52 protein-coding genes and 1 riboswitch (2 of these 53 only partly in view) are annotated in these 57,671 nt (G+C 55.8%); of the genes, 28 read left to right on the top strand and 24 right to left on the bottom strand.

Annotation, left to right across the window (positions count from 1 at the left end; translation table 11 throughout):
• The 3 genes from addB to trxA all read left to right on the top strand — a co-directional run.
• On the top strand, positions 1 to 2,523 hold the 3' portion of the coding sequence (gene addB, locus DSM25558_RS11905) for a double-strand break repair protein AddB (protein WP_077104974.1). The gene continues 654 nt to the left of window position 1, outside the view; the window shows 2,523 of its 3,177 coding nt (coding positions 655-3,177); the start codon falls outside the window, past its left edge; it ends in the stop codon at positions 2,521 to 2,523.
• Positions 2,513 to 6,070, top strand: a complete 3,558-nt coding sequence (addA, locus tag DSM25558_RS11900; RefSeq protein ID WP_077104973.1) for a double-strand break repair helicase AddA — start codon at positions 2,513 to 2,515, stop codon at positions 6,068 to 6,070. The genes addB and addA overlap by 11 nt, the downstream gene beginning before the upstream one ends.
• 77 nt (positions 6,071 to 6,147) lie before the next feature.
• Entirely contained in the window at positions 6,148 to 6,468 is a 321-nt protein-coding gene (gene trxA / locus DSM25558_RS11895) for a thioredoxin (RefSeq protein WP_067646133.1), read from the top strand.
• Positions 6,469 to 6,617: 149 nt separating this feature from the next.
• On the opposite strand, the gene DSM25558_RS11890 is transcribed toward trxA, so the two are convergent.
• The 8 genes from DSM25558_RS11890 to DSM25558_RS11855 all read right to left on the bottom strand — a co-directional run bounded on the left by DSM25558_RS11890 (position 6,618) and on the right by DSM25558_RS11855 (position 14,793).
• Entirely contained in the window at positions 6,618 to 7,961 is a 1,344-nt protein-coding gene (locus tag DSM25558_RS11890; protein WP_077105012.1) for a bifunctional folylpolyglutamate synthase/dihydrofolate synthase, read from the bottom strand.
• A 40-nt stretch (positions 7,962 to 8,001) separates the two neighbouring features.
• Positions 8,002 to 8,895 carry an acetyl-CoA carboxylase, carboxyltransferase subunit beta gene (accD, locus tag DSM25558_RS11885; protein ID WP_077104972.1) on the bottom strand — a complete coding sequence of 298 codons (894 nt, stop codon included), beginning with the start codon at positions 8,893 to 8,895 and terminating at the stop codon, positions 8,002 to 8,004.
• Positions 8,896 to 8,932: 37 nt separating this feature from the next.
• The gene (gene trpA, locus DSM25558_RS11880) at positions 8,933 to 9,772 is read right to left on the bottom strand and encodes a tryptophan synthase subunit alpha (protein WP_077104971.1); all 840 of its coding nucleotides are present in this window, start codon (positions 9,770 to 9,772) and stop codon (positions 8,933 to 8,935) included.
• Positions 9,773 to 9,774: 2 nt separating this feature from the next.
• The gene (trpB, locus tag DSM25558_RS11875) at positions 9,775 to 10,995 is read right to left on the bottom strand and encodes a tryptophan synthase subunit beta (RefSeq protein WP_077104970.1); all 1,221 of its coding nucleotides are present in this window, start codon (positions 10,993 to 10,995) and stop codon (positions 9,775 to 9,777) included.
• 2 nt (positions 10,996 to 10,997) lie between these two features.
• Positions 10,998 to 11,654, bottom strand: coding sequence for a phosphoribosylanthranilate isomerase (locus DSM25558_RS11870; RefSeq protein WP_077104969.1), 657 nt, complete (start codon positions 11,652 to 11,654; stop codon positions 10,998 to 11,000).
• A gap of 103 nt (positions 11,655 to 11,757) precedes the next feature.
• A complete protein-coding gene (locus DSM25558_RS11865) occupies positions 11,758 to 12,525 on the bottom strand; it encodes a M48 family metallopeptidase (protein WP_077104968.1) in 768 nt (255 codons plus the stop codon).
• Positions 12,526 to 12,570: 45 nt separating this feature from the next.
• Positions 12,571 to 13,806, bottom strand: a complete 1,236-nt coding sequence (locus DSM25558_RS11860) for a polyhydroxyalkanoate depolymerase (protein WP_077104967.1) — start codon at positions 13,804 to 13,806, stop codon at positions 12,571 to 12,573.
• 144 nt (positions 13,807 to 13,950) lie between these two features.
• On the bottom strand, positions 13,951 to 14,793 hold the full coding sequence (locus DSM25558_RS11855; RefSeq protein WP_077104966.1) for a fumarylacetoacetate hydrolase family protein: 843 nt from the start codon (positions 14,791 to 14,793) through the stop codon (positions 13,951 to 13,953).
• Positions 14,794 to 14,985: 192 nt separating this feature from the next.
• Between DSM25558_RS11855 and DSM25558_RS11850 the strand changes: the two genes are divergently transcribed.
• A complete protein-coding gene (locus DSM25558_RS11850) occupies positions 14,986 to 15,588 on the top strand; it encodes a nitroreductase family protein (protein ID WP_077104965.1) in 603 nt (200 codons plus the stop codon).
• A 117-nt stretch (positions 15,589 to 15,705) separates the two neighbouring features.
• Here the strand turns inward: DSM25558_RS11850 and gyrB are convergent, their stop codons facing one another.
• The 5 genes from gyrB to DSM25558_RS11825 form a co-directional block, all read right to left on the bottom strand.
• The gene (gyrB, locus tag DSM25558_RS11845) at positions 15,706 to 18,144 is read right to left on the bottom strand and encodes a DNA topoisomerase (ATP-hydrolyzing) subunit B (protein ID WP_077104964.1); all 2,439 of its coding nucleotides are present in this window, start codon (positions 18,142 to 18,144) and stop codon (positions 15,706 to 15,708) included.
• A gap of 159 nt (positions 18,145 to 18,303) precedes the next feature.
• Positions 18,304 to 18,669: a helix-turn-helix domain-containing protein gene (locus tag DSM25558_RS11840; protein WP_077104963.1), complete on the bottom strand. Its 366-nt coding sequence runs from the start codon at positions 18,667 to 18,669 to the stop codon at positions 18,304 to 18,306.
• Positions 18,666 to 19,253 carry a Smr/MutS family protein gene (locus tag DSM25558_RS11835; protein WP_077104962.1) on the bottom strand — a complete coding sequence of 196 codons (588 nt, stop codon included), beginning with the start codon at positions 19,251 to 19,253 and terminating at the stop codon, positions 18,666 to 18,668. The genes DSM25558_RS11840 and DSM25558_RS11835 overlap by 4 nt, the downstream gene beginning before the upstream one ends.
• Positions 19,253 to 20,362 (bottom strand): murein transglycosylase A, encoded by a 1,110-nt coding sequence (locus DSM25558_RS11830; RefSeq protein ID WP_077105011.1) that lies wholly within the window; start codon positions 20,360 to 20,362, stop codon positions 19,253 to 19,255. Before DSM25558_RS11830 ends, DSM25558_RS11835 begins: the two co-directional genes overlap by 1 nt.
• Positions 20,363 to 20,367: 5 nt before the next feature.
• On the bottom strand, positions 20,368 to 21,063 hold the full coding sequence (locus DSM25558_RS11825) for a Tim44/TimA family putative adaptor protein (protein ID WP_077104961.1): 696 nt from the start codon (positions 21,061 to 21,063) through the stop codon (positions 20,368 to 20,370).
• Between the two features lie 201 nt (positions 21,064 to 21,264).
• Here DSM25558_RS11825 and DSM25558_RS11820 point away from each other — a divergent pair, with 201 nt between their 5' ends.
• Together DSM25558_RS11820 and secB are read left to right on the top strand one after the other, a co-directional pair.
• On the top strand, positions 21,265 to 21,777 hold the full coding sequence (locus DSM25558_RS11820; RefSeq protein WP_077104960.1) for an FxsA family protein: 513 nt from the start codon (positions 21,265 to 21,267) through the stop codon (positions 21,775 to 21,777).
• 84 nt (positions 21,778 to 21,861) lie between these two features.
• Complete coding sequence (secB, locus tag DSM25558_RS11815; protein ID WP_077104959.1) at positions 21,862 to 22,344, top strand: protein-export chaperone SecB; 483 nt, start codon at positions 21,862 to 21,864, stop codon at positions 22,342 to 22,344.
• Between the two features lie 142 nt (positions 22,345 to 22,486).
• On the opposite strand, the gene dnaQ is transcribed toward secB, so the two are convergent.
• The 5 genes from dnaQ to DSM25558_RS11790 are packed head-to-tail and all read right to left on the bottom strand — an operon-like array spanning position 22,487 to position 26,094.
• The gene (gene dnaQ / locus DSM25558_RS11810; protein WP_077104958.1) at positions 22,487 to 23,185 is read right to left on the bottom strand and encodes a DNA polymerase III subunit epsilon; all 699 of its coding nucleotides are present in this window, start codon (positions 23,183 to 23,185) and stop codon (positions 22,487 to 22,489) included.
• A gap of 2 nt (positions 23,186 to 23,187) precedes the next feature.
• Entirely contained in the window at positions 23,188 to 23,787 is a 600-nt protein-coding gene (coaE, locus tag DSM25558_RS11805; RefSeq protein ID WP_077104957.1) for a dephospho-CoA kinase, read from the bottom strand.
• A complete protein-coding gene (locus DSM25558_RS11800) occupies positions 23,784 to 24,647 on the bottom strand; it encodes a shikimate dehydrogenase (RefSeq protein ID WP_077104956.1) in 864 nt (287 codons plus the stop codon). The genes coaE and DSM25558_RS11800 overlap by 4 nt, the downstream gene beginning before the upstream one ends.
• A complete protein-coding gene (locus DSM25558_RS11795; RefSeq protein WP_077104955.1) occupies positions 24,640 to 25,239 on the bottom strand; it encodes a Maf-like protein in 600 nt (199 codons plus the stop codon). Before DSM25558_RS11795 ends, DSM25558_RS11800 begins: the two co-directional genes overlap by 8 nt.
• Before the next feature lie 33 nt (positions 25,240 to 25,272).
• On the bottom strand, positions 25,273 to 26,094 hold the full coding sequence (locus DSM25558_RS11790; RefSeq protein ID WP_077104954.1) for a pyruvate, water dikinase regulatory protein: 822 nt from the start codon (positions 26,092 to 26,094) through the stop codon (positions 25,273 to 25,275).
• 406 nt (positions 26,095 to 26,500) lie between these two features.
• Between DSM25558_RS11790 and hemE the strand changes: the two genes are divergently transcribed.
• The 8 genes from hemE (at position 26,501) to DSM25558_RS11750 (ending at position 35,284) form a co-directional block, all read left to right on the top strand.
• Positions 26,501 to 27,535, top strand: a complete 1,035-nt coding sequence (gene hemE, locus DSM25558_RS11785) for a uroporphyrinogen decarboxylase (protein WP_077104953.1) — start codon at positions 26,501 to 26,503, stop codon at positions 27,533 to 27,535.
• Positions 27,532 to 28,077, top strand: coding sequence for a protoporphyrinogen oxidase HemJ (gene hemJ / locus DSM25558_RS11780; RefSeq protein ID WP_077104952.1), 546 nt, complete (start codon positions 27,532 to 27,534; stop codon positions 28,075 to 28,077). The genes hemE and hemJ overlap by 4 nt, the downstream gene beginning before the upstream one ends.
• 187 nt (positions 28,078 to 28,264) lie before the next feature.
• Entirely contained in the window at positions 28,265 to 29,530 is a 1,266-nt protein-coding gene (rho, locus tag DSM25558_RS11775) for a transcription termination factor Rho (RefSeq protein ID WP_103587028.1), read from the top strand.
• Positions 29,531 to 29,616: 86 nt separating this feature from the next.
• Positions 29,617 to 30,942 (top strand): tRNA uridine-5-carboxymethylaminomethyl(34) synthesis GTPase MnmE, encoded by a 1,326-nt coding sequence (gene mnmE, locus DSM25558_RS11770; protein ID WP_077104951.1) that lies wholly within the window; start codon positions 29,617 to 29,619, stop codon positions 30,940 to 30,942.
• 58 nt (positions 30,943 to 31,000) lie between these two features.
• Positions 31,001 to 32,878, top strand: a complete 1,878-nt coding sequence (mnmG, locus tag DSM25558_RS11765; protein ID WP_077104950.1) for a tRNA uridine-5-carboxymethylaminomethyl(34) synthesis enzyme MnmG — start codon at positions 31,001 to 31,003, stop codon at positions 32,876 to 32,878.
• An 11-nt stretch (positions 32,879 to 32,889) separates the two neighbouring features.
• Entirely contained in the window at positions 32,890 to 33,507 is a 618-nt protein-coding gene (gene rsmG / locus DSM25558_RS11760) for a 16S rRNA (guanine(527)-N(7))-methyltransferase RsmG (RefSeq protein ID WP_077104949.1), read from the top strand.
• Positions 33,508 to 33,527: 20 nt separating this feature from the next.
• Positions 33,528 to 34,322: a ParA family protein gene (locus DSM25558_RS11755; protein ID WP_077104948.1), complete on the top strand. Its 795-nt coding sequence runs from the start codon at positions 33,528 to 33,530 to the stop codon at positions 34,320 to 34,322.
• 77 nt (positions 34,323 to 34,399) lie between these two features.
• A complete protein-coding gene (locus DSM25558_RS11750) occupies positions 34,400 to 35,284 on the top strand; it encodes a ParB/RepB/Spo0J family partition protein (protein ID WP_077104947.1) in 885 nt (294 codons plus the stop codon).
• A gap of 65 nt (positions 35,285 to 35,349) precedes the next feature.
• Here DSM25558_RS11750 and DSM25558_RS11745 read toward each other — a convergent pair whose 3' ends face one another.
• The gene (locus DSM25558_RS11745; RefSeq protein ID WP_077104946.1) at positions 35,350 to 35,550 is read right to left on the bottom strand and encodes a DUF1674 domain-containing protein; all 201 of its coding nucleotides are present in this window, start codon (positions 35,548 to 35,550) and stop codon (positions 35,350 to 35,352) included.
• A gap of 108 nt (positions 35,551 to 35,658) precedes the next feature.
• Here DSM25558_RS11745 and htpX point away from each other — a divergent pair, with 108 nt between their 5' ends.
• From htpX to purH, 4 genes are all read left to right on the top strand, one after another.
• A complete protein-coding gene (gene htpX / locus DSM25558_RS11740) occupies positions 35,659 to 36,618 on the top strand; it encodes a zinc metalloprotease HtpX (protein ID WP_077104945.1) in 960 nt (319 codons plus the stop codon).
• Positions 36,609 to 37,997 (top strand): RsmB/NOP family class I SAM-dependent RNA methyltransferase, encoded by a 1,389-nt coding sequence (locus tag DSM25558_RS11735; protein ID WP_200800746.1) that lies wholly within the window; start codon positions 36,609 to 36,611, stop codon positions 37,995 to 37,997. Before htpX ends, DSM25558_RS11735 begins: the two co-directional genes overlap by 10 nt.
• Positions 37,998 to 38,346: 349 nt before the next feature.
• A complete protein-coding gene (locus DSM25558_RS11730) occupies positions 38,347 to 39,969 on the top strand; it encodes a heparinase II/III family protein (RefSeq protein WP_143240086.1) in 1,623 nt (540 codons plus the stop codon).
• A 152-nt stretch (positions 39,970 to 40,121) separates the two neighbouring features.
• A complete protein-coding gene (gene purH / locus DSM25558_RS11725) occupies positions 40,122 to 41,738 on the top strand; it encodes a bifunctional phosphoribosylaminoimidazolecarboxamide formyltransferase/IMP cyclohydrolase (RefSeq protein WP_077104942.1) in 1,617 nt (538 codons plus the stop codon).
• A gap of 158 nt (positions 41,739 to 41,896) precedes the next feature.
• On the opposite strand, the gene DSM25558_RS11720 is transcribed toward purH, so the two are convergent.
• Together DSM25558_RS11720 and DSM25558_RS11715 are read right to left on the bottom strand one after the other, a co-directional pair.
• Positions 41,897 to 43,429: a UxaA family hydrolase gene (locus tag DSM25558_RS11720; protein WP_077104941.1), complete on the bottom strand. Its 1,533-nt coding sequence runs from the start codon at positions 43,427 to 43,429 to the stop codon at positions 41,897 to 41,899.
• Between the two features lie 42 nt (positions 43,430 to 43,471).
• Positions 43,472 to 44,164: a FadR/GntR family transcriptional regulator gene (locus DSM25558_RS11715; RefSeq protein WP_077105009.1), complete on the bottom strand. Its 693-nt coding sequence runs from the start codon at positions 44,162 to 44,164 to the stop codon at positions 43,472 to 43,474.
• 255 nt (positions 44,165 to 44,419) lie between these two features.
• Here DSM25558_RS11715 and DSM25558_RS11710 point away from each other — a divergent pair, with 255 nt between their 5' ends.
• From DSM25558_RS11710 to DSM25558_RS11680, 7 genes are all read left to right on the top strand, one after another.
• On the top strand, positions 44,420 to 45,994 hold the full coding sequence (locus DSM25558_RS11710; protein WP_083716421.1) for a sugar ABC transporter ATP-binding protein: 1,575 nt from the start codon (positions 44,420 to 44,422) through the stop codon (positions 45,992 to 45,994).
• Positions 45,984 to 47,006 carry an ABC transporter permease gene (locus DSM25558_RS11705; RefSeq protein WP_077104939.1) on the top strand — a complete coding sequence of 341 codons (1,023 nt, stop codon included), beginning with the start codon at positions 45,984 to 45,986 and terminating at the stop codon, positions 47,004 to 47,006. Before DSM25558_RS11710 ends, DSM25558_RS11705 begins: the two co-directional genes overlap by 11 nt.
• An 82-nt stretch (positions 47,007 to 47,088) precedes the next feature.
• Positions 47,089 to 48,030 carry an ABC transporter substrate-binding protein gene (locus tag DSM25558_RS11700; RefSeq protein ID WP_077105007.1) on the top strand — a complete coding sequence of 314 codons (942 nt, stop codon included), beginning with the start codon at positions 47,089 to 47,091 and terminating at the stop codon, positions 48,028 to 48,030.
• A 143-nt stretch (positions 48,031 to 48,173) separates the two neighbouring features.
• Positions 48,174 to 49,187: an aldo/keto reductase gene (locus DSM25558_RS11695; protein WP_077104937.1), complete on the top strand. Its 1,014-nt coding sequence runs from the start codon at positions 48,174 to 48,176 to the stop codon at positions 49,185 to 49,187.
• A 2-nt stretch (positions 49,188 to 49,189) separates the two neighbouring features.
• A complete protein-coding gene (locus DSM25558_RS11690; RefSeq protein WP_077104935.1) occupies positions 49,190 to 50,008 on the top strand; it encodes an amidohydrolase family protein in 819 nt (272 codons plus the stop codon).
• Between the two features lie 3 nt (positions 50,009 to 50,011).
• Entirely contained in the window at positions 50,012 to 51,022 is a 1,011-nt protein-coding gene (locus DSM25558_RS11685; protein WP_077104933.1) for a zinc-binding alcohol dehydrogenase family protein, read from the top strand.
• 48 nt (positions 51,023 to 51,070) lie between these two features.
• Complete coding sequence (locus tag DSM25558_RS11680; protein ID WP_077104931.1) at positions 51,071 to 52,348, top strand: L-fuconate dehydratase; 1,278 nt, start codon at positions 51,071 to 51,073, stop codon at positions 52,346 to 52,348.
• Positions 52,349 to 52,431: 83 nt separating this feature from the next.
• On the opposite strand, the gene cobD is transcribed toward DSM25558_RS11680, so the two are convergent.
• Positions 52,432 to 53,460 (bottom strand): threonine-phosphate decarboxylase CobD, encoded by a 1,029-nt coding sequence (gene cobD / locus DSM25558_RS11675; protein ID WP_077104930.1) that lies wholly within the window; start codon positions 53,458 to 53,460, stop codon positions 52,432 to 52,434.
• Between cobD and cbiB the strand changes: the two genes are divergently transcribed.
• Positions 53,459 to 54,424, top strand: a complete 966-nt coding sequence (gene cbiB / locus DSM25558_RS11670; protein WP_077104928.1) for an adenosylcobinamide-phosphate synthase CbiB — start codon at positions 53,459 to 53,461, stop codon at positions 54,422 to 54,424. The two genes, cobD and cbiB, sit on opposite strands and share 2 nt — an antisense overlap.
• Here the strand turns inward: cbiB and DSM25558_RS11665 are convergent.
• Both DSM25558_RS11665 and cobO read right to left on the bottom strand, forming a co-directional pair.
• On the bottom strand, positions 54,411 to 55,868 hold the full coding sequence (locus DSM25558_RS11665) for a cobyric acid synthase (protein WP_077104926.1): 1,458 nt from the start codon (positions 55,866 to 55,868) through the stop codon (positions 54,411 to 54,413). The genes cbiB and DSM25558_RS11665 overlap by 14 nt on opposite strands.
• Before the next feature lie 3 nt (positions 55,869 to 55,871).
• Positions 55,872 to 56,489, bottom strand: coding sequence for a cob(I)yrinic acid a,c-diamide adenosyltransferase (gene cobO, locus DSM25558_RS11660; RefSeq protein WP_077104924.1), 618 nt, complete (start codon positions 56,487 to 56,489; stop codon positions 55,872 to 55,874).
• A gap of 105 nt (positions 56,490 to 56,594) precedes the next feature.
• A riboswitch (cobalamin riboswitch) is annotated at positions 56,595 to 56,807 on the top strand.
• 141 nt (positions 56,808 to 56,948) lie between these two features.
• Between cobO and DSM25558_RS11655 the strand changes: the two genes are divergently transcribed.
• A complete protein-coding gene (locus tag DSM25558_RS11655) occupies positions 56,949 to 57,347 on the top strand; it encodes a DUF1636 family protein (RefSeq protein ID WP_077104922.1) in 399 nt (132 codons plus the stop codon).
• On the top strand, positions 57,341 to 57,671 hold the start of the coding sequence (gene cobW / locus DSM25558_RS11650; RefSeq protein WP_077104920.1) for a cobalamin biosynthesis protein CobW. It continues 707 nt past the right edge of the window; 331 of the gene's 1,038 nt are visible here — the first part of the coding sequence; it begins with the start codon at positions 57,341 to 57,343; the stop codon falls past the right edge of the window. The genes DSM25558_RS11655 and cobW overlap by 7 nt, the downstream gene beginning before the upstream one ends.

Genomic DNA, 57,671 nt, shown 5'->3' with positions numbered 1-57,671 from the left:
GAAGCCGAGCGCTTGACGAAGATCGGATCGAATGATCCCATCATCGTTGCGGGTTCCACAGGTTCCATTCCGGCAGCGGCAGACTTGATTGCAGCTGTCGCATCCCTCTCCCAGGGCACCGTCGTTCTGCCGGGCCTCGATATTGAAATGCCGGAGGATCAATGGCAGTCGATCAATGAAAGCCCCGACGATCCGTCCAGTCGCACGCATTCGCAATATGGCCTCTTCGTGCTGCTGCAAAAGCTGGGCGTATCGCGCAATGATGCCGAACAGATCGGCATGCTGGATAGTGACCTACAAGACCGTGCCGCAATCTTTTCCACCGCTCTTGCCCCGGCCAAGGCCACCAGCGAGTGGAACGAGTGGCGCTCCGAAAAAAGCGATGCATTTTTCAATGAAGCCTTCGCCACCGCTTCCATCATAGAGGCAGCCAATGAGCGCGAGGAGGCAACGGCGATTGCGATTGCCCTTCGTCTCGCCCTTGAAAAGCCCGGCACAGGTGGCCAATCTCAGGCCGCACTCATCACCCCGGACCGTGGGCTTGCGCGCCGCGTGGCAACAGAGCTGGCCCGCTTCGGTATCGAGGCAGACGATTCCGCCGGTACGCCATTGTCCGCCACGCCACAGGCAGGCCTGTTGATGCTGGCCCTCGAATCCATCCTGCGACCCGGTGATCCAGTTGCAGTCATGTCCCTACTGAAACATCCGCTGGCCCGCTTCGATCTTAGCGAAGAGGCGGTTGGTCAAGCGGTCGCCGGGCTAGAGCTTCTGGCGCTTCGTGGTGGCAGAACGGAAACCACGCTCGACACGCTGGAAGCGCTGCTGCAACAGCAACTCACCCTCCACATCAACGACCGGCATCCACCGCAATGGCGTAAATCGCTGGCCGAGGGTACCGACCTCGCCGCTGCCGACCTGGCGCGCCGCATCAAGGCTGCCATTGAGCCGCTGGATGCCGCCTTTATTCGCAAAGACCTCGTCAGCGGCCGGTTGACAGCACGTCTTACGCTGGCCGACTGGGCGGAGCGGACAGGCCGGGTGATCGAGGCCATGTGTGTCGATGAGAGGGGTGATCTCGCCAATCTCTGGTCGCATGAAGCGGGTGAGAAACTGTCTGGTCTTCTTTCCGAACTCATGGAATGCGGCAGCGTGCTGGAAGCCGATGGGCCGCAATGGATTGATATCATGACGGCACTGATTGCTGGCGAATCGATCAAGCCTCGCGCCATGCGCCACCCGCGCGTCTTCATTTTCGGTGCGCTGGAAGCCCGTCTTCAAAGCGTCGATACCGTCATCATCGGCGGATTGAACGAGGGGATCTGGCCTGGACAGACAGCCAACAATCCTTTCCTATCCCGCAACATGAAAACCGCCATCGGTCTGGAGCCGCCGGAACGGCGCATCGGCCAGCTGGCGCATGATTTCGAGATGGCGAATGGCACGCGTCATATTTTTTACACCCGCGCACTGCGCCAGGGCTCGACGCCCGCCGTTGCGTCGCGCTGGCTGCAAAGGCTACTGGCGCTGGGTGGGGAAGAGTTCGCGGAGACGCTGAAAGCGCGCGGAACCGCGTACCGCCATTGGGCCACCATGCTGGATGAGGGTGAAAGCCAGCAAGCCGCCAAGCGCCCTGCCCCGACACCGCCTGCGGAGCTGCAACCGAAATCCTATTCCTTCAGTGAAGTTGGCAGGCTGCGGCGCGATCCCTATTCCATCTATGCGCGGCGCATTCTGAAGCTTGATCCGCTGGACGAGTTCAACCGCGACCCCGGTGCTGCCGACCGTGGAACACTCTATCACCGCATCATGGAAACCTATTCCCGCGAAGAGCATGTGCCCGGTACGCCCGCTGCCGAAGAGGCAATGTTTCGCGTGCTACATGCCTGTTTCGATGCGGAAAACCTGCCACCGCATATCGATGTGGTCTGGCGGCCCCGTTTTGAAGCGGTCGCGCGCGAGTTTATGAAATGGGAAAAAGACCGTCGCGCGCTGGTCAAGCGCAGCCATATCGAGGCGCGGGCCGGACAGGAAATTCCGGAAGCGGGCATTCGCCTGACCGGCGTTGCCGACCGCATCGATATCAAGACCTCTGGCAAGGCCGATATCATCGATTACAAAACCGGGCTTTCCCCTTCCGTCAAACAGGCCCGCTCGCTGCTCGATCCGCAATTGCCGCTGGAAGCGGCGGCCCTGATGCGCGGTGCCTTCCGCGATACAGGCTCCCCAATACCGGAGGATTTGATCTATGTGCGCCTGCGGCCCGGCGAACGCTTCGGCACGGATACGATCAACAATGAACACGCCAAGGCAACAGCGAAAGTTGCGCCAAAGTCGGCAGTGGAATTGGCGGGTGATTCGATTGATCAGCTGGCCAAATTCGTAATTTCGCTTCGCGAGGGCAAGAACGGTTTCGTTTCGCGGCTGATCCCCGAAGAGCAGCAGGCCTATGGCGGCGAATATGACCACCTTGCCCGCGTGTCCGAATGGTCGACGGCAGAACCGGGAGATGGCGATGCTGAATGATATCATCGATCACGGCCCCGAACAGGACGATCCTAAAAGCTGGATCGACTGGACGAGCGCACAGCAAACCCGCGCGTCCGACCCCAGCAGTTCCGCCTGGGTGTCGGCCAATGCCGGTTCCGGCAAGACGCACGTTTTGACGCAGCGGGTGATCCGCCTGCTTCTGGCCGGGTGCCGCCCATCCGCGATCCTGTGTCTCACCTATACGAAGGCCGCGGCATCAGAAATGTCAAGCCGCGTGTTCGACAGGCTGGCAGACTGGGCCACGCTTTCCAACGCCGATCTCAGCAATCGCATCACCGCCATAGAAGGCCGTGTTCCCGATCTCATCAAGCTGAAGGAAGCACGACGGCTGTTTGCAAAAGCGCTGGAGACGCCGGGCGGCCTGAAAATTCAAACCATCCACGCCTTCTGCGAAGCACTGCTGCACCAGTTTCCACTGGAAGCCAATGTCGCCGGGCATTTCTCGGTGCTGGATGACCGTGCCGCCAGCACGCTGCTAGCAGAGGCACGCCGCACGCTGTTGACCGCCGTCTCCATGGAGGCCGATCAGCCGCTTGCGCAGGCGCTGGCTTACGTTCTCGATATCGCAGACGAAACCGGGCTGGAAGCGCTGCTTAGCGCCATCGTCTCCAACCGTAACGCAATCAGCGGCTTTCTCGAACAGGCGCACCGTAGCGGTGGTATCGATGCCACGCTTCGGGCCAAGGCCAATATTGGCCCGCAGGAAACAGAAGAAACGGCAGCAGCAGCCTATTGGCCCCTGCCCGGTCTCTCCGGTCTGTCGATGGAAACCTATCTAACCCTGGGCGATGAAATCGGCGGATCTCGCGTGATCGATGTCGCCTACGCGCTTCGTGAAGCCGCCCGCACGACCGATATTTTCAAGCGCGTGGAGTTCATCGAAGCAGCGCTTCTGACCTCGCAAGGCGCGCCGAAGTCGGATGCGTACGTCATCAACAAGGCGATGCAGAAATCGGCCCCTGCTCTGCTGGACGATCTGACGGCGGCGCGCGCCCATGTGGTGGCCTGCCGGGATCGCTACCGCACAATCCGCATGCTGGAAGCGACGAAACATGCGCTGACGCTTGCGGAGCGGTTGATCGGTGATTTCGAAGATTTGAAGAAGCAGCGCAGCCAGCTGGATTTCGAGGATCTAATCGAACGCGCTGCGACACTGCTCAATCGCGATACGGCAGGGGCCTGGGTTCATTACAAGCTGGATCAGGGTATCGATCACATTCTGGTGGATGAGGCGCAGGATACCAGCCCCGTGCAATGGTCCATCATCCAGTCACTTGCCGCCGATTTCTTCCATGGTGAAACGGCACGCGATGGTCGGCGCACGGTGTTTGCCGTGGGTGATGAGAAACAGTCGATCTACTCCTTCCAAGGCGCGCGACCCGAACGGTTTTCGCAGGAGAGCCGGGAAACACAACGTCGCGTTACCGCCGTGGAACAGACATTCCATTCCGTCCGTCTGCCCTTGTCCTTCCGTTCCACAGACGATGTTCTTGCCGCGGTCGACCAGGTCTTTTCCCTGCCCGAGCATGCGGAAGGCCTGAGCGCCGAAAAGGAACCCGTCGAGCACCGCTCCAACCGCCATGGACAGGCGGGCACCGTCGAACTGTGGGACATGATTGCCGCCGAGCCGGTGGAAAATGAAGAGGACTGGACTGCCCCCTTCGATGCGCTGCGCGAAAGCGCCCCGCCCGCCATCGTCGCACGCCGCATCGCTGCCCGCATTGCCGAGATGATCGGTAAGGAGACCGTGGTCGAGAAAGGCGTGGAACGCACCATCGAGGCCGGTGATATTCTCGTTCTGGTCAGAAAACGCCACGCCTTCGTCAATGCACTGACCCGCGAGTTGAAACAGCGAAAGAACATTCCCGTTGCCGGTGCCGACCGCCTCCGTCTGACCGACCACATCGCCATTCAGGATCTGCTGGCGCTTGGCCGCTTCGTGCTGTTACCGCAGGACGATCTGTCTCTATCGGCGCTGCTGAAAAGCCCGCTGTTCAATCACTCGGAAGAAGACATCTTCGACATCGCTGCAAAACGCCCGCCGGATACCAGTGTATGGCAGTATTTGCGAGTGGTATCAGAACAGCCGGAGGGCAGTCATTTCGCTGCTTCCGTGGCGCAACTTTCACACTTTATCGAACTGTCGAAGACGCAGACGATCCATGACTTTTTTGCTGCCGTGCTGACCTTGCATGAAGGCCGGGCAAAATTCCTCGGGCGGCTGGGCAACGAAGCCAGCGACGTTCTGGACGAGTTCCTGTCCTTTGCGCTCGATCATGAACGCACGGGACTTCCCGGCCTGCAATCCTTTATTTCCGTGATGGAAACCGACGCGCCTGAGATCAAGCGCGAGCAGGATAAAGAACGCGGCGAAGTCCGCATCATGACGGTGCATGCATCCAAGGGTTTGGAAGCGCCTGTTGTTTTTCTGGTCGATGGCGGCTCCAAGGCCTTTATTCACAGCCATCTGCCAAAACTGCGTTTCATCGAAACCCATGATGCCTCGCTGCCCATCTGGCTTCCGGGCAAAGGCTTCGATAATGCGCTGGTGTCGAAAGACGAAGACCGCCTCAAGCTTTCGGCCGAGCAGGAATATCGCCGTCTTCTCTACGTGGCGATGACGCGTGCTGCCGATCACCTGATCGTCTGCGGCTATCGTGGACCTCGAGAAAATCTCGATTGCTGGCATGCGATGATTGCCCGTTCGCTGGCCGCAGATGAAACCCGCTGCAAACGCCAGACGTTTTCCGCAGGTGGCGAAGAGTGGGATGGTTTGCTGTGGCATTCGACCAACCGCGACGCCAAGACCATCGCCAAAACCGAATCGCCGCCCCTTCCCGTTCGGGATGTGCTGCCGGCATCTCTTATGCAGCCTTTGCCACCACCACCGGTTCTGCCGCGCCCGCTCAGCCCTTCCGGTGCCGGAACGATCATCGATGACGGTTCCGAGGACCTTCTGGTCACCTCGCCGCTGTTTGCCAAACAGGAGGTCTCATCCGGTCTTGCCCTGCAACGCGGCAAGCTCGTTCACCGGATGCTGCAGACATTGCCGGAATACCCACTGGCACAGCGTGACGATGCTGCCCGCCGGTATGCGGAACGTGCCGCCCGGTTCTGGCCCGAGCACGAGCGTGAAAAACTGATCCGCTCGACGCTGGCAGTGCTGTCGGAACCTGCGCTTCAGCCCGCCTTTTCCGCTAACAGCCGTGCAGAAATCTCGATTATGGGGACCTTGCGGCTGGGTACGAAGGACTACGCCGTATCTGGCCGGATCGACCGACTGGCGGTAGATGGAAACCGCGTTATTCTGGTGGATTACAAGACCAACCGCGTGCCGCCCGTCAAAGACGCCGACATACCCTTGGCGCACAAGGCGCAGCTTGCGATCTACAAAAGCATTCTGGAACCGCTTTATCCTGATAAGGTCTTTACCTGTGCGCTGGTCTATACGGAAAACGCTTCGTTCGTGACGCTCAGTGACGATGCGTTATCCGCTGCCCTTGCTGCAATCGAGACAAAATGAGATACCGGACATTGAAATTGCCGGCCATCGGCATCACATTCTAATCAACCAAAGAGACACCGAAAGGAGAGCCATCCATGGCTACCGTGAAAGTCGATACGTCCAACTTCCAGGCCGAAGTTCTTGATTCCGTCGAGCCCGTCGTCGTTGATTTCTGGGCTGAATGGTGCGGCCCGTGCAAGATGATTGCGCCGAGCCTCGAAGAAATTGCAACCGAACTGGCAGGCAAGGTGAAGGTCGTCAAGCTCAACATCGATGAAAACCCAGAACTGGCAGCACAGTTCGGCGTCCGCTCGATTCCGACGCTTGCGATGTTTAAGGGCGGCGAAGTGGCAGACATCAAGGTTGGCGCAGCGCCCAAGACTGCGCTTTCTGCCTGGATTTCCAGCGCCGCTTGATTGAGTGCAAAAGATAGAATGAGAAAAGCCCGGCCATTGCCGGGCTTTTTCTTATGAAATCATCGCAACACTCCACCGACATCCTCGGTCTTGACCCGAGGATGTCGGGGATGGAGCGGCTCAATTCTCAAAGTCGATATTCGCGGGCTTTAATTCGGAACCGTGCCGTTCAACGCCAGCGCATTGCCCGCCAGATATAGCGATCCACCGATCAAAATTCGCGGTGCCGGTTTGCCAGGCACGAGACGCTTCGTCAGCTCTTCCAAGGCCTCCTCGATCGAGGATGTCGGCGCGGCAACCAGCCCGGCATCAAATACTGCGTGCGCCAGTACCACCGGGTCGATGGCTGCATCCGTTCCGTGGATCGGGACCGTGAAGACGTATTGCGCTATATCGGCAAACGCCTTGAAATATCCGACCTGATCCTTGGTGTTGATCATACCGGCAATCAAAAACAGCGGGCGCGCCTGCTTTTCTTCAAAACCGGCCATGGCCTCGGAAATGACTTCGCCGGCACCGGGATTATGCCCGCCATCAATCCAGATTTCCGAACCGGGCGGTGCCAGATCGACGATGCGGCCGGTCTTGATGCGTTGCAGGCGGCCTGGCCATTCGACCGAGGCCATTGCCGTTTCGATCATCCGTTCCGTTACCTCGAAACCGGCAGCCTTGACGGCCCGGATTGCGGCAGCGGCATTGGCCAGTTGATGGCGACCGGGAAGACGTGGCAATGGGGCGTCCACCAGGCTGAACTCATCTTGATAGACCATGCGACCGAATTCTTCGTGGGCTGAATAATCCTGCCCGTAAACGGCTGTCGGGCATTTCAGGCGCTCTGCGGTTTGCACGAGCACATCAAGCGCGGCATCATATTCCTGATGCCCGATGACGACGGGCGATCCCGCTTTCATGATCCCGGCTTTTTCAGCCGCGATTAACTCGACGCTATCACCGAGATAGGCCTGGTGGTCGAGCGAAATCGGCATGATGATCGAAACCGCAGGGTTCGTGATCACGTTGGTAGCGTCAAAACGGCCGCCAAGACCAACCTCGATGATAGCAGCATCGGCTGGATGTTCCGCGAACAGAACGAAGGTAACGGCTGTTAGGATTTCGAAGACGGTGATCATCTGACCGCCATTGGCAGCGGCGACACGTTCCAGCGCTTCCGCCAAAACAGCATCTTCGACATAGCGGCCCTTTTCGCCACGAATGCCGAGACGGTAGCGCTCATACCAATTGACGAGATGGGGAGAGGTGTGGACGTGGACGCCAAGGCCCGCAGCTTCCAGAAGCGCGCGGCTGAAGGCGGTGACCGAACCTTTGCCATTGGTGCCGGCGACATGGATGATCGGCGGCAGCCTTTTGTGCGGATTGCCGAGTTTTTCGAGGAGGATGGTGATCCTGTCGAGTGAAAGATCGAAGCCTTTGGGGTGGAGCCCCAAAAGCTTTTCGATGATCTGTTCTGCCTCGCTTTGCGCGGGCGTCGTCATATCCGTCATCGGCCCCTCCGGAGCCCAGTCGCGAATGACGTCAGGCGGAAGCGGCCAGTGGCAGGATTTCCGCAGACGTATCGGCTGGTGCCTTGGTCATGATCTTGAACAGACTTGCCAGCGTATCGGGAATTTCACGCCGATCCACGACCATGTCGACCATGCCGTGATCCAGCAGATATTCCGATGTCTGGAAGCCCTCAGGCAGCTTTTCGCGGATCGTCTGTTCGATCACGCGCTTGCCCGCAAAGCAGATTTCCGCACCCGGCTCCGCAATGTGCACGTCGCCCAGCATGGCGTAGGATGCCGTTACGCCACCCGTTGTCGGGTTGGTCAACACGACGATGTATGGCATCCCCGCTTCCTTGAGCATGTTGACCGCAACTGTGGTGCGGGGCAGCTGCATCAAAGATAGGATGCCTTCCTGCATGCGTGCGCCACCGGAAGCAGGGAACATCACCACAGGGCAACGCTCGGAAATGGCGCGCTCGAAGGCCTTGACGATTGCTTCGCCGGCAGCAATGCCAAGCGAACCACCCATGAACTGGAATTCGTGCACGATGGCGACGATTTTCAGGCCCTGCAGCTTGCCGACGCCCGCCAAGATCGTATCTTCCTGTTCGGTCTTCACGCGGCTATCACGCAAACGGTCGGAATACTTTTTGGAGTCGCGAAACTTCAACGGATCCTGGGCGACCTTCGGCTGTTGAAGCGCTTCATAAACGCCACCGTCGAACAGATCTTCAAGACGTGCCTTGGCCGGCATCTTCATGTGAAAACCGGAGGCCGGGATGACCCACTTGTTTTCTTCCAGATCCTTGTGAAAAACCATCTCGCCCGTCTCGGGGCATTTGATCCAGAGATTTTCCGGTGTCTCGCGGCGGCCAAGCATGGAGTTGATCCGAGGCCGTACGTAATTGGTAATCCAGTTCACGTCTAATACTCCTGACTATCTGCGCTGAACCGAAGACTTATTCGGCAGCAGCAAGGCGCGATGCGCGCACACCTGTTGAAAGTCCCTTTACCAGCGTTGTGACGAAGGGAACAGTGTCATTCGTGGCTTTGCCATCCTTGGTCAGGCTGGCGGCAATCTGGTTGACGATGACAGATCCGACCACGACACCGTCAGCAACCGCGCCGATGGCACGGGCATGATCCGCTGTCTTGACGCCAAATCCGACGCAGACCGGAAGGCCGGTATGGGATTTGATCCGCCCAACGGCACCGGAAATCAGCGCCGGTTCCGGCAATGCCGAACCGGTGATCCCGTTGGTCGAAACATAATAGACGAAGCCCGATGTGTTTTTGAGAACAGTGGGCAGTCGCTTCTCATCGGTCGTTGGCGTCGCAAGACGAATGAAATTGATGTCGCGGCTCAACGCCGGAACGCACAGCTCATCGTCCATTTCCGGCGGCAGATCTACGACGATGAGGCCATCTATGCCAGCCGCCAACGCGTCATCCAAAAACTTTTCAACGCCATAGATGTAGATTGGATTGTAATAGCCCATCAAAACGATCGGTGTCGCACTATCCTGCTTGCGGAATTCCCGGGCCAGATCGAGCGTCGTCTTCAGCGTCTGTCCGCCTTTCAGCGCGCGTTGTGCGGCAAGCTGAATGGCTGGACCATCCGCCATGGGGTCGGAAAACGGCATGCCGAGTTCGATCACATCGGCACCGGCTTCCGGCAGCGATTTCATGATGTTGAGCGATGTCTCGAAATCCGGATCTCCACCCATGAAATAGGTGATCAGTGCCGGGCGGTTTTCAGCGCGCAGATCAGCAAAGCGCTTGTCCATACGTGCAGTCATGATTACGCACCCGTTTCCAGAAGTTTCGCTACGGTAAAGATGTCCTTGTCGCCACGGCCGCAGAGGTTCATGACGATAATCTGGTCTTTATCCATTTTTGGCGCACGCTTGATGACTTCGGCCAGCGCGTGGGCTGGCTCCAGCGCTGGAATAATACCTTCGGTTCGTGTCAGTAACTGGAAGGCATCCAGCGCCTCATTGTCCTTGATGGGTACATATTCAACGCGACCGGCGTCTTTCAGCCACGAATGTTCTGGGCCGATGCCTGGATAATCGAGACCGGCGGAAATCGAGTGACCTTCCTTGATCTGACCATCGCCATCCTGCAAAAGGTAGGTGCGGTTGCCGTGAAGCACGCCGGGGGACCCGGCCGTGAGAGACGCGCAATGCTCCTCGCCCTCAAGACCTTTACCGCCCGCTTCAACGCCAACGATTTTGACGCTGGCATCATCCAGGAACGGGTGGAACAGGCCAATGGCATTGGAGCCACCGCCCACGGCTGCCACCAGCATATCAGGAAGGCGACCTTCAGCTGCCATCATCTGCTCACGCACCTCGTGCCCGATGATCGACTGGAAGTCGCGGACCATTTCCGGGTATGGATGCGGACCGGCTGCGGTGCCGATCATGTAATAGGTGTCGTCGACATTGGTGACCCAGTCACGCAACGCTTCGTTCATCGCGTCTTTTAACGTGCCATGCCCAGCCGTCACCGGCTTTACTTCGGCACCCAGAAGCTTCATGCGGAAAACGTTTGGGGCCTGACGCTCCACATCGGTTGCGCCCATATAGACAACGCAGGGAATACCGAAGCGGGCAGCGACGGTTGCCGAGGCAACACCGTGCTGGCCAGCACCGGTTTCCGCGATGATGCGGGTCTTGCCCATGCGCTTGGCAAGCAGGATCTGGCCAAGGCAATTGTTGATCTTGTGCGACCCGGTGTGGTTCAGCTCATCGCGCTTGAAGTAAATCTTTGCGCCACCAAGCTCTTGGGTCAAGCGCTCTGCAAAATAAAGCGGGCTTGGACGACCGGTGTAGTGGGTGTTGAGATGGGCAAGCTCAGCCTGAAAATCGGGATCGGTCTTCGCCTTGTTCCACTGCTCCTGCAATTCAAGAATAAGCGGCATCAGCGTTTCGGCAACGAAGCGGCCCCCGTAAGTACCAAAACGACCGTCCTCATCGGGACCGGCGCGGAAAGAGTTGGGTTTCACCGTTTCGTTCACTCTTAAACTCCCTGCGGCCTTGCCGATCGGACCGCATCGAAAAATGCGTCGATCAGGGCCAAATCCTTCACACCCGGCGCGCTTTCGACACCGGACGATGCATCTATTCCCCTCGCCCCGGTTTCTTCCAAGGCTTCAGCGATATTGTCTTTATTCAATCCACCGGAAAGCATGTAATCCACGCCTTCGTCAAGAGTGCGTAGCAAGGTCCAATCGAAGGACACGCCATTCCCGCCTGGAAGATCGGAACCCGCTGGCGGTTTGGCATCGAACAGGAACTTGTCGGCAATCCCTATATAGGGATGAATTTTGGCAAGATCATCGCCATCACGAATGGAAAACGCTTTTATGACGGGCAATCCATAGACAGCCTTGATGTTCAGCACTCTCTCCGGAGTTTCGCTGCCATGCAGTTGCAGCATGTCCGGCTTCAACAAATCGATGATCTCGTCCAGCTCGTCATTGTCGGCATTGACGGTAACGGCCACGACTTTGACGCTGCCGCGCACGGCATCGGCCAGCTTGCCTGCGATGTCAGGCTCGATATTGCGTGGGCTCTTTTCAAAGAAGATAAAGCCGATATGGGTCGCACCGCGTCTAACCGACCGCTCAATGGCGTCCGCCGACTTCAGTCCGCAAATCTTTATGTCCGGTTTCATACGGTGGGAGGTGCCACGAAATGCGTCCAAAGTCGAGCCAAATCCAGTTTCCGCTCAGACAGAACAAGTGTTTCACGTGAATCCAAAACACTTTTGGAACGTTTCAGTCAAAGTCGATGGCATGGAGTTGTGATCCATTGCGCTTCAACCAAGCCTTTGACGTTTCAGTATGCGGGCAGAGCCGTTCACATAGCGCCCAGAATTTTGGGCCGTGATTCATCTCGCGAAGATGCGCCACCTCATGGGCGGCGAGGTAATCGATGACGCTTTCCGGTGCCATGACGATGCGCCAGGAAAAACTGAGATTGCCTTTGTGCGAGCAGGAGCCCCACCGGCTGCGGGTGTCTTTCATGGAAATGGAGCGAACAGATTTGCCGACTGTTTTTGCGTGAACAGCGACCAGCCGTTCCAGATCGGCGCGCGCTTCTTTTTTCAAGAACGTAGCAATTCGCTTGCCCAAGCTTTCCGGTAGCCCGCTCACCCTCAGCACGGCCTCGCCGTCCGCGTTTGTCACCACATGTGTCACGCCGCGCAATGTGCCGGTATGCTCGATGCGATGTGCCACGCCGCGAATATCGATCTTCCCGCCATCCACGATACCTGCATCGTCCGAAAACTTCGCCAGCCTGCTTTTCAGCCAGCCATTGTAACGGTCCAGGAAGTCATCGACCTCACGGTGGTGTAGACCATAGGGAATGGTCATCTTCAGCGCTTTGCCACCCGGTTCAATGCGAAGCGTGATGCGGGTTGCGCGCTGGTTTTCCTTGATGGTGATAGGCAAGCTACGACCACCGACCTCCACCAAACGCTGAGAGGGCGCGGCTTTCACAGACGCAGGTGATTTCGGGGACTTTCGGAGAAGCGAAAACATGTCCTTTCATAACGATTCGCACCGCAAAAAGCTATCCGCCTATCCTTAAGCAGCCTTTTCATGTTTGCGCATGAAATCCACCATGCGCGGCACGATATCGCTGCGGAAGCGTGAGCCGTTGAAAACGCCGTAATGGCCGACATCCGGCTGCATGTAATGCTCACGCTTGCTGTCTGGAAGATTGAGACAGATGTCATGCGCCGCCTTCGTCTGGCCAACACCGGAGATATCGTCGTTTTCACCTTCCACCGTGAAAAGCGCCGTATGTCGAATGGCGGACGGGTCGACCGCCCTGCCCTTGTGCAACATTGTGCCTTTGGGAAGCGCATGCTCGATAAACACCGTCTCGACCGTCTGGAGATAGAACTCCGCCGTCAGATCCATCACGGCCAGATATTCATCATAAAATTCGCGATGTTTCTCCGCCGAATCCCCGTCATTCTTGACGAGATTGAGGTAGAAATCCTTATGCGCCGTCATGTGCCGGTCGAGGTTCATCGACATGAAGCCAGAGAGCTGTAGAAAGCCTGGATAGACGGAACGGCTGAAACCCGGCTGCGGCCATGGCACCTGCATCACTACATTGTCGCGAAACCACTCGATAGGCTTGCCTTTGGCCATCTCATTAACGGCGGTGGGATTGATACGCGTATCGATTGGCCCACCCATCAGCGTCATCGAGGCAGGAGCGCATGTGTCATCATCCGCTTCCATCAGGGAAACGGCCGCAAGCACCGGCACGGACGGCTGGCAAACGGCCACGACATGTACGCCTTCGCCGATGTGATGCAGCATCTCAATCACGTGGGAGATATAGTCATCCAAATCGAACCTGCCGTCCGTTACCGGCACCGTTCGCGCATCTATCCAGTCGGTAATGTAGATCTCGCCGTAAGGGAGCAAAGCTTCCACGGTGCCACGCAGCAAAGTGGCGTAATGGCCTGACATGGGAGAGACGATCAATATTTTTGGCTCAGCTTTGCGATTTTCGCCGAGATCACGATTGAATCGCACCAGATTACAGAATGGTTTCGACCAAACGGTTTCCTCGATAACGCTCACGCGCTTGCCGTCAACCACGGTGGAGGACAGCCCGAATTCAGGTTTTCCGTAACGCCGGGTCAATCGCTCGAATACCTCGAAACCAGCATCCATGCTGCGCCCAAAGGCGGTATTGGATAAAGGGCTGAGTGGATTGCTATAAGCCTGGCGCATCATATCTGCGCCTGCCCTCAGCGGGGCCATGGCCGCATGGTTCATTTCATAAAGATGGTAGAACATGGATGAACGCCTCCCGTCGTTTATCTCGGTCTTTCGCAGGATAATAGCATCTTTTCGCACATGCACAAAATGCGCTAAGCGCTGGTGAGTTGCACCAGCGCTTAAAATGCTTCCAGAGATAATGGCTCTAACCAAGGCTGACGCTTAAACGTCGGCGACGAAAGTTTGCTTCTGAGTTCCCAGACCTTCGATGCCGAGTTCGACCACATCACCAGCTTTCAGGAAACGCTGTGGCTTCATGCCGAGGCCGACGCCGGGAGGCGTGCCTGTGGAGATGACGTCGCCGGGATGCAGTGACATAAACTGGCTGAGATAGGAAACGACATGAGCGACACCATAAACCATCGTCTTGCTCGAGCCGTTCTGCATTGTCTCACCATTGACCTTCAGCCACATGCCAAGGTTTTGTGGGTCGGCAACTTCATCCTTGGTCACGAGCCAGGGACCGATTGGGCCAAAGGTGTCGCAGGATTTTCCCTTGGTCCACTGGCCCTGGCGCTCGGATTGAAACGCGCGCTCCGACACATCATGGGAAACACAATAGCCAGCGACATAATCCAGCGCATCGTCTTCCGAGACATATTTCGCCGTCTTGCCGATGACGACACCGAGTTCGACTTCCCAGTCCGTCTTTTCCGAACCGCGCGGGATAACGACATTGTCGTCGGGGCCGACGATGGCGGAAGTGGCCTTCATGAAGATAACCGGTTCCGATGGCACCTTGGCACCGGTTTCGGCAGCGTGGTCGGAAAAGTTGAGACCGATGCAAATGAATTTGCCCGTTCCGGAAACGCAGGCTCCGACGCGCTCGCCAGCCAGAACGGGAAGCGAAGAGAGATCAATGGCAGCGATTTTTTTGAGACCCTCGGGCGAGATTGCCTCGCCACCGATATCTTTCAGTTGTGAAGAAAGATCACGGACTTTTCCATCCGTATCGAGGATTGCTGGCTTTTCCTGGCCGGGCTGGCCGACGCGCATCAGTTTCATAAGGTCTCTCCCACTTGTATTTGATTATGCATATATGAACGAACTATTTATCCTTGTCACCATTTCATGGTCAAAAACGCGAACCAACATAGGCCTTGCGCATTCTCCTATCCGTGGCATTGAATGAAGGCTAAGCCACATCATGGCTTTACGCTGCATCCATGTGACGCACAAAATTGTCGAGGAGATGATATGACCTACAGTAATTCACGCCAATCCGAATACCCGGTCGATCCCATTTTTCTGGACCGATGGTCACCGCGCGCATTTACGGACGCAGCAATGCCCAAAGAACATTTGCTGACGATCCTCGATGCGGCGCACTGGGCTCCATCGGCGTCGAATCTCCAGCCTTGGCGCTTCGTTTACACCCATAGAGGCAGCCCGGACTGGGACAAATTCGTGGGCCTGCTGATGGAGGGAAACCAGCGTTGGGCCAAAAACGCGGCGGTTCTGCTCTTTGTCATTTCCCGTGATTACAATATTTCGCGCGATGGCGAGAGGAAGCCTGCGACGACCCATTCGTTCGACGCCGGAGCTGCATGGTTCTCGCTCGCGATTCAGGCGCATTATCTCGGCTATCACGCCCATGGCATGGCGGGCATCTTTAAAGACAAAATCGGAGAAGCTCTCAATGTGCCGCAAGGCTATGTCGTGGAAGCAGCCGTCGCCATCGGTACGATCGCTGACAAAAGCACCTTGCCCGACGAACTGGCCGCACGCGAAGTTCCAAGCGAGAGATTGCCGCTTGCCGACGTGGCGTTTGAAGGAAGCTTCACTGGCAAGGCGGATTGAGCTGGTCGCTATCAACCGACAGAACAACAAAAGGCCCGGTGGAAGCATATCCACCGGGCCTTTTGTTAACATTGCGTTTCACGTGAATCGTCGCATTCGACAATCCACCGGTTAAAATCAGATATCGAGATTGGCGACGTTGAGCGCGTTTTCCTGGATGAAGTCGCGGCGCGGCTCCACTTCATCGCCCATCAGGCGGGCAAACAGGCTGTCGGCATCGGTGGCGTCTGGAATTTTAACCTGCAACAACGAGCGGACATTGGCGTCGAGCGTAGTTTCCCACAGCTGCTCGGCGTTCATTTCACCGAGACCCTTGTAACGCTGCATGGAAAGGCCCTTGCGGCCTGCCGCAAAGATCGCGTCAAGAAGCGAGCGCGGGCCGGAAATTGTCAGCGTACCATCCTTGCGTTGCAGCACGGGCGGCGTCTTGTAAACGTCACCCATGCGGGTGGCCAGCTGGTCGATGTGTCGAGCATCTGCTGAACCCATCAAGCCCATATCCAGCGTGGAGACTTCCTTGACGCCACGCACCATGCGCCAGAAACGTAAGCCACCATCGTTCATGACTTCGCCGGTCCAGCCGCGCTCCGTCTCTTCGGCAATCATGTCCAGACGGCGTGAGACTTCAGCAACGGTCGCTTCGGCCTTGCTGGCGTCTGCCGACAGTTCGGGATTGAGTGCACCAGCGATGGCGGCCTGCTCCACGATGGAGCGGCTGTAGCGCGAATGCAGGCTGTCGATCAGCGTGCGCATTCGCACCGCATCAAGAATAACCTCGCGCAAATCCTGACCAACCCGGACTTCACCCGAACCGATGGTCAGAGACGCTTCTTCGATGCCCATGGAAATCAGGTATTCTTCCAGCGCCTTTTCGTCCTTCAGATACTGGACGGACTTGCCACGTGTGACCTTATAAAGCGGTGGCTGCGCAATATAGAGATGACCGCGCTCGATCAACTCCGGCATCTGGCGGAAGAAGAACGTCAGCAGAAGCGTGCGAATATGCGCGCCGTCCACATCAGCATCGGTCATGATGATGATCTTGTGGTAACGCAGCTTGTCGGCGTTGAATTCGTCCTTGCCAATGGATGTGCCGAGCGCAGTAATCAGCGTGCCGATTTCCTGGCTGGACAACATCTTGTCGAAACGAGCGCGTTCCACATTCAGGATTTTACCGCGCAAAGGCAGAATGGCCTGAGTTTCACGCGAACGGCCTTGCTTGGCGGAACCGCCAGCGGAGTCACCCTCCACGAGGAAGACTTCGGATTTCGCCGGATCGCGTTCAGAGCAGTCCGCCAGTTTACCCGGCAAGGATGCGATATCGAGAGCGCCCTTACGGCGGGTCAGTTCACGCGCTTTTCTGGCAGCTTCACGGGCAATGGCAGCTTCGACCACCTTGCCGACGAGAATCTTCGCCTCCGTCGGATGCTCTTCGAACCATGTGCTGAGAGCTTCATTGACGAGATTTTCGACGACGGGACGGACTTCAGAAGAAACCAGCTTGTCCTTGGTCTGCGATGAGAACTTCGGATCTGGAACCTTGACCGAGAGAACGGCCGTCAGACCTTCACGGCAATCTTCGCCTTGAAGGGAGACCTTCTCGCGCTTGGTGATGCCAGAGCTATCGGCATAGGACGTAACCTGACGCGTCAGAGCGCCGCGGAAACCGGCCATATGCGTGCCGCCGTCGCGCTGCGGGATGTTGTTGGTGAAGCACAGCATGTTTTCATGGTAGCTATCGTTCCACCACATGGCGACTTCAACGGTAATGCCGTCTTTTTCGCCAATGATGTAAACGGGCTTGTCCACCAGCGGCTTCTTGGACCTGTCAAGATAACGCACGAAGGCCTCAAGACCGCCATCATAGAGCATTTCTTCCTGCTTAATGTCGGAGTGACGCTTGTCGGTCAACAGAATGCGCACGCCCGAATTCAGGAACGCCAGTTCGCGCAGCCGGTGTTCCAGCGTTGCGTAGGTGTATTCTGTCATGGTGAAAGTTTCGGTGCTGGCGAGGAAGGTCACTTCCGTGCCAGAACGACCTTCATATTCACCAACAACCTTCAGTGGACCGTCGGCCACACCGTGGGTAAAGGAAATTTCGTGGGTTTTTCCATTGCGGCGAATGCGCAGCTTAAGCCAAACCGACAGCGCGTTCACAACGGAAACACCAACACCGTGTAGACCGCCAGACACCTTGTAGGAGTTCTGGTCGAACTTTCCACCCGCATGCAGCTGCGTCATGATGACTTCGGCAGCCGAAACGCCTTCACCAGTGTGAATATCCGTGGGAATGCCGCGACCATTATCGGTGACAGAGACCGAACCATCGGCGTTCAGCGTAACCGTTACCAGATCAGCGTGGCCGGCTAGCGCTTCGTCGATGGCGTTATCCACGACCTCGTAGACCATGTGGTGCAGACCAGAACCATCGTCGGTATCACCGATATACATGCCGGGACGTTTGCGAACCGCATCAAGCCCCTTGAGCACTTTGATCGAATCGGCTCCATAGGCTGCACTAGCGGCGTTTTTTTCGCTCGACGTCGTTTCAGTCATAAGCACTCTTTCCAAATGTATCTGTCGCAGCGCATCCAAAACAAGAACGGCGCGGCAGCGAATCACTTTAAATCTGACGTGTGACTATAGAAATTCCGCCTCGATATCCAAAGTCCACGAGCGCCAAAACCCAGCACAAAGTCGGGGATAGCGCGGGTTTCAATCGCAAGAACGGCTTTTTTGCAGCACCTCTGTCAATTCATCTATCACAGTTGGCGACAGCTTGCGAATATTCCGCGCCAATCCGTTGGCGAGCGCCGTATATTCCTTCGGCAAACCGGCCGTATCGATCACCACACGCGGATCGGACGCACCAGCCAGCGAGAATAATTCATCGGCCTCATCCCAGATGATGTTGAAGTAGCCGGCAATGCGCTGGAGAAGATCGAAACTCGGCTTGCCGCGCCTCCCATGTTCTAGCGCAGAGAGATAGGCAGGCGAAACGCCAATCGCCAGCGCCATCTGCTTTTGCGTAACGCCCTTTTTTTCCCGCAGCACTCGCACGGCATCGGCAAAGGGTGTCATGAGGGCTCACCACGCCGCCGCGCCAGACGCACATAAAGCGCACCATCGCCGCCATGGTTCATCGATGCATCCTCATAGGACGAGATGAGATAGCGATACTCCGGTTTGGAAAACCACATGGGCACCGCCCGCTTCAATGCGCCATCGCTGCCCATGGACCGGCCCTTACCAGTAATGACCAGCACGTGGCGCAAACCGCGCTCATGCGCCCGAATCAGAAAATCGAGAAGCACGGCGTGGGCTTCGCTCTGGAACATCCCGTGCAGATCGATGCGCGCCTCCAGCGGCAAGCGTCCACGGGTCAGCTTTCGTTTGACCGGCTTTTCCAGCGGGCTGTGAAAACGCTTCTTGTCTGCTTCCGTCAATAAGGGTTGAGGGATTGTTTCGATGATCATCTGCGGGAAAGGCGGTATGGGTTTGCCGGGTTTCTTTTCCGGCTGCGGTGGCAACACGACCTCGGCTTCGGCCTCCAGCGTTTCAAAAGCAAGAAGATCCTCGGGACGACCGGAAATCAACCGCGTCGTCTTGGCCACCTTCCCCCATAAAATACGCTCGTCCTTGCCGAGCTTGCGGCCACCCTTCATCACCGATACCTTTCCGCTGCTCCACGCGGTATCAGTATATAAAAATCTGCGTCATTGCGCACCGTGCCTGCAAGCTCTCCCGCCTCATCGCCAGACCCCGTGAAAATATCGCCGCGGGCAGGCCCGACAATGGCAGAACCTGTATCGAGTGCCAACATCAGCCGGCCAAAGGAATGACCAGCATCAAGATGGGTGAGGCTCTTCGAACTGATAAAAAAGGGGAAGCCAAACGTATGGATCAGCCGATCGACCGCAAGCGACCGACCGGTGATCAAAGGAACCTTGGCGGCAGCAACAGGTCCAAGCTCCAACCCCTCCACATCCGCCTCGCGGAAAAAGATGTAGGAGCGATTGTGCCAGAGGACTTCATCCACCTGGTCCGGATGGTCGGCTAGCCAAGTGCGGATCGTCTGCATCGAGATTGTAGCCGGATCGAGCTCACCTTTGTCCAGCAAAAGTAGACCGATTGGAGAGAAGGGATGACCGGCCTTGGCCGCATAGGTGATCCGTTTAATCGTGCCATCGGCAAACCGAAGCCGGGCCGCACCCTGTACATGGACGAAAAAGAGATCGACCTTCGATTTCGCCCAGGCAATTTCGAGACCACGACCATGGAGATATCCGCGGTCGATCTCTCCCCTGTTAGGATATGGGGAAATCGCACCATCTCGCTCGAGCCCGAAGGCATAATAGGGATCGATATCGGATGGTCTGTTGGTCTCATCCAGATCGATGAGGTCTGCCGGGCGACGATAAATCGGATATTTCCAGACCGCATCCGGTGTAGCCGATACGTCCAGCTCCGGCTCATAAAATGCAGTGACGAAACCGCTTCTGCCCGATGCGGGAGATATTTTGAATGGAAGGCACTCCGCTTCAAAGAAGCGGCGGGCAGAAAGCGCATCAGTTAGATCTACACTTTCGGCGCTCTCCAGAAGAGGAACAAGGTCATCCGCTTCCAGACCAAGAGTTCCGGTGCGATAGGGCTTGGCGTGACGCAAATGTTCGAGAACAGAGTGCATGGCCGGAAACAGCGCCGAAGGATCGTCCGTCTGCCAATCGGGCAGTTCATCGAACGACACTTCTTCTAAAGCAAAATCCCGGCCCATGCTGTTCATTGTTCGGATTCGGTCGCGATCAGCTTCCAGTTTGGATCGCGCGAACGGATGTCGCGCGAGAAGGTCCAGATGTCGTCAACCTCGGAGACATTTTCCGCGTCGCCATCGATAACCTTGCCATCCTTGTCATAGGTGGCCGAAATCAACTGGCTGATGATCCGCAGTGTAATCTGTTCTTCGGAATCGCGAATGCTGGCATGGGTGATATCGATCTTTTCGGTGCCTACGAAAGTCGACTTGATCACTTCACCACGGCTCTCGCGCTCGGAAATCGCCGCATCGAAACCCTCATATACTTCCTTGGACAGGAGGTTCTTGAGCGTCTTGCGGTCGCCATCGGCAAAAGCCATGACGATCATTTCGTAAGCCATCCGGGCACCGTTCAGGAACTCCTTCGGCTCGAAAGACGGATCGGTCTTTGTGAGTTCACGAAGTGAATCATTGAGCGCTGAACCCACGGGGGCGATGGCATCGATTGCTGCAAAACGGTTTTCTTCCTCACCTTCCCCGCGGCGCGGCAAGGTCACGACCTTGTTATCGTCAGCCGGAGATTTGGCGGCATCACGCGGGCTGTAAGGGTCCACTGGTGGCTTCTCATTGCCGGTACGGCGGCCAAGAACACTGCGAAGCTGAAGAAAAATCAGCACTGCAGCCACAAGGAAAAACAATGTTATAAAGTCGCTTGAGCCCATCTTTTACCGAAACCGCCATTTAAATCTAATTTTCTACACATCATATAGTCTGCATCTGCTCATCATTCAAACCTGCAGATTCAATCGGTTCTATCCATCGGTCGACATATTGATGATATCGTCCCGATCCAGCATCGAATTTTCCGAAAACGGGTTTGAAACTTTCGTCTCGACTGACCTGTAACACGCAAGGCTAGCAATATGCGTTTCTCTTTCTTACCCGTCATCGTTCTTATGATGCCAATCCTGGAGATTGCCGGCTTCATCGTCGTCGGCAAGGCGCTGGGATTGTGGCTCACGCTGGCGTTGATCCTTTTTACTTCTTTCCTCGGGCTGGTCATTCTCAGATCCGGCGGCCTCGGCATGGTGCGCAATCTTCAAACCGCAAGTCGCTCGGGCGATGAACCGGCGCAGGCCATGATCAATGGCGGTATGCGCGTTATTGCTGGTATTCTGTTGTTCGTGCCTGGCTTCATTACCGATGTCATCGGTCTTCTTCTTCTCGTTCCCGCTTTCAGAACGCTCATCTGGAAAGCGATCGGTCCCCGCATCGTTGTTGCCAGCTCGTTCAAGAACCAGGGTTTTCGAACTGGTCCGCAAAATAACGGGTCTGCAAAGGTGGTGGTTCTGGACGATGACGACTTCCACCGTGATGGGCCAAACCAGTCGCCATGGTCTGCGAATAGAGACGACCGCGACCTGCCGAAACCTTGACGCCACCCTGCATATCGAAGGGTTGTAAGCCTATTGTCTAAATGATAGAGGGCTTTTCAAGAATTCAATCCGCGAGGACATAGTATGACCACTGAAAACGGTGCGCTGGACGGTGCAAACCCTTCCCTCAATATTCTGACGCAGTACACCAAGGATTTGTCCTTTGAAAATCCAGGTGCCCCCCGCTCGCTTCAGGCCCGTGATGGCGCTCCTGCCATCAACATCAATGTCAACGTCAATGCGAACCCAATTTCCGGTTCTGATTTCGACGTCGTTTTGACGCTGAACGCAGAAGCCAAGGATGGCGACAAGGTTCTGTTTGTGGCTGAACTGGTCTATGGCGGCGTTTTCCGCATCACCGGCTTTCCGCAGGAACACATGCTGCCGGTTCTCTTCATCGAGTGCCCGCGCCTGCTGTTTCCCTTCGCACGCCAGATCATTGCGGACGTTACCCGCAATGGCGGCTTCCCGCCATTGATGATCGACCCGATCGATTTCTCTCAGATGTTTGCCCAGCGCGTTGCCGAAGAACAGGCCCGCGCCAAGGTTCAGGCCGTTCCGAACTGATTTTACGAAAACATAGACGAGTTGGTGAACCCGGGTCAAAAGCCCGGGTTTATTTTTGAGCGTCTACAAACACTCAATGTAATCTGTGAGCGTTTCCAGGGATCGCGTGAACCAACAAACTTGGTCCCCGCTTCAGACATCTTCACTGCTGATACTTGTTCCAGATCGCCTTGTCGCCCATCACTAGAACCAGTTTTCCATGCGCGGCAGCGGTCTCGGCATCCAATCTCGGTGGTAAAGGCTTAATCCGGTGTAACGGTTCGCTCGGCACCTCATCCACGACGTTGACCGTTTGAGTTTTGGCTGCGCTTCCAAATCCCAGCGCCGTCTGGCGACCGCCGATCATCTCGATATAGACTTCGGCCAGAAGTTCGGAGTCGAGCAGCGCGCCGTGTCTTGTACGGTGCGAATTGTCGATACCGTATCTGCGGCAAAGCGCATCCAGCGAATTCGGACCCATCGGATGTTTGCGGCGCGCCATGGACAGCGTGTCGGTTACCAGCTCCGGTGAAACCGGCCCTATTCCAAGCCGGGCAAATTCCGCGTTGATGAAACCCATATCGAATGTCGCATTATGCGCGACCCAACGCGCACCTTCGAAGAAATCCCTGATTTCCTGAACGACTTCTTCGAACTTTGGTTTGTCTCGCAAAAACTCATCGGTGATGCCATGCACCGCCAATGCATCCGGATGAACCTTTCGGTCCGCCGGGTTGATATAAAGATGGATCGACCGGCCTGTCGGGAAATGATTGAAAAGCTCGATACCACCGATTTCAATGATGCGATCGGCCTTCGATTCCAAACCCGTTGTTTCCGTATCGAATATGATTTCGCGCATGGTCAAACCTTTCCGTCTCGCCTGGTCCGCAAGGCAACCAGCACCGCCTGCACCTGTACGCGGGCATCCTCCAACCCACGTCCGGTATCAATAATGAAATCGGCACGCTTCCTTTTTTCCTCATCTGGCATTTGCCGCGCAAGGATCATCTGGAACTTTTCTTCGCTCATTCCAGGCCGCGACAAAACCCGCTGGCGCTGAATATCAGAGGCGCAGCTGATAACGACAATCACATCTACACGCTTTTCAGCACCGGTCTCGAACAGAAGCGGAATATCGAGCAAGGCAAACTCAGAACCGTTCTGTCGTTCACGCTCCACAAATTCGTCCTGCTTACTCCTCACTAGCGGATGAACAAGCTGCTCCAGCTTTGCAAAATTAGCCGGATTTTGTCGAAGAATTTGGCCGAGTTTCTCGCGGTTGACGCGACCTGCCTCCGTCGTCCCTGGAAAAGCGTCTTCGATCAGAGGCGCAGCTTCTTCTTCATAGAGCTTATGCACCACAGCGTCGGAATCGCAAACCGCCACGCCTTCCTGCGCAAACAGTTCGGCAGTCGTTGACTTTCCCATTCCGATCGATCCGGTCAGCCCGATGGTGATCATGCGTGCTGTTCCATATCCTTGATGATCAGTGATCGCAGCGCTTCATCCACGTTTGGTACTTTTCCAAACCATTTCTCAAAACCGGGTTTGGCCTGGTGAAGCAGCATGCCGAGCCCATCGACAATTGAAAAGCCCTGTCGCTCCGCCATTCTCAAAATGGGTGTCTTCAACGGAACATAGACGATATCAGTCACGACGGCACCGTTACTCAGCCCCGAAAAATCGATGTCCGGCACTGCGCTCCCATCCATGCCCAGCGACGTCGTGTTGACGAAGAGCCCCGCGCCGCTCGATACTTCGTGCAGAGCCTCCATCGAATGAGCAAATACGTGAACACCAAACCGGTCACGTAATTCGTTGGCTCGCGCCACCGTGCGGTTGACCACGTGGATTTCGGAAATACCTCGGTCTCGGAGGGCCTGAATGACGGCTCGACTTGCACCCCCCGCACCAAGAACCACTGCCCTGTCGGTTTCGTCCCATCCCGTATGAGCTGCGTCCAGATTGGACACGAAGCCGTAACCGTCCGTGTTCGATGCATGTACAACACCATCCTCAAGCCACAAGGTATTGACTGCTCCCAGCTCCTGCGCAAGGTCGTCCGGTCGGTCTGCCAATCGATAGGCGGATTCCTTGTGTGGGATCGTGACGTTGCCGCCAACAAAATTGCTCCCACTGTCGGACTTCAATTCGGTGATGAATTTTTCGAAATTTTCTGGCGCAACTTCTATTGCTTTATAAGAGCCGGCGATCTCGAATGTTTTTAGCCAATGCCCGTGGATCAATGGCGAACGGGAATGCGTGATCGGGTAGCCGGTGACAAAAGTGTTTATAGTTAATGTTTCACGTGAATCAGCCATCGATCAGGCCCAGTTCTCGAAGTTTTGTTAAGAGAGGCAAAAGCGGCAGACCAAGGATGGTGAAATAATCGCCTTCAATTGCGGTAAATAGCTGGATTCCCTCTCCCTCCAACTGGTACGCGCCAACGCTGGAGAGCACTTTGGTGCCGACGCGTTCCAGATGCCGATCAACAAAAGCTGCATCCAGCTCTCGCACCGTCATGTCGGCAACCGTCACGACATCCCAGATGATTTCACCATTTCTGGCGAGCGCAGCACCACAATTCAGCCGGTGCGTTTTGCCAGACAAAGACATAAGGTTTGCATGGGCCTCCGTCATATCCTTAGGCTTATGATAGATTCGATCCGCGAGCGACATCGTCTGGTCACACCCCAGAACAATCGCATCCGGATTTAACGCGCTGACTGCTAGGGCTTTTGCCTTAGCAAGCTCCACCGCGATCCGGTCGGGCGTCGCGCCCTCCTTCTCAAGTCGTGCATCGACGGATCGCTCGTCGATATCGGCGGGTTGCACGGAAAAGCTGAGACCCGCATTGCGCATCAGCATTTGCCGCGAAGCACTGGAAGAAGCAAGAATAAGGTCTGGTTTCATCAACCACGGTCTCCGAACAATTTGGCGAAGGGATTAGCGTGTCCGTTGACGAAGGGCAAGAATGGCGGCAGCCGTCTCTTCAATCGAGCGCCGTGTCACATCGATCATCGGCCAATTGTTGCGAGCGCAGAGCGCGCGGGCATATTTCAACTCTTCCATGATCGTGGCCCGATCGATGTATTGGCCTCGATCAAAGCCACCTGTCGTGCCGAGTTCACGGTGTTCGCGCACCTGCGATATCCGGTCCGATGTCGCCACAAGTCCAACGATCAAAGGCCTGGATGCCTTATAAAGACTTTCGGGCAGCGGAGCGCCGGGGACGACTGGAATATTCGCGGTCTTTATACCCCTATTGGCGAGATAGATGCTGGTCGGCGTCTTCGACGTCCGGCTGATACCGATCAGCACGACGTCCGCGTCGTCATAGCTTTCCGGCATCTGCCCGTCATCATGATCCATAGCAAAGTTCAGCGCTTCAATGCGTGCGAAATATTCGGCGTTAAGCGCATGCTGTGCGCCAACCCGCCGTCTGGAGGCTGTTCCAAGATATGTCTGAAAAATACCAATGACAGGTTCGAGAACGTTCACGCATGGAACGCCAATCGCGTGACATTGAAGATCAAGAAATTCCGCAAGCTGCTCATCGACAATCGTATATAGCACGATTCCCGGCTCCTTATCGATACTGTCGAGGACTTGTTGCAGCTGTTTTTGGTTCCTGATCATTGGATAGACGTGTTCAAGCGGCATCGCCGCGTGAAACTGCGCCGATACCGCCCTACCCGCCGACATCAGAGTCTCCCCCGTGGAGTCAGAAATCAGATGAAGATGGAAGAAGCTTTTTTGGTTCTCCACGCTGTTTTCGTCTCCCTGTTGATAAGGGTGGACAACATCAGACTTTCGGGCGGGCAATGGTCGCCCCGGCGCAAAACCTGCGTTTTATCCACAATCGGCTTTTGGTGTAGCAAGCAAAGACCCGCTTGTGAATTGTGAGGAGAACGTCAGACTGTTAAAAATGATACAATGATTATCCACAGGATGGTTTAGATTTCATGATATCATAATTTATTGAAAATCATGATATTTTCAGCTTTATCCCGGATATCAGGCAGACACCGTATCGCCATTGTCATTGTCGAAATCGAACGGCGTCACATGCGGCATATCCGCCGGATAAATTTTAATCCTTGCTACTCACAGACTCTAAGAAATAGAAAATCTTAAGAATCTCTTTTATTTTATTTTTAGAAAAGATGAGCTGATGTCTGAACGTAGCGTTTTGAAGGTTTTGAATGGGGAGGCACTGACCCCTCCGCCGATCTGGCTGATGAGACAGGCTGGTCGTTACCTTCCCGAGTATCGAGAAACGCGCAAAGCGGCGGGAAGTTTCCTAGACCTCTGTTATAATCCAGAGCTGGCAACCGAGGTGACGCTCCAACCGATCCGCCGTTTCGATCTGGATGCTGCCATTCTGTTTTCCGATATTCTGGTCATTCCCGATGCTCTGAACCGCAACGTCACGTTCACCGAGGGCAAGGGTCCAGCGATGCATCCGATTGACCCTGCGGGCATCTCTGCTCTGAAACCTGACAACATCCTGCCGCATCTCGCGCCGGTATTTGAAACGGTCACGAAGCTGAGGCGTGAGTTGCCATCGAAAACCACGCTGCTCGGGTTCTGTGGTGCGCCCTGGACCGTTGCGACCTATATGATTGCTGGACACGGAACGCCGGATCAGGCCCCTGCTCGTCTGTTCGGTTACCAACACCCGGAGGCCATGGAAAAGCTGCTGTCATTTTTGGCTGAGGTCTCTGCCGATTATCTCGTTGCGCAACTCGATGCGGGAGCGGATGCCGTCCAGATATTCGATTCCTGGGCGGGTGTGTTGGGCGAGAAAGAGTTCGAGGACTATGCGGTGAAACCGGTTGCCCGGATTATCGCCTCCGTGCGAGCCCGTCGACCGAACGCAAAGATCATCGCTTTCGCGAAAGGCGCAGGTATCCTGTTGAAGGACTACCGTCAGAAGACGAAGGCAGATGCTATCGGCCTCGACTGGAGCGTGCCGTTGTCCTTTGCTCGCGACCTTCAGAAGGACGGCCCGGTGCAAGGCAATCTTGATCCGATGCGCATGGTGGCGGGTGGTAAGGCATTGGAAGACGGCATTGATGCCATTCTCGACTGTCTCGGGGCCGGTCCACTGATCTTCAATCTCGGCCACGGAATTACGCCTCAGGCTGATCCTGAAAACGTTGCAAGGCTCGTATCGAGAGTCCGCTCTTACGGAGTGGCAAAATGAGCTTGGAAGCGCAGACCTCGTCAAAGGCCGGCCGCAAGTCCCGTCTGCGGGCGGCAGTGGCACTCGCTGCTTTTGTGGCGCTGGTTGCGCTTGTCTTGCATGTCGATCCGGCGGATGCCTATCTGTGGATCAAGGCTTTGCACATCATTGCCGTTATCTCGTGGATGGCCGGGCTGTTCTATCTTCCGCGGCTGTTCATCTACCACACGGATGCAGCACCTGGCTCTGAGACATCCGAGACCTTCAAGATCATGGAGCAGCGGCTTCTCAAGGTCATTATGAACCCGGCGATGATGATTTCCTGGGTGCTGGGCCTTTATCTGGCCTGGTCGGTTTATGGATTTTCCGGTGGATGGCTGCATACGAAAATCGGCTTCGTCGTGCTCATGACGGCGACCCATGTCTACTTCAGCCGAAGCGTGAAGCGATTTGCACGGGATGAGAACACTCGTTCTGCAAGTCACTGGCGGTTGATGAATGAGGTTCCGACCGTTCTGATGATCCTGATAGTCATACTGGTGGTTGTGAAACCCTATGCCTGACGGGCGATCACGATAATTTTCTCGGAATTGGTGCTTTCCTCTTGCGGCTTTCCGGTTGAATCGCTATTTTCCCGTAACCCATCTCAATGGCATGTGAATTATTCAGCCGTCTGCGGGACACCCTCAGTACCTGATTCGCGATCAAGCCTTTCCCCACACACATTTTTTAAAGACGGTCTTTCTCTTCATGGCTGAAATGAAGCTACAGGAACTTAAGAGCAAATCCCCAACCGATTTGCTGACTTTTGCCGAATCCCTGGAAGTCGAAAATGCGAGCACGATGCGTAAGCAGGAGCTCATGTTTGCAATCCTCAAGGTTCTGGCAAGTCAGGACATCGAGATCATTGGGGAAGGTGTCGTCGAAGTTCTCCAGGATGGATTTGGCTTCCTGCGTTCTGCCAATGCCAATTATCTGCCGGGCCCGGACGATATTTACATCTCGCCCTCGCAAATCCGTCGTTTCTCCTTGAAAACGGGCGATACCGTTGAAGGCCCGATTCGGGGACCAAAAGAAGGCGAGCGCTATTTCGCGCTGCTGAAGGTCAACACGATCAACTTCGACGATCCGGAAAAAATTCGTCACAAGGTCCATTTTGACAATCTGACGCCGCTCTATCCCAACGAGCGTTTCAAGCTGGAGCTGGAAGTTCCGACATCCAAGGACCTTTCCGCTCGCGTCATGGATCTCGTTGCACCACTCGGTAAAGGCCAGCGCGGTCTGATCGTCGCTCCGCCACGAACCGGTAAAACTGTTCTTCTCCAGAACATCGCTCACTCCATCACTGCCAATCATCCCGAATGCTATCTGATCGTTCTGCTGATCGATGAGCGTCCCGAGGAAGTGACGGACATGCAGCGCTCGGTGAAGGGCGAAGTCGTATCATCCACATTCGATGAACCGGCTGTTCGTCACGTTCAGGTCGCTGAGATGGTCATCGAAAAGGCCAAGCGTCTCGTCGAACATGGCCGTGACGTCGTTATCCTGCTCGACTCCATTACACGCCTTGGCCGCGCCTATAACACCGTCGTTCCCTCTTCCGGCAAGGTTCTGACCGGTGGTGTGGATGCCAACGCTCTGCAGCGCCCCAAGCGCTTCTTTGGTGCCGCCCGTAATATCGAAGAAGGCGGCTCGCTGACGATCATTGCCACGGCGCTGATCGATACCGGCAGCCGTATGGACGAAGTCATCTTTGAAGAATTCAAAGGTACGGGTAACTCTGAAATCGTGCTGGACCGTAAGGTTGCCGACAAGCGCATCTTCCCGTCCATGGATATTCTCAAGTCTGGTACGCGTAAGGAAGACCTGCTCGTTCCGCGTCAGGACTTGCAGAAAATCTTTGTGCTGCGCCGTATTCTGGCACCGATGGGCACGACCGATGCCATCGAGTTCCTTATCGACAAGCTGAAGCAGACCAAGACAAATGGCGATTTCTTCGACTCCATGAACACTTGATCCGTTGGGTATCAATCCTCATTATCGATCATAAGGCCGCGTCCCTCATACGGATGCGGCCAATTGTTTTAGCGAGATAACATTCGATGTCTCAGTCCACTGATACAATTTATGCTTTGTCGAGCGGCTCTCTGCCAGCTGGCGTCGCAGTGTTACGACTGAGTGGGCCGTCAGCGCTTACGGCTCTGGTGTCTTTGATCGGTGAACCCCTGCCGTCCCCTCGGCGGGCCGCGCTAAAAACGATTCGTAACCGAAACAATGAAGAACTTGACCAAGCCCTCGTTCTACAATTTCCAGCACCTTATTCTTTTACCGGAGAAGATTGCGCCGAAATCCACATTCACGGCAGCAGAGCCGTCGTGGAGGCTGTCTTTTCCGAACTCGACGCCCTTCCCGGCATGCGCCCAGCGGAGCCTGGCGAATTTTCTAAGCGTGCCTATGACAACGGCAAAATGGACTTGCTGGAAGTCGAAGGTCTTGCCGACCTTTTAAAGGCTGAAACAGAAATGCAGCGACGTCTGGCTGTCGAACAGACCAGTGGGCGTCTATCTGGACTCTATGATGGATGGGCACATCGCTTGACCCGTTGCCGCGCTTTGATTGAAGCAGAGCTGGACTTTTCCGACGAGGAGGATGTTCCCGAATCCGTTGCCGCGCAGGTATGGAACGATGTTTCCGCCCTCCGGAATGAACTAGAGCACCACCTCCATGCTGGATATTCTTCTGAAATCATCAGAGATGGGTTCAAGGTTGCTCTCGTTGGAGCGCCGAATGTCGGCAAGTCCAGTTTGCTGAACGCTCTTAGCGGTCGCGATATCGCTATCGTCACTGACATTGCTGGCACGACGCGCGATGTTTTGAGCGTTGATCTTAACATCGACGGCTATCTGGTGACTGTCTTCGATACTGCTGGCCTAAGAGAAACCAATGACGTCGTGGAGCTTGAGGGCGTTCGTCGTGCACGACAAACCGCAAGCACTGCTGATCTTGTTCTTTTGCTTTCTGATATTGATTCGGCTCCGCAACAATTTGAGGAGACCTCGTCGGCGTCAGTCATTTCGATAGAAACGAAGGCTGATATTCGACGAGCCGGTCAACACCAAAACTCTGACATGTCCATTTCATCTAAGACCGGTGCAGGGCTGGATGTCCTGCGTCAAAGAATTAGTTTTGAGATCGCCAAACGCGTGGGTGTTGCCCAGACACTTGTCCCTGCAAGGGCGAGGCATAAGAAACGTCTTGAAGAGACGCTAAACTATGTTAGTGATGCCTTGAAATCCGAAGGAATGGATTTGGCGATCCGTTCGGAATATCTACGTTTGGCCGCAACGTCCCTTGGGCGGATTACGGGCCGGGTCGATGTCGAAGACTTGCTGGGCGTCATATTTTCCGAATTTTGTATCGGTAAATGATTCACGTGAAACATTCGCATTCTGATCAACAGAGGCGACAGGGATAAAGAGATTTATAATGACATATGATGTCGTTGTAATTGGCGGTGGGCATGCCGGAAGCGAAGCCGCTGCCGCTGCGGCTCGTCATGGTGCCAAGACGGCTTTGTTGACGCACAACAAAGATACGATTGGCGTCATGTCATGCAATCCTGCCATTGGTGGCCTTGGAAAGGGCCATCTCGTGCGAGAGATCGACGCACTCGACGGTCTTATGGGCCGTGTGGCTGATGCTGGCGGCATTCAGTTCCGCATGCTCAACCGCAAGAAGGGCCCAGCCGTTCGTGGTCCTCGCACCCAGGCTGATCGCCGACTTTATCGTGAGGCCATGCAGGCAGAAATTGCTGCAATCGAAAACCTGACGATCGTTGAAGGCGATGCCCACGATATCGAAATCGTCCACGGTAACATCAACGCCGTCGTCCTGGTGGACGGTCGAAAAATTTCTTGCGCAGCCGTTGTTCTTACCAGCGGCACATTTCTGCGAGGTCTGATTCATATCGGTTCCGAAAAGATACCGGCGGGACGTGTTGGCGAAAAGCCGTCTGTCGGACTATCTGACACTTTGGCTCGATCTGGCCTAAGCATGGGGAGATTGAAAACGGGGACTCCCGCTCGGCTCGATGGCAAAACCATCGATTGGGCAGCAGTTGAGCGCCAAGGGGCGGATGCTGATCCTGTTCCGTTTTCCTTTATGACGGATAGAATTGTCAATCCCCAGATCGAATGTGGCGTAACCCGAACGACACCGGCCGGACACAAGATAATTCAGGACAATATCCATTTGTCTGCCATGTATTCAGGACAGATCGAAGGCGTGGGGCCGCGTTACTGCCCTTCCATCGAGGATAAGATTGTCCGCTTCGGAGAGCGAGACGGCCACCAGATATTTCTGGAGCCGGAAGGCCTGGACGACGATACGATTTACCCGAACGGCATTTCGACGTCCCTTCCCGCTTCTGTTCAAGAAATGTTCATTCACACGATCCCCGGACTTGAGCGTGTCAAGATTCTTCAGCCGGGCTACGCGATCGAGTATGACTATGTCGATCCTCGTGAACTAAAGCCATCGCTGGAATGTCGCAAGGTACCAGGGCTTTTCCTAGCAGGTCAGATTAACGGTACAACGGGCTATGAGGAGGCTGCGGCGCAAGGCCTGGTGGCAGGGCTGAACGCTTCGTTGCTTGCAAGCGGCGCTGACCCCATCCATTTTAGCCGCACGGAATCTTATATTGGTGTTATGATCGACGATTTGACGTCCAAGGGCGTCACCGAACCTTATCGCATGTTTACCTCCCGAGCGGAATATCGCCTATCACTGCGTGTCGATAATGCAGATCTTCGTCTAACTCCTGTCGGTGCCAAAGCTGGCATTATTGGGTCTGAAAGAGCGAAGCGATTCGAAGCCTTCATCAATGCCCTCGACAAAGATCGTTCGATCCTAAAAGAGAGTTTTATCAGTCCCTCTCTTGCCGCAAAGCATGGATTGAAGCTTAACCAAGACGGACAGAAGCGGTCAGCGTACGAGCTGCTGTCCTATCCGGAAATTACATTGCACACCCTTACTGCGATTTGGCCCGATTTTCATCAGATATCGCCGAAGGTTGGGGAAGTCTTGGAAATCGAAGCAAGTTACGCCGTCTATATGCAGCGGCAGAGTGCTGACATTGTCGACATCAAACGGGACGAAGATCGAAAAATCCCGGATGATTTTGATTTTTCTACGTTGTCTGGCCTTTCCAATGAATTGAAGCAGAAACTTCAGAAGGCTCGCCCTGAAAATATTGCTCAGGCCGGTCGCATCGATGGAATGACGCCCGCAGCCGTCTCATTGATTCTTGCGTTAGTGAAAAAAGGCACTTATACGCAAACTCCAAAGTTGCGTGCACATCCATAACGAGTCTCAATATGATGATAAACGGCCAAAGTGTTTCACGTGAAACACAAGAGCGGCTTGAGCTATTTGTCGAGCTTTTCAAAAAATGGAATGCGACGACCAACCTTGTTGCACCCTCCACGCTCGGTGAACTGTGGTCACGCCATATCGCTGACAGTGCGCAAATTTTCCAGCTCTCTCCAAAGCCTCAAGTCTGGGTGGATTTGGGAAGTGGCGGCGGATTTCCAGGTATCATAACGGCTATTTTTTTGGCTGAACTTCAAAACGGTTGGGTTCACCTCGTCGAGAGCAACAATAAAAAGGCTGGATTTCTCCGCGTTGCGCTTAAAGAGACAGGTGCCCGGGGTTCGGTCCATCCCATTCGAATCGAAGCTGCACCTTCGGCAATAGCATCCTGTGACGCAATATCCGCCAGAGCACTGGCCGAGCTTGATTTATTAATGGATTACATTCATCCATGGAGCACTACCAACGAAAATTTGCGCTGTTATCTGAACAAAGGTCGGGATTACGAGGCTGAGGTGCAAAAAGCGCGTGGTCGTTGGGATTTCGATCTGTTAAGACATCAAAGCAGCGTCGAAGCGAGCTCTGTTGTTCTTGAAATTAGCCGTCTTGCCTCGAAAAGCTGATTTACCAAGTCAGGTGCGGCATCATGTTCGAAAAAAACCGGATAATCACGATCGCGAACCAAAAGGGTGGCGTCGGTAAAACGACGACGGCCATAAACCTTGCCACAGCACTTGCTGCTATTGGTGAACGTGTCCTCGTTGTCGATCTCGACCCCCAGGGCAATGCAAGCACCGGTTTGGGCATAGATCGGCGGTCTCGTAAGCTTTCGTCTTATGATCTTCTCGTCGGCACCAATTCCGTTGCGGAAGTGGCTGTGCCTACGGCAGTGCCAAATCTTGATATTGTCGCGTCGACCATGGATCTGCTTGGTTTCGAAATGGAAGTCGCCAATGCTGCAAACCGTGTTTTCTTTTTGCGCAGCGCGCTGCAAGCCAATGATGCCCGCGCCTATTCTTACATTCTGGTCGATTGCCCGCCCTCATTCAATCTTTTGACAATGAATGCTATGGCGGCAGCGCATTCTGTGCTTGTTCCGCTGCAATGCGAGTTCTTTGCGCTTGAGGGGCTCAGCCAGTTGCTGGATACGGTCAATCAGATTCGTGGCACGGTCAATCCTGCCCTGGATATCCAAGGTATCGTGCTGACGATGTTCGATTCGCGCAACAATCTGGCGCAGCAGGTCGTTAACGACGTGCGCACCCATCTTGGAGAGAAGGTGTACCACACGCTCATTCCTCGGAATGTCCGCGTGTCCGAAGCGCCCTCCTATGGTAAACCAGCGATCCTATACGATCTCAAATGCGCGGGTTCCCAAGCCTATCTCCAGTTGGCTTCTGAAGTCATACAACGTGAGCGTTTGCGAAAAGCCGCTTGATAGGTAACGAATAAGCATCACAGCGCAAACATGACGAGTATTCATGCGGCGTTTGTGCGGGTTTTGTGGAGTTGAATATGAGCGATGATCTTTCGAAGCGCCGTCTCGGGCGCGGCCTCGCAGCGCTGATTGGAGAGATGGACCAACCTCTTCCTGTGGGCGAGCCACAAAGGGCTGTGAGTGCCGACCGCACGATTCCCATCGAATTCATTTCACGAAGCCCACGCAACCCGCGTCGTCATTTTGACGAAAGCGAACTCCAGGATCTTGCCTCGTCAATCCGGCAGCATGGTATCGTGCAGCCTGTTGTCGTCAGGACGACGAGCCAGGACCGCTATGAGATCATTGCCGGTGAGCGCCGTTGGCGGGCTGCGCAGCTCGCAGGCTTTACGGAAGTTCCCGTTATCGTCCGCGATGTGGATGATCGCACCGCACTTGAGCTCGCTATCGTTGAAAACGTCCAGCGTTCCGACCTCAATCCATTGGAAGAGGCTCTCGGTTACGACCAGTTGATCGCTGAACATGGCTATACCCAGAACGATCTCGGTGAGATCATCGGTAAAAGCCGCAGTCATGTTGCTAACAGCCTCCGTCTTCTAAAGCTGCCGGACCCTGTTCGCGATATGCTGGCGGAAGGATCATTATCGGCCGGTCACGCGCGTGCTTTGGTTTCGACATCTGATCCGACCTATCTGGCCCGCTCGATTGTTGCGAAAGGTCTTTCTGTTCGTGACGCCGAGCGTATGGCGCAGGCCGATATCCGGTCGCAACTGGATCCGACTCATTCACGCAAATCCGAGAATGAAAAAGATTCCGATACGATCGCGCTTGAGCGGACGTTGGCCGATGCATTGGGTCTTGATGTGAAAATCAATCACAAAGGCTCGGGCGGCCATATTCGTATCAATTACCGCACGCTTGACCAGCTTGAGGCAGTGTGCCGCCTTCTGGAACAAAAATAACATCAACTATTTGAATATTATGGGGAAATCGATTTGGGTTTCCCCTTTTTTTAACCGGATTTCGCTTAAAAATCGATTGCGCGACCTTTGATTTCATAGTCGCCGAAACGTACCGGCTCCGGCCCGCCGCGGCCGCCTGATTCCGGCGGTAACTCCAGCGCTCTTGCCTCTCGGCGGCGCTCTTCCGCTTCTTTCAGCGCACGTTCTGCAGCAGGAGAAAGCGTCCTGCGGTTTTCACCGCCATTATCGTTGTCTGCGTCTTGCATGAATATCAGGGCCTTATGACAGCATATTGAAATGCATTCGTTCGTAACCAGATTATAGAAGTCGCAATGGCTTGATAAGTCATTTCACCTTTGAACGGAGATTTTTAGATGAACCTGATGCGCACGGCCATGTTGTTGGCGTTCATGACCGCTTTGTTCATGGGGATTGGTTTCTTGATCGGCGGTACGGGAGGTATGACGATTGCTTTGCTGTTCGCAGCTGGCATGAATCTGTTTTCTTACTGGAATTCAGACAAGATGGTTCTGAAGGCCTATCACGCCCAGGAAATCGATGAACGAAACGCGCCAGATTTTTTTGCGATGATTCGCGATCTTTCACACAATGCTGGACTGCCGATGCCCAAGGTCTATGTTTACGACAGCCCACAACCCAACGCTTTTGCTACGGGTCGCAATCCGCAAAATGCCGCTGTTGCCGCTTCAACCGGATTGATGGAGCAATTGACGCCGCAAGAGGTTGCCGGGGTCATGGCGCATGAGTTGGCGCATATCCAGAACCGCGACACGTTGACGATGACCATCACGGCAACCCTTGCCGGTGCTATTTCCATGCTGGGCAATTTTGCATTCTTTTTTGGTGGAAATCGCGAGAACAACAATCCGCTCGGGTTTATTGGCGTTTTGGTTGCGATGATCGTGGCACCTTTGGCGGCGATGCTGGTGCAGATGGCCATCAGTCGGACGCGGGAATATTCCGCCGACCGTCGTGGTGCGGAGATTTGCGGGAATCCGATGTGGCTTGCATCCGCGCTGCAAAAGATTGCCGGTGCCGCAAAGCAGATTCACAATGATGATGCAGAACGAAACCCGGCGACCGCGCACATGTTCATCATCAATCCGCTGTCCGGCGAACGCATGGACAATCTGTTTTCGACGCACCCGAATACGGAAAATCGCATCGCTGCGCTTCACGCCATGTCGCAGGATTTTGCGCAGGCATCGACCTATCGTCCGACAAGTGCTAATCCGGTCCGCAAATCACGCTCTGTTCCAAACATTGGTATTGGAAAAGGCGATCAAAATGAACGCAAAGGTCCCTGGTCTTGACATCGAACTCCTCTGCCAAGCCGGCAAAACAACACAAACGTAAGCCGTCTGGTGGAAACAACGAAGCCGCGTCTTTTGCCGAAGACTGGAAACCAGGGCTTGCTACGCGTGTGACAGCTGTCAAGATCATCTCGGCGGTCTTGGACAAGAAGACGTCGCTGGATGGCATGCTGGATGCGGAAAATGGCAATCCAGCGTACCGCGCTCTCAGTCTTGCCGACCGCGCTCTGGTTCGGGCAATCGTCAATACATCTCTCCGACACCTACCCCGTATCGAAGCGGTTCTCGGGATGTTGCTGGACGGCCCGCTGCCGCAAGGCGCGCGGTCGCTGCACCATGTTCTGGTGGTGGGTGTCACGCAGATGCTTTATCTGGATGTTCCGGATCATTCCGCCGTCGATCTTGCGGTCGAACAGGCGCATCGAGACCCACGCAACCGTCGTTTCGTCAAACTCGTCAACGCTGTCTTGCGGCGTTTGGGACGTGAGAAAGACGATATCTTACAAGCTGTCAGTGCCATACCCGTTCTGCCCGAATGGTTTTATGCCAAGCTGGTTAAGGTTTACGGCACGGACGCAGCGGCACGTATGGCCGAGGCGCAGCTCATTCCGTCAGTCATCGATGTCACGGTGAAATCCGACCCTGATCATTGGGCAGCAAAGCTAAATGGGACCGTGATGCCGAATGGTAGCGTTCGGCTCGGTTCCTTCGAAGGCTCTGTTTCCGGGCTGGATGGCTTTACCAACGGCGAATGGTGGGTGCAGGATTTCTCCGCGAGCATGCCGGTGCGACTGATGGGCAATCTCGCTGGCAAACGTGTGGCCGATCTTTGCGCGGCCCCCGGTGGGAAGACGGCGCAGCTCGTTCTTGCAGGTGCTGAGGTTACCGCCCTGGATCAATCGGGAAACCGTCTGAAACGTCTTCGTGAGAATCTGGATCGCCTACAGCTGCAAGCAGAGACGATCGAGATCAACATGCTGAAATTCCAGCCGGATGAATTGTTCGATGCCGTACTTCTGGATGCGCCCTGCTCTTCCACAGGCACCTTGCGCAAGCACCCGGATGTTTGCTGGACCAAAGACGAAAAAGACATTTCCAAGCTCGCGACCTTGCAGGAACAGATGCTTCGCCACGCCATCACCATGGTGAAACCCGGCGGTATCGTTGTCTTCTCCAATTGCTCGCTCGATCCTTCAGAAGGCGAAGACATGGTCGCCAAGGTTCTAAAAAGCGAGCCATCGCTCCAACGCGTTCCGGCCTCCAAAAGTGATTTTCCAGACATGGAAATTGCGATCAATGGAAACGGTGACCTTCGCACGACGCCCGATATGTTCGGGGGCGTAGACGGTTTCTACGCAACGGTTCTCCGTGTGAATTAAAATAGCTTATTCTTCCTGAACCTTGAGCCGGATTCCCATTGGGTGATCATGGCGTGCTTGCTGCTGCTTTGGATTGTTTACAAAATATGAAGTTTTTCATGACATATTGAACAATGTCGCATTCGCAATATGACGTCCTTTCTCTGAGGGCTGTGCGGACGTCTGGACGCACAAGGTCGCTCTCAATCCCTTCAATGACATGCTGGCAGGAAAATCGACCGAGATTTCATGCCGTGCAACTGAAACAGAACAAGTCTTCGGGCGGGCGGGAAACGCAGGTTTGGCAATATCCCTGAACAGCAGCTTGAGTGTTGCGGGGCTTTTTATACGCACACTCCGAAATCGCATCATGATCGGCCTCGCGCCGTCACGCCTGCGGTTTTTGAAGCTTGCCGATCGTGCACCCAGCGGTCTTGTTGCAGCACCCACGGATTTACGTGCGGTTGATCCTTACGTTGCTCAGGAACTGGTATATGGGCGCATAGCGCTCACGGGCCGTATCTTGGAAACGCGCGGAGCATCGCCGTTTTCGTTAGAGATGCCATCTGCGGCCTTTGAGGAAAAACTCCACGCCTTTGGCTGGTTGCGGCATGTTCGTGCCAGCAAATCTGATGAGGCCTGCGCCCGCGCGCGATTTCTGGTCTCTGACTGGATCGCCCATCACGGGCGCAGGATCAAAGGTGTCGCCTGGGCTCCCGAGATTGCAGCGCAGAGATTGATTGCTTGGTTGTCGCATTCTCCGGTCGTTCTACAAAAGGCGGATGCGGTGTTTTATCGCCGTTTTCTGAAATGCCTCGGCTACCACGTTCGCTATCTCAGCCTCGTTGCAAAATATGCGCCGGACGGCGAAATTCGCCTGAAAATCCGCATCGCTTTGGCCGTCGCGTCGATTTCCCTACCGTATAGGGCGGCAAAAATTGCGCGTTTCGGCGTGAAACTCGATCGTGAGCTGGAGCGACAGGTTCTGCCGGATGGTGGCCATGTGTCGCGCAACCCGCGCGTCATGCTGGATCTGCTGCTGGATCTCTTGCCTCTGCGGCAGAGCTATATCAATCTCGGCCATGATGTCCCACCCGGGCTCGTGCCTGCAATCGACCGCATGTTTCCAGCCATTCGTTTCTTTCGCCATCAAGATGGTGATCTTGCGCTTTTCAACGGGGCGACGGTGACGCTCGCCAATGAACTGGCGTCCGTACTGCGCTATGACGAAACATCTGGAAGGCCCTCACGAGCGCTGCCTGATGTCGGTTATCAGCGGCTTTCGGCTGGCAGCACAGTTGTTATCGTTGATACCGGGCTTCCGCAGACACTGGAGCTTTCGAAAGGTGCCCATTGCGGCTGCTTGTCATTCGAGCTTTCCTCTGTTCGCAACCGGTTCATTGTCAATTCCGGTTTTCCACCCCAGGCGGCCAAGGATTTCAGACGCGCTAGCCGGTCGACGGCCGCGCATTCCACTGTCACCCTCAACGATACCTCATCTTCGCGTCTTTCCCGCTCACGTCTTCTTGGACCCATCATGATGCCGGGTATTACCGACGTGAATGTCGAGCGACAGACCGACCAGAAGGGTAGCGATGTGCTGACGGCATCACATGACGGTTATCTCAGGAAACTCGGATATCTTCATGAGCGGGAGTTGGAGCTGAATGCTGCTGGCACCAAGATAAAAGGTCGAGACGCCGTTTTCTTGTCCCAGGACGGCAAAAAACGAACCACCCTGCCTGTTAGCGCCGTCTCCCGTTTCCACATTCACCCGTCTATCAATCTTGTACAGGTGGATCAGGAAACCGTCTTGATGAGTGCCGCTGATGGCACAGGCTGGGTGTTTTCAGCGCCGGGTCAAATTGTCACGATCGCCGAGGATGTTTTTATGGCCGATGCCTCTGGCATACGTCCCTCGCAGCAGATCGAGATTCCCTTTAGCCCTTTGGACACACCGGAAGTTCGCTGGCTGATCGAAAAGAAGCCGTAGCCTTTTGCGTTGCGCTTTCTCATATACCGTTTGATTCGTGGGCCAACACGCCGGTGCAGGTTTATTATTGCGCCAAGCTGTGCTAACGCGGCGGCAACCGCCGGATGGGTCGCTCTCCGGCCTGTCTTTTCCGCATCACGGAGTGTTCTCACATGGCTGTCGTTTCCAAGAAAATTCCCGCTCCTGACAAGGTCAAAATCCGCACTGCGCTGCTCTCGGTCTCGGACAAGACGGATATCATCGAATTGGCAGGCGCGTTGGTCAAGCTCGGCGTAAAGCTTTTGTCGACGGGCGGCACGTCCAAGGCCATTGCCGATGCGGGTCTTCCAGTCACTGACGTTTCCGATATTACCAAGTTTCCGGAAATTATGGATGGTCGCGTCAAGACGTTGCACCCCAATGTCCATGGCGGTTTGCTGGCGATCCGTGACGATGCGGAGCATGTTGAGGCGATGCGCGCACACGGCATCGAAGCGATCGATCTTTCCGTGATCAATCTCTATCCTTTTGAGGAGGTCCGCGCCAAGGGTGGTGATTATCCAACGACGGTGGAAAACATTGATATTGGTGGCCCGGCGATGATCCGTGCTTCGGCCAAAAACCATGCCTATGTCACGGTCTTGACCGATCCCAGCGATTATCCGGAACTGCTGGAGGCGCTGCAAGCCGATGACGGTCAGACGAGCTATGCATTGCGTCAGCGTTTTGCTGCGAAAGCCTACGCCAGAACGGCTGCCTATGACGCCGTGATCTCCAACTGGTTTGCCGAAGCCCTGTCCATCGAGACGCCGCATTACCGCGCGATCGGTGGTGTGCTCAAGGAAAAGATGCGCTACGGCGAAAACCCGCACCAGAGCGCCGGTTTCTATCTGACGGGAGACAAGCGCCCAGGTGTTGCCACGGCGACGCTTTTGCAGGGCAAGCAGCTTTCATACAACAATATCAACGACACGGATGCAGCCTACGAGCTGGTTGCCGAATTCCTGCCGGAAAATGCGCCAGCCGTCGCGATCATCAAGCACGCAAATCCATGTGGCGTGGCCACTGGTGCGACATTGCTGGATGCCTATAAGCGTGCCCTCGCCTGCGATCCTGTGTCGGCGTTTGGCGGTGTGATTGCGCTGAACCGGACGCTCGACGCTGAGACGGCCGAAGAAATCATCCAGCTCTTCACCGAAGTCATTATTGCGCCTGACGTAACCGAAGAAGCAAAGCTGATCGTTGCCCGTAAGTCGAACCTGCGCCTTCTCTCCGCCGGTGGCCTGCCGGATGCGCGCGCTCCCGGTCTCACAGCGAAAACCGTATCCGGTGGTCTTCTGGTGCAGAGCCGTGACAATGGCATGGTCGAAGACCTCGACCTCAAGGTCGTGACCAATCGTGCGCCAACGCCGCAAGAGCTTGAGGATATGAAGTTCGCCTTCAAGATCGCCAAGCATGTGAAATCCAATGCGGTGATCTATGCCAAGGATGGACAGACCGCCGGTATTGGTGCCGGCCAGATGAGCCGTATCGATTCAGCGCGCATTGCCGCGCAAAAGGCTGAAGATGCCGCCAAGGCCATGGGACTGGCAGAGCCTCTCACCAAGGGGTCCGCCGTAGCATCCGAGGCGTTTTATCCGTTTGCCGATGGTCTGCTGGCAGCGATCGCGGCAGGTGCCACCGCTGTTATCCAGCCGGGTGGTTCGATGCGAGATCAGGATGTCATCGATGCAGCCAACGCGCATGGAGTGGCGATGGTGTTTACGGGCATGCGCCACTTCAAGCACTGAGTAGGCCCGACACTCAGCCGGATTTCTCCAATATGATCCTCGAGTTCATCCCGAGGATCATGATTGTGATTTAGGGGATGTTGTGAAGGGCCGGGGTTGACGAGGTTTGGCTACGCCTTTCCTCGTATTCTTCCCCTATGTTTCACGTGGGACAGGCCCTAGGTCACAGAACCCACCTGCCATGGCACGAATTCATTATCCCCATAATCGTAGATTTCGCTTACGGTTTTGTCGCCTGAAGCAACAGCGATGATGTGCTCAAAAATTCGTTTGCCGGATTCTTGAATAGTCTCTTGCCCAGTAACGATCTCGCCGCAGTTGATATCCATATCCTCCTTCATGTGCTCATACATTTCGGAGTTGGTGGCGATCTTGATGCAAGGGGATGGTTTAAAGCCAGAGACGGAGCCTCGGCCTGTGGTGAAACAGATGACATTGCAGCCACCTGCTACCTGACCCGTGACCGCGACGGGATCGTAGCCTGGCGTATCCATGAAGACGAAACCGGGTTCGGTAACCGTTTCGGCAAATTCGTAGACAGCCTTGAGCGGCATCGAGCCACCCTTGGCCACGGCACCCAGTGATTTTTCGAGAATGGTGGTCAGTCCGCCCAGCTTGTTGCCATGGGATGGGTTATTGTTCAACTCGTCGCCGTTGCGGGCCGTGTAATCCCGCCACCAGTCAATGCGTTGCAGCAGCTTTTCCGCCACCGCAGGCGTCACGGCGCGGCGGGTCAGCAGATGTTCGGCCCCATAGATTTCAGGCGTTTCAGCCAGAACCGTCGTGCCGCCATTTTGCACGATGAGGTCGGACGCGTAGCCGAGTGCTGGATTGGCGGAGATGCCCGAGTAACCGTCGGACCCGCCGCACTCCAACGCGACCTTGAGCGCAGACAGTGGTTGTTCCGTTCGTCTCGCGGCATTTACGCCCGGTAACATGTCTTTGATCTGGGCGATGGCCGCTTCGATGGTTTTGCGTGTGCCCCCGTGCTGTTGGATGGTCATGGTGCGAAGGCGCTCGCCCTCCTCCATCTTGTAATGTTCGAGAATGGGCGCAATCTGGTTGGTTTCGCAGCCAAGCCCGATCAGCAAAATGCCGCCGAAATTGGGATGGCGAGCATACCCCTGGATGGTGCGGATCAGCAGCCGGTAACCTTCCGACTTGGTGTTTATCGCGCAGCCTGTGCTGTGGGTCAAAGCCACAACGCCGTCGATATTGTCGAAACCGTCAAGTCCGCCGTCGCGGTTGAAATAGTCGGCAATGTAGCGCGACACGGTGGCGGAACAGTTTACCGATGCAATGACGCCGATATAGTTGCGTGTCCCAACGCCACCCGTTCCTCGGTCGAAGCCCATGAAAGTGCGGCGCTGATCGAGCGGCAGCATTCCTTTTTCTTCGATATCGACACTGAACTGGTGAGCATGTTCCGAAGGGACCATGGCGAGATTGTGCAGGTGCACGAGACGGCCAGACTCGATATCCTGCGTTGCCATGCCGATGACCTGACCGTATTTCAGCACTTCCTCGCCGGTTTTAATGCTGTTCAAGGCAACCTTGTGCCCTCGCCCGATTAGTTCCTTTGTCATAAGGTCACCACGACCGGTTGCTCCGCCCGGCTGTATCGAACGGCGTGCTACCGCGACATTATCACGGGTGTTGAGCAGAATGGTTGCTTCCGAATTGTCTGTCACGCGGTCTCCTCCTCGCGAATGTGCTCTTTCAAGCGGGCATTTTTAGTTCTCGACCCATCGTCGTCTGGAACTGTCCAAATGGCTGTGCATGGTCGATTGAGCCAACAATGGATCTTTCACCTCCAGAGCAGCAAGAATTGCCTCATGCTCCTGCAAGGCGAATGTCCACGTATCCTTGTCTTCGAACTTGACCCGAAACTGTGCCGACATCGGGCTATGACGCTCGTCAAACAAATCCGCGATAAGACGTGCAAGGACGCTGTTGCCAGATTGCTCGGCAATGATCACATGGAATTGCCGGTCCTGATCCAGCGGCTTGCGTCCAGCCTCTATTTCATTGCGCATCGCATCCAGCGTGGATCGCAATGTCTCCAGCGCGTCTGTATCGATGCGGCTGGCGGCAAGCACGATGGTGGTGCCTTCAAGAGCCGCCCGCGCTTGCATCAATTCCGTCGGGCTTTCGCCCAGCGATTTCGTTCGCGTGCTTGGCTGCACTGGTTCGGGTAGGACATAGACGCCGGAGCCCATGCGGATTTCGACGCTTCCATCGATTTCCAGCGCGATCAACCCTTCGCGAAGAGACGGACGCGAGACGCCTAGCCGTTGCGCCAGCTCACGCTCCGGCGGAAGCCTTGAACCCGTCTGAAATTCTCCGCTCTCGATCAATTCTCGGATCTGATCCGCAATCTGCTGATAAAGCCTGCGCGGCTCCATAATTTTGGCCTGACCATTGATATGAGTTCTGCGCGACCAGCGCACACCTTAAGATTTGGCCTTACCGTATCCTCAACATCGAATAGACGCAAGATAATGTTTATGACATTGAAAATGTGATATAATTTTTTATATTTCTTCTGATCCATCAATATCAAATGACGCTCGTCTCCCACGCATTCCAAAATTGGCTTGACCAAGATAAAAATGCGGCCTAACCATTCCGCCTATTCGCAGCGTCTTGGGTGGAGTTAGGGCGCTATCGGGAGGATCTGGATGTCGCATCGCGCATCGACTGCTCAGGACGAAATTGTTGGCGATAACGCTGTGCGTGAGCATGGTCGCGTTGTGCTTCGCCTGGACAATATCAGCAAGGAATTCCCGGGCGTCAAAGCGCTGAGCGACGTGCATTTCGATCTGCGTTCTGGTGAGGTGCATGCCGTTTGCGGTGAGAACGGCGCTGGAAAATCAACTCTGATGAAGATCGTCAGTGGTGTGTACCAACCCACCAGCGGCACCATTTTGCACAAGGGCGAAAAGGTTCAGTACGCCTCACCGCTGGAATCGGAGGCGGCTGGCATTGCCATAATCCATCAGGAACTGAACCTCGTTCCGCATTTGAGCATCGCCGAAAACATCTATCTGGCGCGCGAGCCGAAAAAGGCATTTCTTGTCGATCGCAAAAAGCTGCGCACTGATGCCAAGCGCTGTCTCGACCGGCTCGGCGTCGATCTCAACCCTGACCAACTGGTGCGCGGCCTCTCGGTCGCCCAATGTCAGATGGTGGAGATCGCCAAGGCATTGTCTCTCGATGCGGAAGTTCTGATCATGGACGAGCCGACCTCGTCGTTGACGGAGCAGGAAACGCGGCTCTTGTTCAAGGTCATCCGTGATCTCAAGGCATCGGGTGTCGGCATCGTCTATATCTCGCACCGTCTGGACGAGATGGCAGAGATCGTTGATCGCGTGACCGTTCTGCGCGATGGGCGTCATATCTCGACCGATGATTTCACGGCTGTTACGGTTGACGATATCGTCACCCGAATGGTCGGCCGGTCACTGGAGGAGAAGTTTCCAGAGCGAACATCCAAGCCAACCGATGAGGTGATTTTCGCGGTTGAAGGTCTGACGCGCACCGGCGTGTTTCACGATGTCAGTTTCGAGCTTCGGCGTGGGGAAATCTTAGGGTTCGCAGGTTTGATGGGCGCCGGTCGCACCGAGGTGGCGCGGGCCATTTTCGGAGCCGATGCCTTTGACGCGGGAACGGTCACCTTCGAGGGACGTACCTTGTCCATCAAGTCGCCACAGGATGCGATTGAAAACGGGATAGCCTATCTCTCCGAAGACCGGAAGACCGATGGTCTCGCCATCAAGATGTCGGTCGCCGCCAACACGTCGCTGGCCAATATGGAAGCTGTGTCGAGCCGCCTCGGACTGATCGATTTTAAGAAACATGACGAGGTTGCCAAGCGCTACGTCGACCTTTTGAATATTCGGACACCCTCCATCAAGCAGACGGTGCGGCTTTTATCCGGCGGTAACCAGCAGAAGATCATCATTGGCAAATGGCTGTTTCGCCAGTCTCGCGTTTTGTTCTTCGATGAGCCGACGCGCGGCATCGACGTCGGTGCAAAGTTCGCGATTTACCAAATCATGGATGAGCTGGCTGCCAAGGGCATCGGCGTCATTCTCATCAGCTCCGAACTGCCGGAGGTGCTGGGGCTGACGGACAGGATTGCGGTGTTCCACGAAGGCAGAATTACCGGAATTCTGGAAACGGCCAAGACCAATCAGGAAGAAATCATGCGCTATGCCTCCGGCTATAGCAGCGGAGATAGACATGTCGGTTAGTCCAGAAACACCCAAACGTTTTTCCTTCAGCGACCGGCAGAAGGACATCATCCAGAAGTTCGCTGCACTGGGCAGTCTGGTGCTTCTGACGATCGTGTTTTCAGCCACCAGCAATGCGTTCTTCACCGTCAACAACGCCATGACGATTGCCTTGCAAGTGACGTCGATTGCCCTGCTCGGCATCGGCGCGACCTGCGTTATCATCACTGGTGGCATTGATCTTTCGGTGGGCTCGGTGCTGGCGCTGGCAGGTGTGGTCGCAGCTCTTGCGGTAAAAGAGCTGGGCATGCCGGTGCCGGTTGGCATGTTCTTCGGCATTCTGACGGGTTCTCTGTGCGGCCTTATCAATGGCCTGCTGGTCACGCGCTTCAAGCTGCCGCCGTTTATCGCAACACTCGGCATGATGCTGATCGCCCGCGGCGTTGCGCTGCAAATCACCGGTGCGCGGGCCGTTTCCGGCCTTGGTGAGTCCTTTGGTGTGCTGGGCAACGGCGCTTTGTTTCGCATCGTCAACATCGGCGATGACGGGTTTCCGAATGTGGTGTTCCCCGGCATTCCCTACCCCGTCATTCTGATGATCGTGATCGCGATTGCCGTTTCCTTCATGCTGAACCGCTCGGTGCTGGGAAGGCACATCTATGCGGTAGGCTCGAATGCGGAAGCTGCCCGGCTGTCCGGCGTCAACGTCGCCCGCGTCACCAATTTTACCTACGTGCTGTCAGGCACGCTGGCGGGTTTGACTGGCTGCGTGCTGATGTCCCGCCTTGTCACGGCGCAGCCGAACGAGGGCGTGATGTATGAGCTCGATGCCATCGCCAGTGCCGTCATCGGTGGCACATCCCTTATTGGTGGTGTCGGCACGATTTCTGGCACGGCTATCGGTGCCTTCGTCATCGGTATTTTGCGCAATGGCCTCAACATGAACGGTGTTTCGGCCTTCACGCAGCAAATTATCATCGGTCTGGTTATTCTCGGTACGGTCTGGATCGACCAGCTGCGCAACCGCCGATGATCTATAGGGGTGCGGACCTTTTCCGCGGGAAACCGGCATGGTGACGAGGAGATATCGCTACGCCGGCACAATGGAGGAAAACATGAAAAAGCTTACGACTGCTCTTTTGACATCCGTGATTGCGCTGTGGAGCGTTTCCACCGTTCAGGCCGGTGAAATTGCCGTCATCGTCAAGACTGTGAATTCCACCTTCTGGCAGAACGTCCAGAAGGGTGCAGATGCTGCGATCAAGGACTCCAAGGGCAACACGATGACCTTCCAGGGTCCGGCCTCGGAATCAGCCATCGCCGATCAAGTCAACATGGTGGAAAATGCCGTCAACCGTAAGGTCGCAGGCATTGTTCTGGCGCCTTCCGATCCGGACGCGCTGGTTCCTGCCGTGAAAAAGGCCTGGGAAGCCCGCATCCCCGTGGTCATCGTAGACTCGCAACTCGCCAAGGGTGCCGAGCAATATTACCAGTCCTTCCTCGCGACCGATAACAAAAAGGCCGGCGAGTTGGCAGCCCAGGCGCTGATCGAAAAGGTTGGCAAGGAAGGCAAGATCGCGGTCATGTCCTATGTTGCCGGTGCCGGTTCTGAAATCGGTCGCGTTGGCGGTTTCACGGATTACATCAAGGCCAACTCCAAGCTCCAGATCGTCGGCCCGTATTATTCCCAGTCGCAGATGGCGACGGCGCTGAACCAGACGACAGACGTGCTGGCCGCCAATTCCGATCTCAAGGGCATTTTCGGTGCCAATGAACCGACTGCCATCGGCGTCGGCCGTGCGCTGGCGCAATCCGGCAAGGCGGGCAAGGTTGTTGCCATTGGCTTCGATGGCAACCAGGACCTTCAGGGCTTCGTCAAGGACGGCACGCTAGCAGGTATCGTGGTGCAGGGTTCCTACCAGATGGGTGAACTGGGTGTTCAGACCATCTCCAAGCTGATTGCCAAGGAGAAAGTCGAGAAGTTCGTGGACACCGGCGTCGTGGTGGTAACAAAGGACAACATCGACAAGCCGGAAGCCAAGAACGTTCTTTATTAAGTCTACTTGACGTCATGCTCGAGCTTGTCCCGAGCATCTGCCAACGTCTCGTTTTTTGCGACGTGAATGGATCCTCGGGACAGGCCCGAGGATGACGTCCCAAAAATATCAACTACCAAGAATTAGCTTTCGAAAGTGCCGCGATGAAAGTCTTCGAAAAACGTAAAATCCCCCGCCGTGATGTGGATGTGACCGTGATGGGCCTTGGTTGCGCACAGATGGGCAATCTTTATCGCGTCACACCCTATGCGGAATCCAAGGGCGCTTTCGACACGGCGTGGCAGCACGGCATACGTTATTTCGATACCGCACCCTTCTACGGCTATACCCGCTCCGAGCGTCGTCTGGGTACGATGGTGACGGAGCATGAGCGCGGCGATTATACGCTGAGCACTAAGGTTGGGCGTGTCATGGTACCGGATGATACGGTGGGCCCGGAAGAGGATGCCTATATCGCGCCCCTGCCCTTCCGTCCGGTCTATGATTACTCCCATGATGGTATCCTGCGCTCCTTCGAGGCCAGCCAGCAGCGGCTTGGTATTCTGAAGCCGGATATCCTTTATATTCACGATATCGGTCCTTTCACCCACGGCGACAAGCATCAGCACTACTGGGACCAGCTGACATCAGGCGGTGGTTTCAAGGCACTTGCGAGACTGCGTGACGAAGGCTCTACGGGTGCCGTTGGCCTTGGCGTCAACGAATGGGAAGTCGTCCGTAGCGCAATGGAGGTGTTCGACATCGATGTTGCGATGCTCGCGGGGCGCTATACGCTGCTGGAACAGAGCAGCCTCGATTTCCTCAATACATGTGCTACACGCGGCGTCGCCATTGTCGTCGCAGGCGCGTTCAATTCCGGTATTCTGGCGGGCAACCGCAAGTTCAATTATGAGGACGCGCCAACCGATATTCTGGCCAAGGTCGATGCTCTCCACGATGTTTGCGAAGAGCTTGGCGTCTCGTTGCAGGCTGCTGCGCTGCAATTTCCGCTGGCGCATGCCGCTGCGGTCACGGTAGTGTCTGGTGCACGCAACGCGCAGCAACTGTCTGCCAACATCGAATGGTTCGAGCAGGATATTCCGCCGGAATTCTGGAGAGAGCTTCAAAGGCGGGAGCTGATTGCGGAGGGTGCGCCGGTGCCGGGAGGCAGGGTCTGACCATGCTGATCGACGCCCACCAGCATTTCTGGCTTTTGAAGGACCGTGCAGACCAATGGCCGCAGCCGTCTTTGGAGGCCATCTACAGGGATTTTCTTCCCGACGATCTGCTGCCGTTGATGCGGCAGGCGGGCGTAACCGGTACGGTGCTGGTGCAGACGATGGAAACGGCTGCTGATACGGATTTCATGTTGGCACTGGCCGACAAGCATTCTTTCATCAAAGGCGTTGTCGGCTGGGTCGATATGAAGGCACCGGATGCGCCTGAACAGATTGCCAGCCGCTCCCATCCCGCTTTCAAGGGCGTGCGACCGATGTTGCAGGAAATCGCCGATGTAAGCTGGATCGAAGATCCGGCCCTCGATCCGGCTGTTGCAGCCTTGATCGATCACGGCCTTGTTTTCGATGCCCTGGTTCTTCCTCAACACTTGCCGCATTTGCTTGCCTTTGCGACCCGCCACACCGGGCTCCCGATCGTCATCGATCACGGCGCAAAGCCTTTGATTGCGAGCGGTCATTACGGCAATTGGCGCAGGGACATGGCGGCTTTGGCGGCCCTTCCCCATGTCCATTGCAAGCTCTCAGGTCTGCTGACTGAACGCGGTGATCAAAAGCAGGAGGCGGTGAGACCCTATGCGGAAACCATTATCGAACTGTTCGGTGCTGAACGGGTGATGTTTGGCAGTGACTGGCCCGTCTTGCGACTGGCTGGCGATTACCAGGCGTGGCTGGATTTCAGCCGTGACATCGTGCCCGCTGCCGACCATGCTGCGGTATTTGGCGGCAATGCCGTGCGTTTTTATTCTCTTTCTGACAGGTGACATATGCTGGCGATTTTTTGCGATAAGCCCGGGCTTCTATCAGCCAAGGAATTGCCCAAGCCGCACCGCGGCGAGGGTGAAGTTCTGGTGCGTATCCGCCGTATCGGCGTGTGCGGTACGGATTTGCATATCTTCACCGGCAATCAGCCTTACCTTTCCTATCCCCGCATCATGGGGCATGAATTGTCCGGGACGGTGGAAGAGGCACCGGATGGAAGTGCGCTGTCTGCTGGCGATATCGTCACCATCATTCCCTACATTTCCTGTGGCCATTGCAGCGCTTGCCTGAAAGGTAAGAGCAATTGCTGCCGCAACATCGGCGTATTGGGCGTACACCGCGATGGTGGCATGGTGGAATATCTGAGTGTTCCGCAGCAATTCGTATTGAAGGCCGAGGGTCTCAGCCTCGATCAGGCGGCGATGACGGAATTTCTGGCGATCGGCGCACATGCGGTCCGTCGTGGTGCGGTCAAGGCGGATCAGCACGTACTGATTGTCGGTGCCGGACCCATCGGCATGGCTGTTGCGGTTTTTGCGGTGTTGAATGGCAGTGTGGTGACGATGATCGACAGCCGCGAAGACCGGTTGACGTTCTGCAAAGACCAACTGGGCGTCTCGAATGTCGTCACCCTTGGCGAGGGTGACAAGGATCATCTTTCCAAGATTACCGGTGGTGATTTCTTCGACGCAGTGTTTGATGCCACCGGCAATCCGAAAGCCATGGAGCGTGGCTTTTCCTTTGTCGGCCATGGCGGTTCCTATGTGCTTGTGTCGATCGTCGCCAGCGATATCAGCTTCAATGATCCCGAATTCCACAAGCGTGAAACCACATTGCTGGGCAGCCGCAACGCGACGCTTGAGGACTTCGAAGTGGTGCTTGAGGCGCAACGTTCCGGCAAAGTACCGGAAGCGCTGATTACCCACCGTATGACGCTGGCCGACGTTCCTGCCCGCTTTGCCGACCTGACCAACCCCAAGGCCGGTGTCATCAAAGGCATGGTGGAAGTCGCCTGAGACCTGCAACAACAAGACATTCTGTGACCCCCGACTGCGAGTGAGGCCATGACCAAGATTACTGATTTGCGCGTTTTCGATTTGCGCTTTCCCACCTCGCAAAGCCTCGATGGCTCGGATGCGATGAACCCCGATCCGGATTATTCCGCCGCCTATGTCATTCTCGATACCGATGATGCCGCCCTGAAAGGCCATGGTTTGACCTTCACCATCGGTCGCGGCAACGAGATTTGCTGCATGGCCATCGAAGCGATGCGCCATCTGGTTGTTGGTACTGATCTTTCCACCGTGGTGGAAAATCCCGGCAAATATTGGGGGCATCTGACGGGTGATAGCCAGTTGCGCTGGATTGGGCCGGACAAGGGTGCCATGCATCTGGCCACAGGTGCCGTCGTCAATGCAGTGTGGGATTTGCTGGCAAAACAGGCGGGTAAGCCTGTCTGGCAACTGGTGGCCGATATGAGCCCGGAGCAAATCGCCGATATCGTTGATTACCGCTATCTGACAGATGTGCTGACGCGCGACGATGCGCTGGCGATTTTGAAGAAAGCCGAAACCGGTAAGGCAGAGCGCGTCGAAATCCTGAAAAAAGAGGGTTACGCCTGCTATACGACCTCCGCCGGTTGGCTGGGTTACGGCGACAAAAAGCTGCGTCGCCTTTGCCAAGAGGCAATTGATGCTGGCTTCAATCACGTGAAGATGAAGGTTGGGCGTGATCTCGAAGACGACATCCGCCGCCTCACAATCGCCCGCGAAGTGATCGGCCCCGATCGCTATCTGATGATCGATGCCAACCAGGTCTGGGAAGTCGATCAGGCCATCGAGTGGGTCAATAAGCTTGCTTTCGCCAAGCCGTTCTTTATCGAAGAGCCGACGAGCCCGGACGACATCGCAGGTCACCGCAAGATTCGCAAGGCGATCGGTTCGGTAAAGGTGGCGACTGGCGAAATGTGCCAGAACCGTATCATGTTCAAGCAGTTCATCGCCGAAGGTGCGATCGACGTCGTGCAGATCGATTCCTGCCGTATGGGTGGCCTCAATGAAGTGCTGGCCGTGCTGTTGATCGCCGCGAAATATGACCTACCCGTCTGGCCGCATGCAGGCGGTGTCGGGCTTTGCGAATATGTGCAGCATCTGTCGATGATCGATTATCTCGTCGTCTCAGGCACAAAGGAAGGTCGGGTGATCGAATATGTCGACCATCTGCACGAGCATTTCATCGAGCCCTGCGACATCAAGGATGCTGCCTACATGCCGCCGAAAATGGCAGGTTTTTCGATTGAGATGAAGCCTGAAACGATTGAGGCTTATTTGTTCAGGGGATAAGACGTAACGGGTTCGCCGCCCCCTCTACCGTTATCCTCGGGTCAAGCCCGAAGATGGCGTCGAATTGGGATGATCGCGTTGCTTTAGAACGCAGCCAACGCCGCTTCCAGTCTCGCCCACCCGGCCTCTTCTCCGGGACGTCCAAAACGCATATCTGCGAGTCTCTCATCAAAGATGCGCGTCAGAATGCCGTGTTGCATCAGGTGGACAAACAGGTGCGGTACCCGCTCATCGCGAACAAGCGTAAAGAGCGATATACCCCCGGCGATCGTCAAACCGGTTTTTCTCAGCATCTCGTTCAGCCTCGCCGATTCATCCTTTAGCCGGAGTCTCATTATTTCGCGCCACGGCGTGTCCGCCAGCGCTTCCGTCGCAATGTGCAAAGCCGGGCCGGACACGGCCCACGGTCCCAGTCGTGCTTCGAGGTCTGCGGCGATATCGGGGTGGACGATGGCGAAGCCAAGGCGGACGCCTGCCATGCCGTAAAATTTGCCGAAGGAGCGCAAGACGACGAGGCTGCTTGAGGTCGCCGCGTCTGCAATGCTTTCGGCGCAGCCGGTTTCGATGAAGGCTTCATCGACCACGAGCAATCCGTCTCTTTTGCGCATGGCCTCGGCCAGTGCCAGCAAGGATGCACGCTCTATCACCCGCCCATCTGGATTGTTTGGGTTGATGACAACGACGTAATCGAAAGCAAAGAGGTCCTTGATATCAGAGACTTCGGTGACAGAAAGCCCGGCCATGCGGGCGGTGCGGGCGTGTTCGGCATAGGCGGGAGACAGCACACCGCACGTTTTAGCGCCCCTCTGGACGGACAATTGCGCCAGCAACGGCATCAGCATTTGCGTGCCGGGAGCAGCCACGACGTGCGTTGCGCAGGGCGCGCCGAACGCCGTTGCGGCTACATCTCTCAGTTTTTCTACGGCATCCGGTTCTGGCAGGCGGGCAAAGACGCTGGCGGGAATGGGCGAATGCGGGTAGGAGTGCGGATTGATCCCGGTGGAAAGGTCGATCCATGGTTCGGGTGCCTGTGGATAAAGCTGGCGCGCGTAGCCTAGGTTGCCCCCATGGCGGATCGCCGGTTGCGCTTTTTCTGGTACCCTCTCGCCCATGTTCTTCGCTCTCGCTTTCCTGTCCCTGCTGATCGAACGCCTTGTCGGCTATCCCGACTGGCTGTTCAAGCGCATCGGCCATCCCGTGACATGGATCGGTTCGCTTATCGCCCTCCTCGATAAAAAATGGAACCGGGAGAGTGATTCATTTTCGCGTCGCAAGGGCATGGGTGTGGCCGCACTGATCATTTTTCTGGCTTCGACGGTGCTGATTGCCTGGGTGTTGCAATCAACACTTCTATGGCTACCTCTTGGTCTGTTGATCGTGGCGGTGCTCGGCGCATCGCTACCTGCGCAGAAAAGCCTGGAGCAGCATGTTGCGGCCGTGGCCCTTGCTCTAGAGCGTGACGGCATCGAAGGTGGCCGCAAGGCGGTGTCGATGATCGTGGGGCGTGATCCGGAAAAGCTGGATGAAGCCGCCGTGTGCCGGGCGGCAATAGAAAGTCTGGCAGAAAATTTTTCCGATGGCATCGTCGCGCCTTCCCTATGGCTCGGGCTTCTGGGATTGCCCGGTGGTGCGGGTTACAAGGCCATCAACACGGCAGACAGCATGATCGGTCATCGCTCCGCCCGTCACGAGGCATTCGGCTGGGCCTCTGCGCGGCTGGATGATCTCGTCAACCTTCCCGCTTCGCGACTTACTGGCTTACTTTTCGTTCTGTCCGCTTTTTTTGTAAAAGGTGCGTCGCCACGCGAGGGCGTGAACGCCATTTTTCGCGATGCGCGGCATCATCGCTCGCCCAATGCCGGATGGCCGGAGGCAGCGCTTGCCGGAGCACTTGGATTTGCGCTCGCCGGTCCCCGCTCCTATGGCGGGCAGATGATCGAGGCGCGGTTTATGGGTGAAGGCGGGCGACGGGATTTGACCGCTGCCGATATTCGTCAGGCCTTGAAACTGACCCGTGTTGCAGATGCGATGTTGATTTGTTTCTTCGGCGTAATCGCCGCTGTCATCGCGCTATAGCCCATAGGGCATCCAGATTGAGATGGCGCTCCATATGGTCAGCCAGCCTGTCCAGTACGGCATCCACCTGTTCTTCGTAATTGAGCGTCGAGCTTTCGCTGCCCAGGCGCTTCAGCCAGGCGCTACGCTGATTATCGTCGGCGAACAGGCCGTGGATATAAGTGCCATAAACGCGACCATCCACTGAAATCGCGCCTTCGGTGTGGTTGCCGATGGTGGAGAACGGGCGGGTGACATCTGGTCCGTCGGTTACACCGACATGCATTTCATAGCCGGAGAAGGATATTCCATCGAAGCTCTGGCCGGTGACGGAGATGAGCCGTTTATCGCCGGTCAGGACGGTGTCGACATTCAACAATCCCAGCCCATCGATCGTGAGATTTGCACCTTCGATGCCGTCTGGATCAGCAACGGTGTTGCCTAGCATCTGGTAGCCGCCACAAAGGCCGAGCACATAGCTGCCTCGGCGTAGATGAGCTTTGATATCCACATCGAAACCTGAATTTTTCAGCGTGGTCAGGTCAGCGATTGTGGATTTCGAGCCGCATAGAAGCACCAGTGCGCAATCTGCTGGAATGACATCACCCGGCCGCACGCGAATCAGTTCGACATGGGGCTCAGCCTCCAGCGGGTCGAGGTCATCGAAGTTTGAGATATGCGGCAGGATGGGAACTGCGATGCGGATTTTTGCGCCCGGTTTGCGCTGTCCTTGTGCCGTTAAACCCAATGCATCTTCGGCGGGCAAGCGGCTGGCGTCGGCAAAATGGGGCAGAAGACCAATCGGGCTCCAGCCGGTTTTGTCCTGGATGATGCGCATGCCGTCATCGAACAGGGTTGGATCACCTCTGAAGCGATTGACAATGAAGCCCTCGATCATCGCTGCGTCTGCCGCATCTAGAACCGTTTTCGTGCCAACAAGGCTGGCGATGACGCCACCGCGATCGATATCGCCGATGAGGATGACAGGTGCATCCGCGGCTCGGGCAAAGCCCATATTGGCAATATCGTTGGCGCGAAGATTGACTTCCGATGCGCTGCCTGCACCCTCCACCAGAACGAGGTTGGCTTGGGCCTTCAGATGTTCGAAACTTTCCAGGACACGCGGCATCAGGCCCGCTTTCATATGCTGATAATCCGCCGCCTTGGCGTTGCCGATCACCTTGCCCTGCACCACCACCTGCGCGCCGGTTTCGCTTTGCGGCTTCAGTAGCACCGGGTTCATATGTACGGAAAGGGCGACACCCGCCGCCCGCGCCTGCAAAGCCTGCGCCCTGCCGATTTCACCACCATCTGCGGTGACGGCGGCATTGTTGGACATGTTTTGCGGCTTGAACGGCATGACGGAAAGGCCACGGCGGGTGAAGGCACGGGCAAGCCCCGCCACCATCAGTGACTTGCCGACGTCAGAGCCGGTGCCCTGAAACATCAAAACGCGCGCTGTCATCGATCAGAACTCGATGCCGGACTGGGCTTTGACACCCGCCTTGAAGTGGTGCTTCACCAGCGTCATTTCCGTCACCATGTCGGCGGCATCGATCAGTGGCGGCTTTGCGTTACGACCAGTGACCATGACATGCAGATCCGGACGGCGGTTTTGCAACGCTGCCACCACTTCATCCAGCGGCAGGTAATCGTAACGCAACGCGATATTGAGCTCATCGAGCACCACCAAACTGATAGTCTCATCGGCCATCAGGGTCTTTGCCTCTTCCCACGCTTTGGTGGCAGCTGCGACATCGCGTTTGAGATCTTGGGTGTCCCACGTGAAACCTTCTCCCATGGTGCGCCACTCCACCCGGTCGCCAAACAGGGCCAGCGCCTGCTGCTCACCTGTGGACCATGCACCCTTGATGAACTGCACGATGCCGACGCGTCTGTTGGTGCCCAGCATGCGCAGCGCAAGCCCGAAGGCTGCGGTGGACTTGCCTTTGCCCGGGCCGGTATTGACCATCAGCAGACCTTTTTCGATGGTCTTTTCCGAGACTTCCGCATCCTGAACGGCTTTGCGATTGGCCATTTTGGCGCGGTGGCGTTCGGCCTCGCTGTCGCTGATATCGCGGTTCATGGCGTCTTATCCTTCCGGCGCATGCTTTTTCGAAGCGGCGACTATAGCCAAATCCGTTCTCACGGCAATCATGGAGCGGCATTGACACTCCAGCACCGCAAGGCATAAGGGTTAAGGACTGACGGTCTTTTTCCGGCAACGGGAAAAGCTAAGAGGGAACACGGTTCAATTCGTTATGCGGACCAATCCGTGGCTGCCCCCGCAACTGTAAGCGGTGAGCCCGCGCCAAAAGCCACTGGACATGTTGTCCGGGAAGGCGGTGCAAGGGCGTTCTTCATACTGCGAGCCAGGAGACCTGCCGCTTCAGGAAAAACGTCTGCCGGGCGGGGTGCTCCGGTCAGTCGGTCTTGTCGAACAGCGAAGCGTGCCTCGGCGCGTGGCGTTTTTCGATATCCGCACCCCAAAGAATTTGCAGGCGCGGAAAGCTTAATCTTGGATATAACATCGACATCCCCAGGCATGACGGCCGAGGCCGAAAGTGAAACGTCTCATGGCGTCGTCGTTTTCGTGTGCCGCAGCTGTCGCGATGAAGCCGATCCCAATATGGAGCCCCGTCCAGGTGCCACACTTGCGCAGGCTGCAATCGCGCTTGGTCGCACTGAAGGTGTCGAGGTGCGTAGCGTCAATTGCCTTGCCAATTGCAAGCGAGGCCTGAGTGCGGCGATGCGTAGTGCGGACGGCTGGTCCTATATGTTTGGTTCGCTAACCGCTGACGATGCCGCCGACCTGATGGTCGGTGCACGCCTTTTGGCAACGGCCACGGATGGCCTGATGCCGTGGCGCGGACGGCCTGACAGTTTGAAGCGCGGCTTGGTTGCCCGCATTCCCCCTTTGCATTTTACCGAGGAGACATCATGACCACGCTCGATCGCGTTCCCTGCACCATCATCACCGGCTTTCTTGGCGCTGGCAAAACCACCTTGTTACGTGGCCTGCTGGAGAAACTGGATGGAAAACGGCTGGCTATCATCGTCAACGAATTCGGCGATGTCGGCATCGATGGCGATGTTCTCAAAGGCTGCGGCATCGAAAGCTGCCCGGAGGAGAATATCGTGGAATTGGCCAATGGCTGCATTTGCTGCACAGTTGCCGATGACTTCCAGCCAGCCATCGAGCAAATCCTCAGCCGCGAGCCACGGGTAGAGCATATCCTTATCGAGACATCTGGATTGGCTTTGCCAA

Origin of the sequence: Agrobacterium sp. DSM 25558, assembly GCF_900100825.1 — a bacterium.
GTDB lineage: Bacteria > Pseudomonadota > Alphaproteobacteria > Rhizobiales > Rhizobiaceae > Agrobacterium.
Note: the sequence above shows the minus strand (reverse complement) of the source record. Positions and strands in the feature narration are given on the sequence as shown.

What these genes read in the sequence shown, in the direction of transcription:
- addA (WP_077104973.1), top strand. Translation starts at nt 2,513, where the DNA reads ATGCTGAATGATATCATCGATCACGGCCCCGAACAGGACGATCCTAAA.
- trxA (WP_067646133.1), top strand. Translation starts at nt 6,148, where the DNA reads ATGGCTACCGTGAAAGTCGATACGTCCAACTTCCAGGCCGAAGTTCTT.
- DSM25558_RS11890 (WP_077105012.1), bottom strand. Translation starts at nt 7,961, where the DNA reads ATGACGACGCCCGCGCAAAGCGAGGCAGAACAGATCATCGAAAAGCTT.
- trpA (WP_077104971.1), bottom strand. Translation starts at nt 9,772, where the DNA reads ATGACTGCACGTATGGACAAGCGCTTTGCTGATCTGCGCGCTGAAAAC.
- DSM25558_RS11870 (WP_077104969.1), bottom strand. Translation starts at nt 11,654, where the DNA reads ATGAAACCGGACATAAAGATTTGCGGACTGAAGTCGGCGGACGCCATT.
- DSM25558_RS11865 (WP_077104968.1), bottom strand. Translation starts at nt 12,525, where the DNA reads ATGTTTTCGCTTCTCCGAAAGTCCCCGAAATCACCTGCGTCTGTGAAA.
- DSM25558_RS11860 (WP_077104967.1), bottom strand. Translation starts at nt 13,806, where the DNA reads ATGTTCTACCATCTTTATGAAATGAACCATGCGGCCATGGCCCCGCTG.
- DSM25558_RS11855 (WP_077104966.1), bottom strand. Translation starts at nt 14,793, where the DNA reads ATGAAACTGATGCGCGTCGGCCAGCCCGGCCAGGAAAAGCCAGCAATC.
- DSM25558_RS11850 (WP_077104965.1), top strand. Translation starts at nt 14,986, where the DNA reads ATGACCTACAGTAATTCACGCCAATCCGAATACCCGGTCGATCCCATT.
- gyrB (WP_077104964.1), bottom strand. Translation starts at nt 18,144, where the DNA reads ATGACTGAAACGACGTCGAGCGAAAAAAACGCCGCTAGTGCAGCCTAT.
- DSM25558_RS11840 (WP_077104963.1), bottom strand. Translation starts at nt 18,669, where the DNA reads ATGACACCCTTTGCCGATGCCGTGCGAGTGCTGCGGGAAAAAAAGGGC.
- DSM25558_RS11835 (WP_077104962.1), bottom strand. Translation starts at nt 19,253, where the DNA reads ATGAAGGGTGGCCGCAAGCTCGGCAAGGACGAGCGTATTTTATGGGGG.
- DSM25558_RS11830 (WP_077105011.1), bottom strand. Translation starts at nt 20,362, where the DNA reads ATGGGCCGGGATTTTGCTTTAGAAGAAGTGTCGTTCGATGAACTGCCC.
- DSM25558_RS11825 (WP_077104961.1), bottom strand. Translation starts at nt 21,063, where the DNA reads ATGGGCTCAAGCGACTTTATAACATTGTTTTTCCTTGTGGCTGCAGTG.
- DSM25558_RS11820 (WP_077104960.1), top strand. Translation starts at nt 21,265, where the DNA reads ATGCGTTTCTCTTTCTTACCCGTCATCGTTCTTATGATGCCAATCCTG.
- secB (WP_077104959.1), top strand. Translation starts at nt 21,862, where the DNA reads ATGACCACTGAAAACGGTGCGCTGGACGGTGCAAACCCTTCCCTCAAT.
- dnaQ (WP_077104958.1), bottom strand. Translation starts at nt 23,185, where the DNA reads ATGCGCGAAATCATATTCGATACGGAAACAACGGGTTTGGAATCGAAG.
- coaE (WP_077104957.1), bottom strand. Translation starts at nt 23,787, where the DNA reads ATGATCACCATCGGGCTGACCGGATCGATCGGAATGGGAAAGTCAACG.
- DSM25558_RS11800 (WP_077104956.1), bottom strand. Translation starts at nt 24,647, where the DNA reads ATGGCTGATTCACGTGAAACATTAACTATAAACACTTTTGTCACCGGC.
- DSM25558_RS11795 (WP_077104955.1), bottom strand. Translation starts at nt 25,239, where the DNA reads ATGAAACCAGACCTTATTCTTGCTTCTTCCAGTGCTTCGCGGCAAATG.
- hemE (WP_077104953.1), top strand. Translation starts at nt 26,501, where the DNA reads ATGTCTGAACGTAGCGTTTTGAAGGTTTTGAATGGGGAGGCACTGACC.
- hemJ (WP_077104952.1), top strand. Translation starts at nt 27,532, where the DNA reads ATGAGCTTGGAAGCGCAGACCTCGTCAAAGGCCGGCCGCAAGTCCCGT.
- rho (WP_103587028.1), top strand. Translation starts at nt 28,265, where the DNA reads ATGGCTGAAATGAAGCTACAGGAACTTAAGAGCAAATCCCCAACCGAT.
- mnmE (WP_077104951.1), top strand. Translation starts at nt 29,617, where the DNA reads ATGTCTCAGTCCACTGATACAATTTATGCTTTGTCGAGCGGCTCTCTG.
- mnmG (WP_077104950.1), top strand. Translation starts at nt 31,001, where the DNA reads ATGACATATGATGTCGTTGTAATTGGCGGTGGGCATGCCGGAAGCGAA.
- rsmG (WP_077104949.1), top strand. Translation starts at nt 32,890, where the DNA reads ATGATGATAAACGGCCAAAGTGTTTCACGTGAAACACAAGAGCGGCTT.
- DSM25558_RS11750 (WP_077104947.1), top strand. Translation starts at nt 34,400, where the DNA reads ATGAGCGATGATCTTTCGAAGCGCCGTCTCGGGCGCGGCCTCGCAGCG.
- DSM25558_RS11745 (WP_077104946.1), bottom strand. Translation starts at nt 35,550, where the DNA reads ATGCAAGACGCAGACAACGATAATGGCGGTGAAAACCGCAGGACGCTT.
- htpX (WP_077104945.1), top strand. Translation starts at nt 35,659, where the DNA reads ATGAACCTGATGCGCACGGCCATGTTGTTGGCGTTCATGACCGCTTTG.
- DSM25558_RS11730 (WP_143240086.1), top strand. Translation starts at nt 38,347, where the DNA reads ATGATCGGCCTCGCGCCGTCACGCCTGCGGTTTTTGAAGCTTGCCGAT.
- purH (WP_077104942.1), top strand. Translation starts at nt 40,122, where the DNA reads ATGGCTGTCGTTTCCAAGAAAATTCCCGCTCCTGACAAGGTCAAAATC.
- DSM25558_RS11710 (WP_083716421.1), top strand. Translation starts at nt 44,420, where the DNA reads ATGTCGCATCGCGCATCGACTGCTCAGGACGAAATTGTTGGCGATAAC.
- DSM25558_RS11705 (WP_077104939.1), top strand. Translation starts at nt 45,984, where the DNA reads ATGTCGGTTAGTCCAGAAACACCCAAACGTTTTTCCTTCAGCGACCGG.
- DSM25558_RS11700 (WP_077105007.1), top strand. Translation starts at nt 47,089, where the DNA reads ATGAAAAAGCTTACGACTGCTCTTTTGACATCCGTGATTGCGCTGTGG.
- DSM25558_RS11695 (WP_077104937.1), top strand. Translation starts at nt 48,174, where the DNA reads ATGAAAGTCTTCGAAAAACGTAAAATCCCCCGCCGTGATGTGGATGTG.
- DSM25558_RS11690 (WP_077104935.1), top strand. Translation starts at nt 49,190, where the DNA reads ATGCTGATCGACGCCCACCAGCATTTCTGGCTTTTGAAGGACCGTGCA.
- DSM25558_RS11685 (WP_077104933.1), top strand. Translation starts at nt 50,012, where the DNA reads ATGCTGGCGATTTTTTGCGATAAGCCCGGGCTTCTATCAGCCAAGGAA.
- DSM25558_RS11680 (WP_077104931.1), top strand. Translation starts at nt 51,071, where the DNA reads ATGACCAAGATTACTGATTTGCGCGTTTTCGATTTGCGCTTTCCCACC.
- cbiB (WP_077104928.1), top strand. Translation starts at nt 53,459, where the DNA reads ATGTTCTTCGCTCTCGCTTTCCTGTCCCTGCTGATCGAACGCCTTGTC.
- cobD (WP_077104930.1), bottom strand. Translation starts at nt 53,460, where the DNA reads ATGGGCGAGAGGGTACCAGAAAAAGCGCAACCGGCGATCCGCCATGGG.
- DSM25558_RS11665 (WP_077104926.1), bottom strand. Translation starts at nt 55,868, where the DNA reads ATGACAGCGCGCGTTTTGATGTTTCAGGGCACCGGCTCTGACGTCGGC.
- cobO (WP_077104924.1), bottom strand. Translation starts at nt 56,489, where the DNA reads ATGAACCGCGATATCAGCGACAGCGAGGCCGAACGCCACCGCGCCAAA.
- DSM25558_RS11655 (WP_077104922.1), top strand. Translation starts at nt 56,949, where the DNA reads ATGACGGCCGAGGCCGAAAGTGAAACGTCTCATGGCGTCGTCGTTTTC.